Here is a 56,533-nt window from a genome sequence, read left to right on the forward strand (position 1 = left end):
GACCACGGCAGCCAGTATGTTTCGGACGTATTCCAGGACGAAATCGCCTTCCTGGGCATCAAGAGTTCTCCGTCCTATGTGCGTGAGCCGCAGGGCAACGGGATCGCGGAGCGCTTCGTGCGCACCCTCAAGGAAAACCTGCTCTGGGTCAGGCACTTCGACACGGTTGAAGAACTGAGACTGGCCCTGCTGGAATTCAAGGAAACCTACAATCGGGAATGGATCGTTGGCCGACACGGGTACAAGACCCCGGCCCAGGTCAGAAAGGAGCAGACCGCCCCGGTGTCAATAGCGGCCTGATTAGCGCAAATGAGTGTCCAAAAAACTGTAGACCGCTACACTCTCCAGCTGGGCGTTGAGGTCGCGCAGGGACTGCTCGCGCTTGCGCACCTCGCGGGCCATGACGTCCACTTCCTTGACGATGGCCCGGATCTCCTCCTGGGGCGGGTCGGGGAACTGGTAGCCGTAATCCCCGCGCGAGATGCGCTGGATGCCCGCGATGAGCTCGTCCAGCGGATGCTTGAGGAACTTGCGCAGCAGGGCCCCGGTGACGGTGGTCACCACCAGCAGCACCACCAGCAGGGTGATGACCGTGGAGGAGAGCATGCGCCGCACGTTGCTGTCGTATCCCGCCGGGGACAGGGCCAGCTCCACGCGCGCGATGACGTTGCCGTCGTGCACGATGTCGCCGCCACGGGTGATCAGCTCGCCGGTGTGCTTGCGCGAGCTCTCATAGAGCACGGTCAGGTCGGGGTATTCGAGCACGCGCAGGGCGGCCATGTCCTCGTTGCGCATGTGGAAGTCGGCGATGTTGCGGATGTTGTCGCGGTCGATGGTCCAGACGGGCAGCTCCATGCTGATGCGCAGGTTGGAGAGGTACTCGTCGGCCCGGCGCTCCATCTGGCGCTTCTCGTTCTGCAACATCGTCTGGGCGTTGAAGAACGTCATGAGCGAGGCCGAGCCGCCGATGAGCAGGATGAGGGCGACGACGATGTCACGGGCGATGGTTCTCTTCATTGCGTCCCTGTCCGGTTGCCGTGGGCGGGGTGTTTGCGGGGCGGGCTGGCCTGCCCTTGCGCCTCGCCGTGTACCATATACCAGATACACCCCTCAGGGCGAGTGTAAAACTGCGCCCCGGGTGCGGATTCGGGGTTGCCTGGCGGAAGCGGCCAAGGCTAGCATGGCAGCCATGAAAGAAAAACACTGCGGCGCGCTCCTGCTGCGGGCCGTGTTTTGCGTGGCGCTCCTGGCGGTGGCCGTGGGCCCTTGGCTGGCCCTGGCCGGGGGCTTGGCGGCGCGTTTCGTGGCCGACGGCGACACCCTGGTGCTGGCCGATGGGCGCACCGTGCGCCTGGCGGGCATCGACAGCCCCGAGATGGGCCAGGGCGGCGCGCCGGACCAGTACTGCGCCGCCCGGGCCCGGGCGCGCCTGGAGGCGCTGATCCGGGGCCGGACCCTGGCCCTGGAGCCCGGCCCGCGCGGGCGCGACCGCTTCGGGCGCGTGCTGGCCGTGGTCCGCCTGGACGATGGCACCAGCCTGAACGAGGCCATGGTCCGCGAGGGGCTGGCCTTCGTCTACACCTTTGCGGACGACCCGCCGGGCCTGACGCGCGCGCTGCTGGCGGCGCAGGCCGAGGCCATGGACGCCGGGCGCGGCTTCTGGCCGCGCGTGCTGGCCCTGCCGGAGGCCGGGCGGCCCTGGGTGGGCAACATGCGCTCCATGCGCGCCTTCCCGGCGGGCAGCCCCGAGGCCAGCACCGTGGCCGCGAAAAACCGCGTGCCCCTGGCCGGGCTGGAGGAGGCCTTCCGCCGGGGGTTCAGCCCGGCCCGGCAGGTCAGCCCCTGGCCGGTCCAGGAGCCGGGCGGCTGACCCCGGGAAGCCCCGGGGCGCTTTGCTGCGTGCGCAATAATAGCCCGGGAATCCGCGCCGTGCTTCGCTTGCGGCCCGGCCCGCCCCGGGAAAGGCGTTGACGTTGCCCCAGGCATGTTTTAGCGTACGGCACCTTTTGCGGGCCCTGTTCGGAGCCCGCCCCGGGGGCCCGGTCGGGCTCCTTTTCGCGGAACCTCAACGGAACCGAGTAGCAGCGCATGGAAACACTTCGCACCCTGCCGGGCGACGATGTCCGGCAAATCCTGTGGCGTTACGCCGACCGCTTCGATCTCCAGATGGCCGTGCAGTCGGCCCGCTCCATCGCCCGCAGCGTCGTGGCCCGGCTGGTGGCCGACGGCGTCCGCAATACCCATGAGTGGACCGAGCGCAAGGCCGAGCTGCTCAAGGCCTTCGACGAGTCCGGGCTGACCTCCATCTATATGGACCCCGCCCAGGGCGGCTTCATCGAGGGCCCCAAGAACCTGGCCCTGGCCCTGGTGGCCATGGAGCTGGCCTGGGTGGACGGCGGCGCCGCCACCAGCGCCCTTGCCAGCTGCCTGGGCCTGGCGCCCATCCACGAGAAGGGCACCGACGAGCAGCGCGCCCACTACCTGCCCCTGTGCACCCCCCCGCAGCCCGGGGAGGACCGCGTGTGCCGCCGCGCCGCCTTCGCCCTCACCGAGCCGCTGCCCTACGTGGGCGTGGACACGGGCATCCTGGGCGGCAAGATGCGCGTGCAGAGCTGGGACGACGGCGCCGAGCCCCTGCTCAAGGTCGAGAAGCGCGGCCGCTTCATCACCAACATGGACTTTGCCGATATCGTCACCGCCGCCGTGGAGTCCGACGACCCGCGCATCAAGGGCTCGTGCATGATCATCCTGGAAAAGGATGACCCCGGCACCTTCGACCGCGGCGCCCCGACCCTGAAGATGGTCCACCAGCTGTCCAGCACCCGCGATCCCGTCATGAGCCTGACCGTGCCCGCCTCGCGCATCATCGGCGGCTACGATGTGGTGGACGGGGTCATCGTGCCGCGCTTCAGCCACGGCGAGATCATCGCCTCGGTCTTCCACCGCACGCGCATCCCCGTGGGCCTCATGACCTCGGCCAAGCTGCTCTCGGCCATCGAGCCGATCATCCGCTACCACCGCCAGCGCTTCCGGGGCGGGTCCGTGGGCGAGCCGGGCAGCCGCCGCCACGAACTGGGTCTGCAGATGAACGAGGACGCCCTGCAGCGGCTGGTGGACGTGTGGGCCACGGGCGAGGCCGGGTGCTCCCTGGGCCTTGCCGCCGCGCGTCTGGCCGACCGCTTCGACCCCATCGAGCGCGAGAAGGACCGCCAGTTCGCCGCCCAGGGCATCAAGGGCCGCAAGCAGCTGGCCGCGCTCAAGGACAGCCAGGAGCGCGCCCTGGAGTATGTGCGCCTGAAGTACGCCCCCGCCGGGCAGGCCGACCCCGCGCGGCTGGCCGAGCTGGAAGCCGACACCCTGGCCCAGTTCGTGTACATGGACGCCCTGGCCGGGGTGCTCAACCCCGCCACCAAGCTCTGGAACACCGGCGTGGGTGCGACCATGATGCGCGAGGCCGTGTCCCTGGTGGGCGGCTACGGCATCACCGAGGACTGCCCGGGCTTCCTCTGCCACAAGTGGATGGACGCCCAGCTGGAAGCCACCTACGAAGGCCCCGAGGCCGTGCAGCGCCGCCACCTGACCCTGACCATGACCAACCCCGTGTTCCTGGAGCTGGTGCGCCAGTGGAGCGCCGAGCTGCGCCGCAGCCAGGCCGGGGGCGCCGCCGCCCTGGCCGGAGCCCTGGACCTGTGGCTGTGGACCCTGGACTTCCTGCAAAACGGCGCCGACCGCGACGGCAAGAAGCTCTACCACGGCAAGCGCCAGGGCGTGACCTTCCCCCTGGCCGATGCCCTGGGCTGGCTGCTGGCGGCGCGGTCCCTGATGCAGGACGTGGCCGTGCTGGCCGCCGAGGCCCCCGCCAGTCCCGTGCTGGCCGAGGCCGCCCCGGGGCTCACGGCCTTCTACGCCGACATGGCCTGCGTCCAGGCCGCCCGCGCGGCGGGCGAGGCCGCGCGCGTCTGCGCCGAGCTGGTCTACGGCTACGGCTGCGGGCAGGCCCAGGACGGGCCCGGCGGGCCGTGCATCGTCTTCACGGGCAGCGAGGAGTTCGCCCGCCTGCGCCAGGGCGTGGACCAGGGCCTGCACGGCACGCGCCTGGCCAAGGACCGCGCCGCCGAGGCGCTGACCGCGGTGATGATCCCCGAGGCCCTGGACTACCCCCTGTAATCCTCGCGGGGCCGCCCCAGCCGGGGCGGCCCCGTGTCCTTCCACCCACCCCCGAGCAGCCATGACAGCACACCCCCAGGCGACCCCCCAGGCCGAGGCCCCCGAAATCCCCCGCCAGAACATGGAAGCCGACATCGTCTGCGTGGGCTTCGGCCCGGCGGTGGCCGGGTTCCTGACCACGCTCACCCGCGGGCTGGTGGGCGAGGACGGCGCGCCCGTGGCCGAGTCGCGCGTCATGCCCGGCATGGCGCCGCAGGTCATGTGCTACGAGCGCGCCGACGACGTGGGCTTTGGCGTGTCGGGCGTGGTCACCCGGGGCCGGGCCATCCGCGCCAGCTTTCCGGACCTGGACCTGACCCAGATTCCCATGGCCCACGCCGTGACCTCCGAGAAGGTCGTCTATCTGTTCGACCCCCTGGGGGCCAGCCGCCGCAGCGACGGCCTGCGCGCCGCCGAGGCCGCCGCGCGCCGCCTGCCCTGGCACGACAAGACCCTGGCGGCCATGGAGCTGCCCTGGATTCCGCCCTTTTTGCGCAAGGAGCCGGGCATGGTCCTGTCCATGGGCCAGTTCACCCAGTGGGCGGGCTGGCAGGTCATGGGCACGGGGCTGGCCCAGGTCTGGCCGGGAACGCCCGTGGCCGCGCCGCTCCTGGAGAATGGGCGCGTGCGCGGCGTGCGTCTGGCCGACCAGGGCGTGAACCGCAAGGGCGAGCCCGAGGCCGGGTTCATGCCCGGCATGGACGTGACCGCCGCGCTGACCGTGGTCGGCGATGGGCCCGTGGGCCCCGTGGGCCGCGCCATCGACGCCGCCCTGGGCCTGCCCGCCGGGCGCCACCAGCGCGACTGGGCCCTGGGCATGAAGGCCGTGGTCCAGCTGCCCGAGGGCTGCCCGCTGGCCCCCGGCACGGTCATCCACACCCTGGGCTTCCCCGAGCCGGAAATCTTCGGTTTTCTCTACGTCTACCCCGAGGGTGTGGCCTCTATGGGCATCTTCGTGCCCTCGTGGTTCGACAGCCCCGTGCGCACGGCCTACCGCTATCTCCAGCACTGGATGCGCCACCCCTACCTCTGGCGCTGGCTGGACGGCGGCACCATGCGCTCCTGGGGCGCCAAGAGCCTGGCCGAGTGGGGCCGCCACGGCGAACCCGCCCTGGTCGGCGACGGCTACGCGCGCATCGGCGAGTGCTCCGGGTCCACCAACGTGCTCACGGGCTCGGGGGTGGACGAGGCCTGGGCCACGGGCGTGCTGCTGGGCGAGGGCGTGCTCGAACTCCTGCGCCAGGGCCGCGACTTCACCCGCGAGAATCTGGAAGAGGCCTACGTGGCCCGGCGGCGGCGCTCCTGGGTGGAGCAGGAGGCCCAGGTGGCCGAGAAATCGCGCGACGGCTTCCAGTGGGGCGTGATCCAGGGCCTTGTGGGCATGGCGCTCACCGGGCTTACGGGCGGCTCCGTGAATATTTCCCCGGCCATCAAGCGCCCCCACGAGCGCATCCCGCCCCTGGAGCGCTATTGCCGGGGCCGCATTCCGGCGGCGGAGGTGGCCGAGCTGCGCGCCGCCTGCCGCGCCCAGGGCCGCAGCCTGCACGACGCGGTCATGGACCGCATGGGCTGGCCGCAGATCGAATACGACGGCAAGCTGCTGGTGTCGCACCAGGACGCGCTGCTGCTGGGCGGCAAGGTCCAGGCCGCGCCGGGCTACGCCGACCATGTGCGCTTCAAGGACCACGCGGTCTGCGCCGCCTGCGCCGAGCAGGTCTGCATCAGCGCCTGCTCCGGGCAGGCCATCACCGCCAACCCCGAGCCCGGGGCCCCGCTGTTCGACCGCGAGAAGTGCGTCCACTGCGGCGCCTGCCTGTGGAACTGCTCCAAGGCCGACCCCGCCGACCCCGAGGCCAGCAACGTGGCCTTCGGCGCCGGGGCGGGCGGGCTGCATTCCAACGAGAACTGACCGGACCCACGCGGCCCGCAATCCAAGGAGAACCTCATGAGCTACCATATCGTGGTCTGCGGGAGCATCGTCCCCGACCCGCTCCAGACCCTGGAGCCCGTGGCCGGGCCCGGCGGCCCGGCCCTGAAGAACGAAATGATGCTGCCCGCCGTGCTCGACCCCTGGGCGGCCCACGCCCTGTTCGAGGCCGCCAACCTGGCCAAGAACGTGCCCGGCTCCAAGGTCTGGCTGGTCAGCGTCGGCCCCAAGGCCAAGCTCCAGCAGGTGATGATGCACGTCGCCCAGAAGGTGCCCTTCGAGCTGGTGGTCATGGACGGCCCGGCGGGCGGCTTCGTGGAGGCCGCCGACACCGCCGCCGCCCTGGCCAAGGCCGTGGAGGGCATCACCGGGCTGGACAAGGGCAAGCTGCTGCTTTTCGGCGGCTGGAGCAGCGCCTCGCGCGGCACCGGCGCCACCTTGCAGATCCTGGGCGAACTGCTGGGTGTCACCGAGCAGTTCCAGGGCGTGGACGAGCTGCGCCCGGCGGACGACGGCTCCTTCGAGGTCAAGGAGCGCATCGAGGGCGGCGGCTACCTGCGCTCGCGCTGCGCGGGCGCGCCCGCCGTGCTGGGCTGGGCCACGGGCAACCTGCCCGAGCCGCCCAACAACCCCCAGGTGGGCATGCAGAACATGCGCCTGATCATGCCCGCGCTGCAAAAGGCCCAGCCCGCCGCCGTGGGCGCCGCCGGAGTGGCCTACAAGGCCGTGGAGCTGCCCGGCACCCGCCGCCAGACGCGCATCGTCAAGGACACCCCCGTGGACGACATCGCCCGCGAAATCGTGGAATGGATCAAGGGCTGAGCGCCCACGCACAGGAGACCGACATGGAAACGATTCTCTACCTCGCGCACCCCGAGGACAACGGCGCCCTGGGCCGCACGGCCCTGGAAGCCCTGGCCGCCGCCAAGGCCCTGGCCGCAGGCCTGGGCGCCCCGTTCAGCGTGGGCCTGCTGGGCGGGTCCGTGCAGGCTGCGGCGGACTCCATCGCCGCCTGCGGCGCCGCCGCGTTCTTCGCCGCCCAGGGCGAGGCCCTGGCCGCCTCGCGCTACAGCACCGACGCCGCCGCCTGCGAGGCCCTGTGCCGCGCCGCCGGGGCCACCCTCGTCGTCGCCCCGGCCACGGCGCGCCTGGCGCGCTGCCTGCCCGGCGTGGCCCAGCGCCTGGGGGGCCGCGTGGACTCCAATTGCACGGGCCTGACCGTGGAAAACGGCGCGCCCCTGGTCAGCCGCTGGTACTACCGCCAGCGCATGGTCGCCGCCCAGATCCGCGAGCATCGGCCCTGGATCATCACCGTGGCCCCGTGCTGTTTCCTCGCCGAAGACGGGCAGGGCGGCAGCGCCAGCCTCCAGGCCGTGGACCTGCCCGCCGTGACCCCGCGCACCGAGGTGCTGGGCATCGACGCCCCCGCCGCCGACGAGCAGACCATCCGCCCCGAGGCCGAAATGCTGCTGGTGGCCGGAGCGGGCTGGACCAAGAAGCAGGCCGACGGCCAGTCGCACCCCGACAAGGCCGCCGAGCATATCCTGGGCTTCCTGGACCGCACCAAGGCCTCCCTGGGCAGTTCCAAGTCCCTGGTGGACCTCTCGGGCGAGGGCCAGTCCGTGCTGCCCTTCCTGACGCACCTGCACCAGGTCGGCCAGACCGGCGCCACCCCGCGCCACAAGAAGGGCCTGGCCACCTGCTGCCACGGCGAGGAACCCCACGTCGTGGGCTGGCGCTTCATCACCGAACGCCGCGCCGTGAACCTCGACGCCGGCTGCGGCTGGGCCCAGGGCAAAGCCGACGTCCTCTACGTCGCCGACGCCTTCGCCGTCATGGCCAAGGTCAACGAGTTGCTGGGCAAGTAGGGCAGGGGGGGGGCCGGGAAGGCCCGGATTTCCGCATTCTCCCCTGGTTTGTCCCGTACGGACGCACGGCGCTCCACCATTGCAGAACAGAAAATCCCCGGTTCACGCCGGGGATTTTTCTGTTCTGCAACGGCCAAAGGGAGGAAGGGCCATGACCTCCCGGGCCGCATTCCCGCCGAGTCCCAAGCAGCGCCCGGGCCGCCGGGGCTGCCGGAAGCATCCGTTCTCCTCTTCACATCTTGCAATCCTCAACCGCTACTTGAACTCCTGCGGATAGCGCCCGGCCTTGAGGAAGATCGGGTCCAGGTATTTGAGCGTGATCCAGGCCACGGCGGCACCGGCCAGGGCGACCACGGTATGGACCAGGGCGCGGCGGAAGAGCAGGGCCGGGGTGGTGGCCCATTTGGCGATGCGCACCACGCGGGCGAGGTCGGGCAGGAAGAAGGCCAGCGCGCCCAGCAGCAGGCCCACGGCCTGCCAGAAGCCGAGGCTCACGCCTACGCTGACGCCGCCGCGCAGCATGGCCAGCAGGGCCAAGCCGAGCACGGCGGCCAGGGCGTAGGCCCCGTAGCGCAGGCGGCGATTCAGGGCCAGGGGCTTGAGGGCCGTGCGCTGGCCCACGCGCAGGATATCCAGGAACCCCTGGGCCGGGCCGCCGGGGCGGTCGAATTCCGGGGCGATGGCCGCGAAGGCCCAGGGGCCGGGGGCTGTGCCGGGTGCGGTCGCGCCCGGGGCCTGGGAGACAGCGCCGGGGGCGGACATGTCCGGGGCCAGCGGTCCAGTGCCGGGCTCAGGCGTGGTTACGTCCTGGGCCTGGGCTCCGGCGACAGCACCGGGCTCGGGCGTGCTCACGCCCCGGGTTTCACCGCCGGGTGCAGCCGCGTCCCGCGCCTCTTCCCCGCCGCCGGGCAGCAGGGCGCCCGCCATGCGGTACCCGTCGAGCATCAGGGCGTAGGCTTCCACGTCGTTGAAGGAGTCCAGGTCCGTGCGCAGGCGCGAGAGCAGGTCCTGTACGGCGGCGGGGACGCCGGGCACGGCGTGGTCGGGGGCCGGAGCGTCCGGGGCGGGGCCGTCCTGGCAGGCGGGGTTGCCCTGGGCGTCGAGCCAGGGGATGCGCCGCACGGGCAGGCCGTGGCGCAGGTGGAGCAGGGTGGCCGGAGGCGTGTGGTCGCCCAGAAGCGCCAGAAGCTGCTCGTCGCGCGTGCGGTCCATGAGGATGCTGTTGGCCCGGGGCATGACGGCGAAGATGCTCGGCGCGGGGTCGGCCAGGTCGTCCATCTGGCCCGAGGCATCGCTGACGATGAGCCGGGTGCAGCGGCGGTCGAGCAGGGCCTGCACGCCCTGGTTGTCGTAGACGCCGCCGTCCACCAACTCCACGCGCACGCCCTCGGCGTACAGCCCGGACAGGGCCAGGGGCGGGAAGACCCCCGGCACGCAGGCCGAGGCGGCCACGGCCAGCCCCAGCTCCAGGTCGCGCTGGGTGGCGGTGTTGTCGTAGGAATCGGGGCGGCAGAGGCGGAAATTCTTGTCCACCTCGCAGCGCGCGGGGTCGGCCAGGGGCCGTTCGCCCATGGTCGAGGCCTCGAAAAGCCAGCTGTGCCCGTCGTTGAGCACCGTGGCGTTGATGAGCAGCACGGGCACCTTGGCCCGGCGCTGCGCGTTGTGGCGCATGGGGTGGAAGGGCTCGGCCCCGGCGCGGCCCGCGGGGTGGATGCGCAGGTCGCGCATGCGCAGCATGCCCTCGGGCGCGCCGGGCAGCACGCCCTGGTAGAACACGCTGTCGTACAGCTCGCCGATGCGGTCGCTGCGCGAATAGTCGCGCTGGAACATGCGCAGGTTCTGGCGCGGGTCCAGGAAGGTGCGCATGCGCACGTTGGTGCGCACGCCGTCCAGGAAGCGTTTCTCCACGGCGGCCACCAGCTCCAGGTAGTCGTCGCGGGTGATGTCCTGGTCGGGTTTTTCCTCCAGCAGGCGCTTCAGGAAGAGATAATACAGCGCGCCGACGATGGACCCGCCAGACACGGTGGAGAGGGCCTGCACGTCGCGCAGGCGGTCCTGCTCTGCAAGGCGCGCCAGCACGCCGATGTGGAAGAAGCTGGCCCGGAACCCGCCCCCGGAAAGGGCCAGCCCCAGGGCATCGCCGGAAAAGGTGCGCACGGGACGTCCCGCGCAGGTGTCGTCCGCCATGGTTCCCCCCTCGGGCCCTGCGGCCCTTTGGGTGCTGCATAGCACCCCGGGGCGGAGAAATCCAGCAGCCCATAAAAGGCAGCGCATCGGGCCAGGCGCCGGGGCGGATTGTGAAAATCGGCACCCGGCTTCCGCTTCCCGCCCGCCCGCGCTAGGGTTGACCCCCCAGCACCCAAGCCTGCCACGACCACCGCGAGGACGCCCATGCCCCTGCCCCGGCACCCCGAACCCATCCGCAGCGCCCTTGTCGAAGAGCGCGACGCCTGCGCCATCATCGCCTTCATCGACAAGCGCGGCCACACCACCCACGCCAATATCGTCAAGACCATAGAAGCCCTGAAGAAAATGGCCCACCGCTCGGGGGACATCAACGACGAGGGCGACGGCTGCGGCATCATGACCGACATCCCGCGCGAGCTGTGGGCCCGCAGGCTGGAGCGCGCCGGGCTCTCGCCGCATCTGGCCGAGTCCACGGGCTTTTTCGTCGGGCATTTCCTGCTGCCCCACGGGCTACGGCCCCGGGCCGGGGAGGTCTGCGCCCGGGCCCGCGAGGTTTTCGCCGCGCGCGGCGCTGAAATCGTGCTGGAGCTGGAAGGCCGCACCCGCGACGACGAGCTGGGGCCCATGGCCCGGGCCGAGGCGCCGCTGTTCTGGCAGGTGGCGGGCCTGGCGGGCGAGGCCGAGGGCGACGCCGTGGGCCGCCTGCTCTTTGCCGTTGAGCGCGAGCTGGAGCGCCTGGAACCCGGGCTGCACACGGCGTCGCTGTCGTGCCACAGCGTGGTCTACAAGGTGCGCGGCGTGCCGGACCTGTTGCCGCGCGTGTACCCCGAGCTGCGCGACCCGGCCACGCGCTCGCGCATGTGCCTGGGCCACAGCCGCTATTCCACCAACACCCTGCCCACGGTGGAGCGCGCCCAGCCGTTCTCCATGCTGGCCCACAACGGCGAGATCAACACCATCGAGCGCCTGCGCAGCGCGGGCAGCGTGCTGGACATCCCGCCCGTACCCGGCGGCAGCGATTCGCAGGACCTGAACCGCATCCTCGAAGGGCTGATCAACGGCTACGGCTTCGACCCTCTGGAAGCCTTCGCCATGGTCTTCCCGGCGGTGCACAGCGAGGTGGAGCAGTACTCCGAGGAGCTGCGCCGGGTGTATGGCTTCTTCCGCTGGTTCTTCCCGCCCTCGGCCCAGGGTCCGGCGGCGGTCATCGCCCGCCACGGCGACGTGTGCATGGGCAGCGTGGACGCCCTGGGCCTGCGCCCGCTGTGGCTGGGCGAGAGCGATTACGACTACTACCTGTCCTCGGAAAAGGGCGTGGTGGACCTGGAAGACACGGCGGGCGACCCCAAGCCCCTGGCCCCCGGGGAGAAGGTGGCCATCCTCTCGACCAAGGGCCGCCGGGCCGTGGTCTTCGACTACACGGCCTTCCAGCGCCGGGTGCTGCGGCTGATGCTGGGCCGCGCGCACCTGCTCGACAGCGTGGACGCGCTCTACACGGCCATCCCCGCCCAGAAGGGCGAACCCGTGCGCCTGGAACACCTGCTGGCCGACGGCGCCGCGCGCATGGCCACGGCGGCCATGACCGCCGAACCCGTGCTGGCGGCCCTGGGCTGGCAGAAATACGACGTGGACATCCGCAAGAAGACCGCCACCGTGGGCGGCGCGGTCATCGGCTCCATGGGCTACCAGGGGCCCCTGGCCTGCCTGAACGAGCAGGGGCTGCCCAACATTTCGGAATATTTCAAGGAAAACGTGGCCGTGGTCACCAACCCGGCCATCGACCGCGAGCGCGAGGCCGACCACTTCACCACGCGGACCATCCTGGGCGACCGGCCCGATGCCGAGGGCGCGCGCGTGCCCGCCGCCGTGGGCCTGGAGCTGCGCACCCCGCTGCTGCTGGGCGGCTGCCTGGACAGCGACATCTGCGGCTCGGCCCTGGGGCGGCTGGCCCGGGCCTTCGGCACGCAGACCATCGACGACGTGCTCTCGTTCTTCACCGCCCAGGGCCGTGACCCCCGGCGCGTGGCCATCCTCGACGCCACCTTCGAGCCCGGCACGGGCCTGGCCGCGCGCCTGGAAGCCCTGGCCGCCGAGGGCCGCGAGGCCGTGGCCCGGGGCGCGGTGCTCGTGGTGCTCGACGATTCGCGCAGTTTTTCCGGCGGGCGGGTCTACATCGACCCCGGGCTGGCCCTGGCCTGGCTGGTGCGCGACTTCGACGCCCACCGCCTGCGCCGCCGCGCCTCGCTCATCGTGCGCAGCGCCGCCGTGCGCAACCTGCACGACCTGATGTTCCTGCTCGGCCTGGGCGCCGACGCCGTGAACCCCTACATGATCTGGCGCATGGCCCGCGAACACGCCACGCCCGAGCGCCCCGCCGAGACGGTGCTGCGCACGACCCTGGACGTGCTGCAAAAGGGCATGGAAAAGGTCATGTCCACCATGGGCATCCACGAGCTGTGCGGCTACGGGCGCATCTTCGCCTCCATCGGCCTGTCGCCGGAGCTGGCGCGCGTCTTCGGCTGCCCCAACTTCTGCCCCTCGGACAGCGCGGGGCTGACCCTGGCCCGCCTGGAGGTGCGCGCCGCGCAGCGCCTGGCCCTGGCGACCTCGGGCGGCCCGGCCAGGCTGTGGGCCGACCCGCCGCGCAACGCGCGGGTGGGCAAGGCCCTGCGCCGCGCCGCCACCGGCAAGGCCGACCCCGCCACCACCGCCCAGGCCCTGGACGAGCTGGAGCGCGAGGCGCCCGTGGCCCTGCGCCACGCCCTGGGCTTCGCCGCGCCCGAGGGCGCCGCGCCCCTGGCCCCCGAGGCCGTGGACCTCACCGTGGGCACCCACGCCATGCCCCTGGTCATCCCGGCCATGAGCTTCGGCTCCCAGGGCGAGAACTCGTTTCGCACCTATGCGGAAACCGCCCTGCGCCTGAACATCGTGTGCATGAACGGCGAGGGCGGCGAGATTCCCGACATGCTCGGCAAATACCGCCACAACCGCGGCCAGCAGATCGCCTCCGGGCGCTTCGGCGTGCACATGGGCTTCCTCAACTCGGTGGATTTCCTTGAAATCAAGGTCGGCCAGGGCGCCAAGCCCGGCGAGGGCGGACACCTGCCCGGCCAGAAGGTCACCGAGATGGTCGCCCGGGCCCGGCACTGCAAACCGGGCATCGGCCTCATCTCGCCCTCCAACCACCACGACATCTACAGCATCGAGGACCTGGCCCAGATCATCACCGAGCTCAAGACCGCCAACCCCCGGGCGCGCGTGTCGGTGAAGATCCCCGTGACCAGCGGCGTGGGCACCATCGCCGTGGGCGTGGCCAAGGCCGGGGCGGACATCGTGGCCGTCTCGGGCTTCGACGGCGGCACCGGCGCCGCCCGCGAGCACAGCAAGAAATACGTCGGCCTGCCCGCCGAGATCGGCGTCAGCCAGGCCCACCGCGCCCTGGTGGAATCCGGCCTGCGCGCCCAGGTGGAGCTGTGGTGCGACGGCGGCCTGCGCAGCGGCGCCGACGCCCTGAAGATGATCCTGCTGGGGGCGGACCGCGTGGGCCTGGGCACCGTGGCCCTCATGGGCGTGGGCTGCATCAGCTGCCAGCGCTGCCACCTGGACACCTGCCCGCGCGGCATCTCCACCCAGCTGCGCAGCTGCGAGGACGCCGAGCGGCGCGGGGTCAAGGGCTTCACGCCCCTGGACCGCGAGGCCGAAACCGAGAACCTCGCCCGCCTGCTGGCGAACATCGGCCAGCAGATGCGCATCCTGCTGGCCGGGCTCGGCCTGGCCCGCGTGCGCGACGCCGTGGGCCGCACGGACCTCCTGTGCCAGCGCTCGCACTTCGAGGCCGTGGACCTGGCCGAACTGCTCTGCGCCCCGGCCATCGACGGCTCCACAGGGCCCGCCGGGGCCGTGCGCGTGGTGCGCAAGCCCTTGAACTATCTCACGCGCCTTGTCTCGGACATCTCCCTGGCCGAACTGGCCGACGGCACCGCCCGCGAGGTGCGCTACACCGACCAGTACGTGCGCAGCGTGGACCGCGCCATGGGCACCTACCTCGCCGGGGCCGTGGTGCGCCGCTTCGGCACCGGCGGGGAGCGCCGCGCCCGGCTGCGCCTGGACGCCTCCGTGCCCGGCAACGGCCTGTGCGCCTTCAACATCCCCGGCATCGAGGTCATGGTGGACGGCGGCGCCCAGGACGGCACGGCCAAGGGCAGCTTCGGCGGCGCCTGCGGCGTCTTCAAGGGCGCCAACCTCATGGGCCGGCGCATCGACGGCTCCACGGGCAAGAGCTTCGCCTACGGCGCCATCGCCGGGACGCTCATGGTCCAGAACTACGCCGACTCGCGGGCCTGCATCCGCATGTCCGGCGCGGACGCCGTGTTCGGCGCGCGCCTCACCGCGCGCGTGCGCGACGAGGAGGGCAACATCGCCACCCGCGCGCACCTCAAGGGCTTCGCCTTCGAGTACATGACCGGCGGGCGGGCCGTGGTCCTGGGCGACCCCGGGCCGTGGATCTGCTCGGGCATGACCGGCGGCGTGGTCTACCAGTGCCTGTACCCCGAGTTCGGCTTCACCCGCGCCAGCCTGACCCGCCGCCTGGGCGCCGGGGCCGACGTGGAAATCCTGCCCGTGGACGCCGGGGGCGAGGCCGACGTGCGCGAACTGCTGACCCGCTACTGCGCCGAGCTGCGCGCCAGCTTCCAGGACGACGAGGCCGACGCCGTGCAGGCCCTGCTGGCCGAGGTGCGCCACCGCTTCGTGGCCATCGCCCCGGCCCACGCCAGGCCGCCCAAGGCGGAGTAGGGCGAAGCCCGGGGCGCAGCCCGGGGCGAAGCCTAAAGCCCGGCTGGGCCGCAGGCCAGGGGGACGCTACCCCGCGTCCCGCAGCGGGAACAAAAGCGCCCCGGGTGGCAACGCCCGGGGCGCTTCTTGTTCCTGAAGACGAAGGCGGGACGGCGCAAATGCCCTCCTGGTGCTAGGGAGCCGAAGGGTGCACCCGAAAGGGTGGGGCGAAAGGCTGGACCGCAGGGCCGGGCCAGGAACGGGTGCCGCCCTCCCGCAATGCGCAGCCACGCGCAGTCCGCTGCCGGGCCCAGGCAAAACCGATGCGGGCCCCGCTGGCGGGGCCGGGGGCCGGAGCAGCAAGCCGGAGGAATTGCCGGAATTTTCCCTACGAATCTGGTGTGCTGCTTGTTCTTTTTTGGGCAAGGTGCTATGGCGAAAGGAACCCGGAGCACGACCGAGGAGGGGAGCGATGAGCGAGTACACGTCTGCCAACATTCCGTGCACCCTGCACCACGGGGAGATCATGTCCCTGGAGGACGGGATCAAGCTCAGGTTCGAAAGCAACGGCGAAGCCAAGGACATCTTTTTCGGGGACGAGTGGACCGCCTCGGTGCAGCTGTTCCCGGCCAACACCCATGATTTCCAGGCCGGCGGCAAGACCATCCGCCTTACGGCCCAGTTCGAAGACAGCCTGATCGTCGAGTACGTCTAGGTTTGCAACAACCGCCTCCGGGGAGTCGTCAGCCCGCCGCAACCTCGCGGCGGGCTTCGTGTTGTGCGGGGCCCGCACGCAGGCGGCGGCCACCCCGGGAGTTCCGGGATGGCCGCCGCGCAGGGGGCGCCGGGAGCCGGGCGCCTATTCCAGGGGCGTGTTCCTGACCAGGTTCCAGATGCCGCAGGGGCAGGCGTCGGCGCAGAAGCCGCAGCCGATGCAGCGCGTGGCGTCGCAGACCATCTCGAAGTCCTCCCCGGCCTCGCGGCGCGCGATGGCGCCCTGGGGGCAGACGGTCACGCACAGCCCGCAGTCGCGGCACGAGCCGCAGCTCGAACACTGCGCCGCGCAGTCGTCCACGCCGTCGAAGCTCGCCTTGCGCGGGTCGAAGTAGGCCAGGGTCACGCGCGAGGTGTCGATGGTCTCCGACAGGCGGCCCTCGGCGTCCACGTACTCCAGCCGGGCCCGCAGGTCCTCGTTCATGGTCGCCGTTTCGCCCAGGGGCCGCGCGCCCGAGAGGATGGAGTCGATGGCCACCGCCGCGCGCCGCCCGTCGCCGATGGCCTGGGTCAGCAGGCCCAGGCGCACCACGTCGCCAATGGCGAACACGCGGGCGTTGGTGGTCTGGAAGGCCTCGTTCACCGTCACATAGCCGCGCTCGGTGGCGATGGATTCGGGCAGGAAGTCCAGGTCGGGCATGTCACCGATGGAGATGACCACCGTGTCGGCGGGGAGCAGTTCGCCCGTGGAGAGCACCACGCCCTCGGCGGTGATCTCCTTGGTGAAGCAGGGCCAGCGGAAGGTGGCGCCGTATTTCTCGGCCTCCTCGCGCTCCTTGCCGAAGCTCGCGGGCTGCTGCACGTCGATGAGGGTGATTTCCGTGGCCCCCAGGCGTCCGGCCTCGCTGGCCACGTCGCAGCCCACGTTGCCCGCGCCGATGACCACCAGCCGCTTGCCGACCTTGGCCGTGCCCGCCTTGGCCGTGCGCAGGAACTCGCCGGCGGGCACCAGGCGTTCCTTGCCGGGCACGGGGATGATGCGCGGTTTCTGCGAGCCCGTGGCCAGCACCACGAAGTCGTTCTCGGCCAGCAGCTTCTCGAAGTCCTCCCGGGTCAGGTCGCGGCCCAGGCTGGTGTGCGCCAGCACGCGGCGGGCGCGGGCCAGCTCGGCGTCAAGCACGTCCTGGGGGATGCGCCCGGCGGGAATCTGGGCGCTGATCTTGCCGCCGAGCTGCTCGGCGCGGTCGTAGACCGTGGCCTCATGGCCCAGCAGGCGCAGCTGCCAGGCCACGGAAATGCCCGCCGGGCCGCCGCCGACGACCGCCACGCGCGCGCCCGACAGGGGCGGCAGCTCGGGGTCGCGGGCGCGCAGGCCCGCGCGGCCCAGGGCCTTGGCGTCCACCGGGGCCATGAGCTGCGTCTGGCGCGTGCAGCCCGACATGCACAGGTTCGGGCACAGATGCCCGCAGACCGTGGCCGGGAAGGGCGTGTAGCGCAGGGCCAGGTCCACGGCCTCGTCCAGCTTGCCCGCGCGGATCAGGCCCCAGCGCTCGCGCACGGGGATGCCGCTGGGGCAGGACGACTGGCAGGGCGGGGCGTATTTGCGGTTTTCCCACACCGGCACATGGCGGCGCAGGTCGCCGGTGGTGATGACCGGGATGGGCGAGCGGTCCAGGCTGGTCAGGTCGCCGATGAGCCCGCCGCGCCCCAGCTCCGCGTCCCAGACCTGGGCTCGGAATTCCTTCATCGTTTTGCGCTTCTTGGACAATTTCTCGTGGGGCGAGCGCGCGGTGAGGCACTGCCACTGCTCGCGCACGGCCAGGGTGGCCAGGGCCTCGGAGCGGCCGATGCGCGCCAGGAAGTCCGCCAGCCCGGCCTCAAGCCAGGCCCAGGCCGCGTCGTCGATCTCCACCAGCTTGGCGTCGGCGGTGGAGAAGCCCTTGTGCGGGCCGCGGAAGTAGATGCGCCCGCCGACCATGCCCACGCAGGGCCGGTAGCCGAGCACGTTCTCGGGGTCGCGCGGGGCCAGCCCGCAGACCACGGCCACGCCCCCGGCCATGAACTCCGCGAAGTAGTCGCCCACGCTGTCCTGCACCCACAGTTCCGGGGGGGCCATGCGTGGGTTCTGCTTGGTCATGGTCATGCCGCGCGAGCCGATGTGCCCGGCGATGAAGACCTTGCCCTGGGCCATGGCGTTGCAGGTGCCGTTGGAGGCGTTGCCCATGACCACGATCTCGGCCCCGGCGCACAGCCAGCCGGTGTCGTCCGAGGCCGGGCCGTCGGTGATGATGGTCGTGCCGGGAAAGCCCATGGACCCCAGGCGCTGGCCCGGGGAGCCCGTGACGCGCACGGTGATGGGCGTCTGCCTGCTCTGGCGGAGCCTGCCGCCGATGCCGTGCTGCCCGCAGGCCTGCACGGTCAGCTGTGTGGCGCCGTCGGCCACGGCGCGCTGCACGCGCTCCTCCAGGATGCGCGATTCGATGCGCTGGCCGTCTTCCTGTCCGCTTATGGTCGCGTTGTTGCTGTCTGCCATGTGATGTTCTCCGGTCCTGAACGGGTGTGCGCTAGACGCAGTAGCGGATGCTCAGGCGATCCGCCGCATCCTTGTCGCCGATGCCCAGGGCGTCGGACATGCCGATGGGCAGGGAGGTGGAACGGCCAAGCGGCGCGAGGATCTTCTTCATCTCGCTGTCGAAGGCCAGGTACACGTCCACCACGCGCTCGGCGACCTTTTCGGGGTCCAGCCGACGGTACAGGCGCGGGTCCTGCGAGGTGATGCCCTTGGGGCAGACGCCGATGTTGCACACGTTGCAGCGGTCGCCCTCGCTGCCCACGCAGCCCGCCGCGGCCTGCATCATGTACTTGCCGATCTGCACGGCAGAGGCGCCGAGCATGATCAGCGCGGCGGCGTTGGCGGCCAGGTTGCCGTTCTTGCCGATGCCGCCGCCCGCGATGAGCGGCAGCTCGTTCTGCGCGCCGATGCGGCACAGGTTCAGGTAGCAGTCGCGCAGGTTGGAGGCGATGGGGTGGCCCATGTGGTCCATGGACACGTTGTAGGCCGCGCCCGTGCCGCCGTCCTCGCCGTCGATGGCCAGCCCGGCGGCGTAGGTGTTGCGCGCCAGGTTGTTGAGCACCGCCAGCGAGGTCGTGGTGGCGCTGATCTTGGGGTAGACCGGCACCCGGAAGCCCCAGGCCATGGACATGGACTGGATCATCTTGGCCACGGCCTCCTCGATGGAGTACTTGGTCTGGTGGGTGGGCGGCGAGGGCAGGCTGACGCCCACGGGCACGCCGCGGATGGCGGCGATGAGCTTGTTGACCTTGTGCCACATGAGCAGGCCGCCGTCGCCGGGCTTGGCGCCCTGGCCGTACTTGATCTCCACGGCGCAGGGGTCTTCCTTCATCTCCGGCAGGGCGTGGATGATCTCGTCCCAGCCGAAGTAGCCCGAGGCGATCTGCAAGATGACGTATTTGAGGAAGCGCGAGCGGAGCAGGCGCGGCGGGCAGCCACCCTCGCCGGTACACATGCGCACCGGCATGTGCAGCTCCTCGTTCAGGTAGGCCACGCCCATCTGCAGGCCTTCCCACATGTTGGGCGAGAGCGCGCCGAAGCTCATGCCGCCGATGAGCAGCGGATAGATCTTGCGCACCGGGGGCATCCAGCCCTGCTCGCGGAAGGTGGCCAGGGCCTTTTCCGGCGGCAGGATGCGCCCGATCATGGTCGTCAGGTCGAATTCGTGGCGCCCGGCGTCCAGGGCGGGGTCCGTGAGCATGGAGATGCGCACGAACTTGATCTGGTCGAGCAGGGAGCCCTTGTCGTTGCGCCGCCCGCCGCGCGTGCGCGGGGCGCCGCCCTTGTTGGCGTGCATCTTGAGCTTGGGCTGCTCGTCGCTCCTGCGCGGGGTGATGGCGTCGCCGGGGCAGACCATGTCGCACATGCCGCAGCCGATGCAGGCAAAGGCCGGGTCGGTCTTCTGGCGGATGCCGTAGTGGACGCTGTACTGGTTCTCGCTGGTGGTGGTCAGGCCGAAGGCGGCCTTTATCTCACGCTTGCGGAACACGCCCAGCTCGATGGCCCGCACGGGGCACACGGCCACGCACTGGCCGCACAGGGTGCATTTGTCCTTGGTCCAGTCGATCTGCCAGGGCAGATCGACGTGGCTCAGCGTGCCTGGGGCAATGGCTGCGTTTGACGGCATATCTCGATCTCCTCGCATCCGGGGCCGACGATGGCGGTGTCCAGGTGCATGGGCTGGAAGTCACGGGTCTTGTCGCGCTCGGGGATGGCGGCGTCCAGGCCGCAGATCTCCGAAGAGAAGGCATACAGGCCGGGGCGCCCGCCCACCACGCCGGGGCGCAGCTTCTTGCGGTCCTGGACCATGAACATGGTCCGGTCGGGCAGGCAGCCGATGACGCAGTTGGGCCCGTCGATGATCAGCTTGCGGCAGGTGGCCTTGAGCTGCTCCAGAAAGGCCGCGTCGGGGTGGCCCTGCATGTCGGCGTCGGACAGCGGGGTGATCACGTGCTTGTAGGCCGCAAGGGGCAGGCCCAGGCGCAGCGTGGCGTAGTGCAGGATATGCGTGAACACCTCGGAGTCGGAGTGGTAGCCCTCGTAGCCCGGCACCCCCGACGACATGAGCCATTCCTTGATGGGAATGAAGGCGGTGTTCTCGCCGTTGGTCATGGAGGCGATGCCCTGGATGAAGAAGGGGTGGCAGGCGTAGAGGTTGATGGCGTAGTTGGTGTTCTGCCTGCCCTGGGCCAGGATCTGGCGGGCGTGCAGGTCCTCGCGGTCCACCCCCAGGTACTGGCCCACGGCCAGGGGGTCGCCGATCTCCTTGACCATGACCACGTCGGGCCAGAAGCTGAAGACGGTCATGTCCTCGCGCTCCAGGCCCATGTGCTTGAGCTCCAGGCGGGTGCGCAGGATGTTCAGGTCGCGCTCGGCGTCGGTCATGTCGCGCCAGTCCGAGGGCAGGTCGTAGGCCGCCACGAGGTAGGCGTCGCGCCGGGGGGTGCCCTCGGGCGGGGTGGCGGGCAGGTCCCAAGCCAGGCGGTGGCGCAGCTTGAATCCCTTGTCATTCATGAATCTGTTCAGGCGTTTTTCGCCGTCGCGGGTCAGGATGCCCGACAGGATGGGGCAGCCCTTGAGCTCGCCGAACGGGCCGCCCAGGCCGGTGAGAAAGAGCCCGACGCCCGAGCCGTCGTGGCCCTCGCGCATCACGTCCAGGGCGCGGACGGCGCGCATGGGCGAGACGGGCTCGGAGCTGGTGAGAGCGAACAATCGGCACATGGTGCAAACTCCCTGACGCGTGGCGGCGGCGGGCAGGCTCCGCCGGGCGTGGGCCCCGGCGGCGGCAGGCGGGACATGGACGCGGCGCCCCGGGAAAACCGGGCGCCGCCCAGGGCCGCCGGGCGAAACCGTCGTCTTTGCGTGTTGTGTTCTCCGGGTGGCAGCCCGGGCGTCACCGCCTGGCGGGTCGGGGGGCGGGAAGGGCGGCGCGTCCGTGCTCGCGCGGCCCCGGTCTTGCCCGACAAACGGGGAATTACTCTTATAGTATACTTTTGGGCAAGTAAAGGGGGAAATGATGATGGGTTATGACAATTATGTTAAAATTGCCCCAGGTGTGCGGACATATAATATATTTAAGGTTATGCACCCGGTCCGGAGGGGGGCGCGTCCGGCGTGTCGGGCCCGGGGGGTGCGGTTCTGCCGGGCCTGGGGTTGCGCACGGGCAGCCCCGGCAGGCCGCACACGCCATAGCCAGGGGCAGGGGCCCTGGTGGCGCCCAGGGCAGGGCTGGGGCCCGGAAGCGGCGGCGGGCGGGCCCGGGGTCCGTTTTCCATTGACGAAAAGGGGCGGACGATTTAAGTGCCTGACTGCGGCCACGGCCCTGTGCCGGGGCCGCATCGGTCAATTCCGGCCCGTCATGCCGCCCCGGCGGCAAAGTCCTGTCACACATTCCTGGAGGAACGATGTTCTTTCCCGAAGTCGCTTATGCCATGGCCCCCCCGGCTGGTGGCGATGGCGGCGCCGGAGGCGCCCTGGGCGCCCTGATGCCGCTGATCCTGATGTTCGTCATCTTCTACTTCCTGCTCATCCGCCCGCAGCAGAAGAAGCAGAAGCAGCACCGCGAGATGCTCTCGGCCCTGAAGAAAGGCGACAAGGTCCTGACCGGCGGCGGCATCTACGGCCGCATCGTCGAAGTGGACGGCGACGTGCTGCGCGTGGACATCGGCAACGACATGGTGGTCGAGATCAACCGCAATTTCGTGTCCAACATGGCCGACAGGGCCCCCAAGGACGCCGGAAAGGGCAACAAGAAGTAGCCGGGACGGCGCGCGCGGCGCGGCGCCCTGCAAGGCAAGCATCCCCTCACGGGCCCCGCACGGCCCCGCCGGGGTCGGCTTGCCTTCGCTTTTGATACGGCGTATCAAACTGCTGCCTTTCGGGGCAGGCGGGGCGGTTTGCGCCCCGTGCACGGCGTCACCGCATCCCGTTTTCGAGGAGAACACATGAAAGGGACCTTGCGTTACCGCATCGCCATCGCCCTTGTGGTGGGCATTCTGGGCCTGGCCTGGGCCCTGCCGTCCTACCTGCCGCAGGACTCCGCCCTGCGCGCCCTGCTGCCCGAAAAGCAGATCGTCCTCGGGCTCGACCTGCGCGGCGGCGTGCACCTGACCCTGGGTGTGGACGTGGACAAGGCCGCCCAGTACGCCCTGGCCCAGGCCGGGGAAGACCTGAAGAGCCTGGCCCGCGACAAGCGCATCGCCGTGTACAACGCCGCCGTGACCCCCGACGGCAGGCTGGGCATCGTGCTGACCAAGGCCGAGCAGCAGGCCGACTTCGACACCCTGATCCAGGATTTCTACGGTTCGGTCTACACCGTGGCCGAGCGCCTGCCCCAGGGCGACGGCCTGCGCTACATCCTGGCCATGCGCCCCGAATACCGCAAGGAAGTCGAGCGGCTGACCATGGATCAGGCCGTGAAGACCATCCGCAACCGCATCGACCAGTTCGGCGTGGCCGAGCCCGACATCCGCCGCCAGGAGGGCAACCGCATCCAGGTGCAGCTGCCCGGGCTGGACGACCCCCAGCGGGCCATCGACATCATCGGGCGCACCGCGCACCTCGAATTCAAGCTCGTGGACAACGAGACCAAGCCCGAGGACGCCCGCCGCGCCGGGCGCGACGTGTCCGTGCTGCGCCACCAGAACCCCGACGGCAGCTTCACCGAGCGGCCCATCGTCCTGCACCGCGAGGCGCTGCTGTCCGGCGAGGCCATCTCCAACGCCCAGGTGCAGTACGACCAGTTCGGCCAGGCCTACGTGTCCCTGTCGCTCAACGCCTCGGGCGGGCGCAAGTTCTCGCGCCTGACGGGCGACAACGTGGGCAAGAACCTGGCCATCGTCCTCGACGGCCAGGTCCACTCCGCCCCGGTCATCAAGCAGAAGATCACCGGCGGCCAGGCATCCATTTCCGGCTCCTTCACCACCGAGGAGGCCACCGACCTGGCCGTGGTGCTGCGCTCGGGCGCGCTGCCCGCCCCGGTGGACGTGCTCGAAGAGCGCAGCGTGGGCCCCTCCCTGGGCCAGGAGTCCATCGAGAAGGGCATCACCTCCACGGTCATCGGCTTCGCCGTGATCCTGGGCTTCATGGCCCTGTACTACGGCTTCGGCGGTATCATCGCCAACGTCGTGCTGCTGCTGAACATCGTGCTCATCATGGCCGGGCTGGCGGCTTTCGGCGCCACCCTGACCCTGCCGGGCATCGCGGGCATCATCCTGACCATCGGCATGGCCGTGGACGCCAACGTCATCATCTTCGAACGCATCCGCGAGGAACTGCGCCGGGGGCTCACGACCACCGCAGCCGTGGCCGAGGGCTACGCCCGGGCCACCCTGACCATCCTCGACGCCAACGTGACCACCATCATCGCGGCCATCATCCTCTACCAGTTCGGCACCGGGCCGGTGCGCGGCTTTGCCGTGACCCTGACCCTGGGCATCATCGCCTCCATGTTCACGGCCATCTTCGTCTCGCGCGTGCTGTTCGACCTGCTGCCCGGGGTGAAGAAGCCCGTGTCCGGCCTGTCGTTCATCAGGCCTGACACGGCCTTCAACTTCATCGGCAACCGGCGCAAGGCCTTCGTGGTCTCGATCCTGGCCATCCTGGTGGGCGTCGGCTCGCTGGTGGCCCACGGCGGCCCCAAGTACGGCATCGACTTCGCGGGCGGCGTCACCGTGCAGATGCGCGTGGACGGCGGCGTGGACACCGCAGCCTTCACCCGCGCCCTGGAAGCCGAAGGGTTGAGCGGCGTGGCAGTGCAGCGCATGGGCATGGAGGGCGACCACGAGTACCTGGTGCGCCTCTCCGACCAGCAGGGCCTGGGCACCGACACCGTGCGCGACCGTGTGCAGGCCGCCATGGCCTCGGGGATGCCCGGCAGCACCTACGAGATCCAGCGCCAGGAGATGGTCGGCCCCAAGGTGGGCGCGGATCTGCGCGAAAGCGCCCTGGAGGCCATGTTCTACGCCGTTTTGCTCATCGCCATCTACATCTCGGGCCGCTTCGAGGCGCGCTGGCTGGTGGCGGGCATCATGGCCGCCGGGCTGGCCACGGGCGTCTACCTGCTCGACCTGATCGACGTGCCCATGAGCCTGCTCATCGTGGCTGCCCTGGCCATCACCCTGGCCCTGTGCTGGCGCCTGCGGCTCAACTACGCCCTGGGCGCCGTGGTGGCCCTGATCCACGACGTGCTGGTCACGGTGGGTGTGTTCTCCCTGCTGGGCAAGGAGTTCGACCTGACCATCATCGCCGCGCTGCTGACCATCATCGGCTACTCGCTCAACGACACGATCATCGTCTTCGACCGCATCCGCGAGAACCTGCGCGGGCGCAAGCGCAAGGACTTCAAGGAGGTCATCAACACCTCCATCAACCAGACCCTGTCGCGCACGCTGCTGACCTCGGGCACGACCCTGCTCGTGGTGGCCGCGTTGTTCATCTTCGGCGGCGCGGTGATCCACGACTTCGCCCTGGCGCTGCTCGTGGGCATCGGCGTGGGCACCTATTCCTCCATCTTCGTGGCCAGCCCGATCCTGCTGGGCTTTGGCCCCGGCGCCACCCACGAGGAGCCCGAGGAAGAGGACGACGACCTGCCCGCCGCCCAGAAGGCCTGACCCCAGGCCAAGAGGCCGTGAAACGACCATCCCCCGGTCCGCGTCTGCGGGCCGGGGGATGTTTTTTGTGCAAAGCCTTGTGCCTTTTGTTGCACTTCATGTGCAAGATCGGAGCGCCGAGGTTTGCACATCCAGGGCACCCTGGGCAGGTTCGATACGTCAACATGCTGGAATCATGAAACTCATCGCCTTGGCACGCCCCTTGTAATAGGGGCAGGCAGAAGACGAAAGCGCCTTGGCAGGACGCCCCTTCGTCGGACACCTCCTCTCATGCAGACCCCCCAAGAGGCGGGAACCCACGCGGAAGGGTTCCTGAACGAAGAGCCCCCGGCCCGTGCAAGCGGACCGGGGGTTTCCTTGTGCACGCCCGGCCCGGGGGCCGGGCGGGTCATTTGGCGCGGTAGTGGCAGCCCCGGGTCTCGGGGTTGGCGCGGGCGGCCTCGGTGACGATGAAGGCTGCGTGGCAGCCGTGGAAGAGGTCGATGAGCGACTGGGAGATGGGCGTGGATTTGTAGAAATCCTGCAAATGGCGCTGCAGGCTGCGCAGGTCGTCGAAGGCCCGGGCCAGGCGCTGGCTGGTGCGGGTGATGCCCACGTAGTTCCACATGGTGTGGCGGATGGTCGCCCAGTCCTGGGCGATGAGGGCGGGGTCCTCGTTCTGCACGTCGCCGGGGTTGACCCAGTCGGGCATGGCCTCGGCCAGGCGGCGGGGCAGGGCGGTGCGCCCGCGCAGGTGGCGGGCGATGTCGCGGCCCACGGCCTGACCCCAGACCAGCCCCTCCAGCAGCGAGGTGCTGGCCAGACGGTTGGCGCCGTGGATGCCGGTGCAGGCGCATTCTCCGGCGGCATAGAGCCGCGAGATGGTCGTGCGCCCGCGCTCGTCGGTGAGCACGCCGCCGCAGAAGTAGTGCGCCGCCGGGACCACGGGGATGGGCTCGCTGGTCATGTCCACGCCGATCTCGCGGCATTTGGCGTAGATGGTCGGGAAGCTGCGTTGCAGGTCGCGGCTGACGTGGTTGGCCGCGTCGAGGTACACGCAGTCCTCGCCGGAGTGCAGCATCTCCTCCTGGATGGCCCGGGTCACGATGTCGCGCGGGGCCAGGTCGGCCCGGGAGTCGTAGCGGGCCATGAAGGCCTCGCCCTTGGCGTTGACCAGCCGGGCCCCCGCCCCGCGCACGGCCTCGGAGACCAGGAACTTGCGCGGCGCGCGGTGGTACAGCGCCGTGGGGTGGAACTGCACGTACTCGGCGTTGACGATCTTGGCCTTGGCCCGCTCGGCCATGACCATGCCCGAGCCGATGCTCGACGCGGTGTTGGTGGTGTGCAGGTAGACCTGGCCGATACCGCCCGTGGCCAGCACGGTGCAGTCGGCCAGCAGGGTTTCCACGCGGCCCACCTCGCGGTTGAACACATAGGCCCCGCAGCACTGGTTGGTGAGCTGGTGCTTGAACTCCAGGCGCGTGGAGTGGTGGTGGCTGGTGAGCAGGTCCACCGCCGTGCGCCCGGTGAGCACGCGCACGCCGGGCGCGGCATGCACGGCGTCCAGCAGGCAGTCCATGATGGCCCGGCCCGTGAAGTCGGCGCAGTGCAGGATGCGCGGCTTGCCGTGGCCGCCCTCGCGGATGAGGTCCCAGGAGCCGTCGTCGCGCCGGGCGAAGTCCACGCCCAGGCGGTCGATGAGCAGCTCCTGCACGGCGCCGGGGCCCTTGCGCGCCAGGTGGCGCACGGCGCGCGGCAGGTTGGCCCGCCATCCGGCGGTGAGCATGTCGCGTTCCAGGTCGGCGGCGTCGCCGGGCCCGGCCTCGAAGACGATGCCGCCCTGGGCCAGGGCGGTGTTGCCCTGGTCGGGCGCGAAGTCGGAGGTGATGAGCGTGACTTCCAGCCCGGCGTCGGCCAGGGCCAGGGCGGCGGTGCATCCGGCGATGCCCGTGCCGATGATCAGCACCTGGGTCTTGAAGCGGTCGGCGTGCATGGTCTACCTGCAAATGTCGAGCATGCGCTCGATGGCCACAACGGCGTCGCGGGCCACGTCGCAGGGCACAGTCACGGGTTCGATGTCGTCCAGGTCCTCCAGGGTGGCCGCAAGGACCTCCTCGGTGGTCTTGGCCATGTTCTGGCAGCGGCTGGGGAAGAGCGGGCGCACGAGCTTGCGGCCCTCGAAATCCCGGGCCAGGCGCTCCACGAGGTTCAGCTCGGTGCCCACGTAGATGGCCGCGCCCTGGGGGGCCTGCTCCACATAGCGGATGATGAACGAGGTGGACCCGGCAGCGTCGGCCCGGGACACCACCTCCGGCTCGCACTCGGGGTGGACCACCACCAGCGCGTCGGGGTCGCGCTGGCGCACGGCCTCGACCTGCGCGGCCCTGAAGCGCTTGTGGACCACGCACATGCCCGGCCACAGCAGCAGGGGCGTGGCGCGCAGGGCCGCCGGGTCCAGGGCGGCGCCGTGGGCCGAAACATCGACGAGCGCGCGCTCGCGCGGGGCCAGGCCCAGGGCGTCGGCGGTGTTGTGGCCCAGGTTCTTGTCGGGCAAAAAGAGCACCCCGTCGCCCTGGTCCAGGGCCCAGCGCAGCATGACCTGGGCGTTGGCCGAGGTGCAGACGCTGCCGCCGTGGCGGGCGACCACGGCCTTCACCGCCGCGTCGGTGTTCACGTAGGCCAGGGGGATGACCCGGCGGCCATCGGCGGTCAGGCGGCGCAGCACGGCGTCCACCAGCGGCGCGGGGGCCATGTCGGACATGACGCAGCCGGCCTCGGGCGCGGGCTGCACCACCGTCTGCCCCGGGGCGGCGAGCATGGCGGCGGTCTCGGCCATGAAGCTCACCCCGCAGAAGACGATATGCCGCGCGGCGCACAGCCCGCGCACCTGGCGGGCCAGTTCCAGGGAGTCGCCGCGCAGGTCGGTGTGCTGGATGACCAGCCCGCCCTGGTAGTGGTGGCCCATGATGACCAGGGCGGAGCCGCGCTGGCGGCGGATGGCTTCGATGGTCTGGGCGTGGGACGTGTTCACTGCGGCCTCCCGGGCAGATGGATGCGCATGCTGAAGTCCGCCGCCGGGGCCGAATGCGTCAGCCGGCCCACGGACACGAAGTCCGGCCCGGCCTGGGCGATGGCCGCCAGGGTGGCCAGGGACACGCCGCCGCTGACCTCGGTTTCGATGCCCTCGGGCACCAGGGCCAGGGCTTCGGCCAGGGCCCCGGGGGCCATGTTGTCGAGCATGATGCGCGCCACGCCAAGGCTCGCGGCCTCGCGGACCTCGGCCAGGGTGCGGCATTCCACCTCGATGGGCGGGCAGGGGGCGTAGGCGGCGCGCAACCGGGCCACGGCGGGCGCGATGCCTCCGGCCTGGTCGATGTGGTTGTCCTTGAGCATCAGCATGTCGGAAAGGGACAGTCTATGGTTTTTCCCGCCGCCCATCAACACCGCGTACTTCTGGGCGTGGCGCAGGCCGGGCAGGGTCTTGCGCGTATCCAGCAGGGTGGTGCGCGAGCCGCGCAGGGCGTCCACATAGCTGCGGGTCAGGGTGGCGATGCCCGAGAGGTGGGTCAGGAAGTTGAGGATGACCCGTTCGGCGCGCAAGAGCGTGCGCGCCGGGCCGTGCAGCTCGGCCACCACCTGCCCGGGGCGCACGGCCTGGCCGTCTTCGGCCAGCAGGCGCATGCCCGCGCCCGCGCCGGGCTCCACGGCGTCGAGCACCAGCGGGCCGATGGGCAGCCCGGCGGCCACGGCGTCTTGCTTGGCCACGATCTCGGCCCGGGCCGGGGCTTCGGGGGCGAACACGGCCAGGCTGGTCAGGTCCGGGCCGTCCTCGTCCAGGGCGGCGCGCACGGCGCGCAGCAGATGCTCCAGGGCCGGGCCCTGGAAAAATTCATGGAAGGTCGAGGCGTTCATGATAGGCTTCCTGCGTGGGACGGGGCAGGGCTCCCGGAGGGGAACGCGGGAACCTTGCGCGGGGTTACGGCAATCGGTGCCCGGCGTCAAGCCGCCGGGTGCTTTGACGAACGCAGGCGATTGGTATACCTGATGGACGCCATGAACGAGAAGCACGAAATCCCCGCCAGCCCGGAGCTGACGCCAGCGGCCCCCGCCGAGGCCGAGGCCGTGGCCGTGGGTTTCGAGAACGCCCACCCCGCCGACGGCGCCGACCTGCTCGAAGACCTGCCCCTGGCGGAGCAGATGAGCGTGCTGCAAAGCCTGGACACCTCCGACGCGGCGGATTTCGTCGCCGAGATGGAGAAGCACGACCGGGCCGTGCTCATGCGCGCCCTGAGCCCGGACCTGGCGGCGGATATCCTCGAGGAAATGTCGCCCGACGACGCCGCCGACGTGCTCGAGGACCTGGACGCCGCCCACCAGCAGGCCCTGCTCCAGCGCGTGGAGTCCGACGAGGCCCAGGAGATCGAAACGCTCCTGAATTTCGACTCCGACACGGCGGGCGGAGTCATGAACACCGAGGTCACGGTCCTGGAGCAGAACCTGACCGTGGACCAGGCCATCGCCCTCATCCGCCGCGCGGCGGAGGAGTCGGAAATCCCGTACTACGCCTATGTGGTGGACGACCAGGAGCACCTGGTGGGCGTGGTGTCGCTGCGCAACCTGATGCTGGCCCGCCCGGGCAAGCCCCTGCGCGAGATGCTGGAAAACCAGCAGCTCATCACCGCCACCCACGACACCGACAAAGAAGAGGTGGCCCACCTCATCTCGCACTACAACTTCCTGGCCCTGCCCGTGGTGGACGCCGACGGGCGCCTGCTGGGCGTGGTCACCCACGACGACGTCATCGACATCATCCACGAAGAGGCCAGCGAGGACATGCTCGGCATGGTCGGCGCGGGCCAGAACGAGACCGTGGACACGCCCTGGCTGCGCTCGGTGACGCTGCGCCTGCCGTGGCTGGTCATCAACGTGGCCAACTCCGCCGTGGCGGCCTGGGTGGTGCACCAGTTCGAGGGCACCATCGCCCAGATGGCCATTCTGGCCGCGCTGATGCCCATCGTGGCCAACCAGGCGGGCAACTCGGGCCAGCAGTCCCTGGCGGTGATGATCCGCCAGCTGGCCATGGAAACCTGGGACCGCAAGCGCGCCTGGACGGCGGTCCTGCGCGAGTCCAAGATCGGCCTGCTCAACGGGCTGATGGTCGGCATCCTGGTGCTGTGCGGGGTCTTCGTGCTGACCCACCATGGCGACCTGGCTGCGGTCATGGCCCTGGCCCTGGGGCTGGACATGGTGGTGGGCAACGTGGCCGGGGCCATGATCCCCGTGGTGCTGCGCGAGCTGGGGCGCGATCCGGCCCAGGCCTCGTCCATCTTCCTGACCACCATCACGGACTCCACGGGCTTTTTCCTCTTCCTCGGGCTGGCCAACGTGCTGCTGCTGTGACCGGGCCGGTGCACCGGCAAGCGAAGGGCCGCCCCGCGATGAACGCGGAGCGGCCCTTCGTTTGCGGCAACCGGGGCGCCCGGGCTATTCCAGGCCCAGCTGCTTGAGCAGGTCGTCCACGTCGGACTGGTTGGACGTCTCCTGGGGGCCCTTGAGCTCCGACGTGCCGCCCTTGAGCGCCTGCACGGTCTTTTCGGCTTCCTGGTCGATCTCCACGGCGTCGCGCTCGGGGGCCTGCTCGTGGCGGCGGACCTTGAGCCCCGTGCTGACGTAGACGCTGAAGACGATCTCCTCGATGCGCTTCAGGGCCTGGATGATCTTCTTGATGCGCTGGCCGGTCAGGTCCTGGAAGGACAGGGCGGTCATGATTTCCAGCAGGTGCGCCTGGTGGGCGTCGTTCAGGCGGATCAGCTCCTCCACGGCGTCCTTGCGGGCGCCGCCGGTGCGAAAGGCCGCCAGCAGCTCGCCCGAGGCCGCCACCATCTCCTGGTGCTGCTCCACGATGTCCATGATGCGCACGGTGGCGTCCTCGGTGGAGCGCAGGATGGCGTCGAGCTGGTCCGAGGCCTCGCTGATGAGCTCGCCGGTCTCGCTTTCGCCCCGGGGGCGCTGCCCGGCCTCCTTGCGCGCCTCGCGGATCTCGCCGTAGATCTTCTCCAGCCCTTCGCGCATGTCCTCGTTGACCTTGCGGAAGAATTCGCCCTCCTTGAGCGCCCGCGACAGAGAGCGGGCCAGCACCTGCGAGACTTCCTTCTGGATGACCTCGGCCAGCACGGTGTCGAGCCCCTCGACCACGCTCTGGGTGACCTGGGCGACAAGCTTGTCCAACTGTTCGGCGGGCGGGGTGGTGGGCATCGGCGGTCCTTTCCCGGGGGCGCCCCGGGCGGAGTCTAGCGCGGCCAGCGGGTCTCGCGGATCTGCTGGCGCTCTTCGTTGATGACGAAATGGACCACGGCCTCGAAGTCGGCCTCGCGGATGCGCGTGAAGGCCACGGTGTGCCTCGGTCCGGCGGCGGAGGCGGCCACCGCCTCCACGCGGCCCACGGCGGCGGCCAGCCGCAGGGGATACTGGTTGAGCACCAGGGCGAACTCCAGCACGTCGCCCGCGGCGAAGGGCCGCCGGGCCACGAATTCCAGCCCCTGGGCGCCGATCTCCAGCACCTCCACGGCGTCCTGGAAATCGTCCTCCAGGCGCTTTTGGGACAGCAGGCTGACCACGGTGTCCAGCTTGGCGCTCATGGCCAGCAGGAAATCCGCCAGGGGGCCGGAGAGGTTGGCGCCGTCCAGGGTTTCGGCCGCCGGGGCCGCGTCCAGGGCGGGGTTGTCCAGGGGCATGGGCAGGGTGTCCGGGCTGAGCGCCGGGCGCACGAAGGCCCGCATGCGCGTGGCGACCCTGGCGTAGGTTCCCTGGTCCATGGTCCTGTCCCGTCAGTTGCCGTTGTCGTCGAGCTGCACGCTCATGGCCCGGACCGGGCAGATGCGCGTGCACATGCCGCAGGCGGTGCAGGCCTCGGGGTCGAAGAGCACCTGGCGGGATTCGGGGTCCAGGTGCAGGGCCTGGGTGGGGCACAGGGCGGTGCACAGCCCGCAGTGGACGCAGGAGTCCTCGTCGCGCGAGATCTTCTGCGCGGTGGGTTCGATCTTGATGCCCTGGTCCTTCAGGTATTCGATGCCCTTGCGGAAGCTGTCCTCGCTGCCCGAGAGCTCCAGGGTCATATGGCCCTCGGCCCGGGGCCCGATGCTGGCCTGCAGGATGTTGAAGGTCAGGTCGAACAGCCGGGCCAGGTTGCAGACCACGGGGCGCCCGCTGCGTTCGGGCGGGAACTTGAGCGAGACGATCTTGCTGGTGCCCTTGTTGGAATCCTTCATGCCTTGGTCTCCGGCTGGGCCAGTTAGTTCTGTTCCTTGAGCAGGGCGGCGGCGCGCTTGCCTTCGGCGGTCTGGGGGAACTTCTGCACGACTTCCTCGAAACGCAGGCGGCCCATCTTGGCCTTGTCCAGACGCATGAAGCTCACGCCCTGCTTGAGCAGCGCGGTGGGATACTTGGAGCTCTTGGGGTAGTTGTCGATGACCGACTGGTACTTGAGCACCGCGCGGGCGTAGTCCTTGAGCTGGAAGTAGCATTCCCCCTGCCAGAACAGGGCGTTGGACACCAGGTCATGCTTGGGGAAGGCGGTCACGAACTCTTCCCACAGGGCCACGCCCTGCTTGTAGTCCTTGGCCTCGAAGGCCGCCCGGGCGCTCTTGTAGAGGGTGGAGGCGGCGTCGGTGTCCGCGCTCTGGGCCGCCGCAGGGGCGGCGGGCGCAGGTGCGGGCCGGGTCAGGTCGGGGTCGCCGGTCTGGCCGGGCTCCACGGGCACGATCATCGGGATGCCGCCGGGGGTGGCGGGCTCCTGGCCCGGGGCCGGGGTGGCGAGGGCCGTGTCCGCCGGGGCGGCGGCAGGCGCGGCCTGGCGCTCGGCGCGGATGGCGGCCAGGTCGATGTCCGTGGCCAGCTGCGAGTTCATGCGTTGCAGGGCGATTTTCATGTCCTGAACGTCCTCGGCGAGCATGTCGGACTGGCTCGACTGGCGCAGGGTGTCCATGTCGCGCTTGAGCATCTCGATCTCGCCCCTGGCCTCGGCCAGCTCCTGGCGCATGGACTGCATCTGGGACCAGGAATCGGCCTGGACCGACGTCTGCGAGGTGGCCTGCTCGACCTTCTGGTCCAGGGCGTCGATGCGCCGGGACTGCTCGTTGACGCGTCCGTCCAGGGTGCGCACGTCGTCGGGGTTCACGCAGCCGGAAACGGCCAGGCACAGGCATATACAGAAAATGACTTTTTTCATTGCGGCAACCTCCCTCGATTGCGACCGATGAACAGATAGGCCAGGGCGCCCGCGAAGGGCAGGAAGACCACGGCGACCAGCCACAGCGCCTTCTCCTGGCCAGTGGGAAACGTGCGCCAGTACGCATGCCAGATAGCCCAGAACGAGATGAAAAGGCAAATGAAGGCGACCCCCAGCACGGCCAGGAACCAGGGGGCCACGGTGGCGGGGATCATGCGTCCTCCCGCCCGGCGGAGGCCGGGCGCTTTGCGCGGCGTTCGATGATGTAGAACGAGACGATGAGCAGGCCCACACCGCAGGTGATGCCGATGTCGGCCACGTTGAAGGCGGGCCAGTGCCAGCCGCCGACGTGGAAATCCAGGAAATCGACGACGTAGCCGATGCGCACCCGATCCACGAGGTTGCCCAGGGCCCCGCCCAGCACCAGCCCCAGGCCCCAGGCCCCGAAGCGGTCCTCGGCGTGGCCGGTATGGATCAGGTAGAGGATGACGCCCACGGCCAGCAGGGCGGCGGCGATGAAGAACGCCCGCTGCCAGCCGATGCTCTCGTCGGACAGGATGCCGAAGGCCGCGCCCTTGTTGAGCACGTGCACGAGGTTGAAGAACCCGGGCACGATCTCGATGCGCGAGTACAGCTCCATGCTGCGCTCGACCACGGCCTTGGTGATCACGTCCAGGACCAGGACCACGGCGGCCAGGGTCAGGGGCAGGGCGAATTTGCGCATGTCCGCTCCGGGCGCGGGCCTCAGCCCTGCCCGCCCTCCGGGGCGCCGTCCTGGGCCATGACGCCCGTGCAGCGCGGGCACAGGCCGGGGTGTCCGGGCGCGGCGCCCAGCTCCTGGCTGTATTTCCAGCAGCGTTCGCATTTGGCGCCCGGGGCCGGGGCCACGGCGATGCGCAGGCCGTCCACCTCCTGGCTGGTCCAGGCGTCGGCGGGGGCGGTGTCCAGGGGCGCGAGCACGGCCTGGGAGATGATGCAGATTTCCGCCAGGTCCACGCCCGGGGCGCGCAGGTCATCCAGCAGCTCCTCGCGGGCGTGGAGGGTGACGCAGGTGTCCAGGCTGTGGCCCACGGTCCCGGCCTTGCGCACGGGCTCGATGGCCTTGGTGATCTCGGCGCGCACGGCGGCCACGGTCTCCCAGCGCTGGCGCTGGGCCTCGTCCAGCAGGTAGGCCTCGTCCATGGCGAAGCGCAGGGCGAAGATGGTCTTCACGCCGGGGTGGATGGGCTCGGGCAGGTGCTGGAAGGCCTCCTCGGCGGTGAAGCTCAGGATGGGCGCCACGTCGGTGAGCAGGGTCAGGGTGATCTGCCACAGGGCGGTCTGGGCGCTGCGGCGCTCCAGGGAGTCGGCGGCGCTGACGTAGAGCCGGTCCTTGACGATATCCAGGTAGAAGGCCGACAGGTCGGTGCCGCACATGGTGTGCAGGGCGTGGAAGGCGCGGTGGAACTCGAATTCGGTATAGGCACGCTGCACGCGGGCATGGACGCGGGCCACCAGGGTCAGGGCGTAGCGGTCCAGGGGCAGCATGGCCTCGGGGGCCACGGCGTGGCGCGCGGGGTCGAAGTCGCCCAGGTTGCCCAGCAGGTAGCGCAGGGTGTTGCGGATGCGCCGGTAGGCGTCCACCAGCCGGGCCATGATGGCGTCGGAGTAGCGCACGTCGTCCTGGTAGTTCTCCGAGGCCACCCACATGCGCAGGATATCCGCGCCGTACTTGTCCACGACCTCCTGGGGCGCCACCACGTTGCCCACGGACTTGGACATCTTCTTGCCCTCGCCGTCCACAACGTAGCCGTGGGTCAGCACCGCGCGGTAGGGCGCGCGGCCGCGCGTGCCCACGCTGGCCAGCAGCGAGCTGTGGAACCAGCCGCGGTGCTGGTCCGAGCCTTCCAGGTACATGTCGGTGGGGAAGGTCAGCTCCGGGCGCTTCTCGGCCACGGCGGCGAAGCTCGTGCCCGAGTCGAACCACACGTCGAGGATGTCGTCCTCTTTCTCCCAGTGGGCGCCGCCGCACTTGGGGCAGGTCAGCCCGGCGGGCACCACGTCCGCGACGGGCGCCTCGAACCAGTAGTCGCAGCCGCGCTCGTGGGCCTCGAAACGCGCGACGATGTCCATGACCCAGTCCTTGTCGAACCAGGCCTCGTCGCAGTCCTTGCACAGCAGGGCCACGATGGGCACGCCCCAGGTGCGTTGGCGCGAGATGCACCAGTCCGGGCGGGTTTCGATCATGCTGTGGATGCGCTCGCGGCCCCAGGCGGGAATCCAGCGCACTTCGTTCTTGATGGCCTCCAGGGCCCGGGCGCGCAGCCCGTTGCGCTCCATGGAGATGAACCACTGGGTGGTGGCGCGGTAGATCACCGGCTGCTTGCAGCGCCAGCAGTGCGGGTAGGAGTGGCGGATCTTCTCCAGGGCCAGCAGGTGGCCGCGCTCCTTGAGCACGTCGATGATTTTGGGGTTGGCCTCGTCCACGCGCAGCCCGGCGAAGAGTTCCACGCTGGGCAAAAAGCGCCCGGTGTCGTCCAGGGGGCTCAGGATTTCCAGCCCGTAGCGCAGGCCGGTGTCGTAGTCCTCGCGGCCATGGCCGGGGGCGGTGTGCACGCAGCCGGTGCCCGCGTCCAGGGTCACGTAGTTGGCCAGCACCACGCGCGACTCGCGGTCGTAGAACGGGTGGCGCGCCACGGCGCCCTCCAGGGCCTGGCCCTTGAAGCGGGCCACGACCTCGGGGGCGTCCCAGCCGAAGCGCGCGGCGCAGTCGGCCACAAGGGCCTCGGCCAGCACGTAGAATTCATCGCCCGCGCGCACGGCCACGTAGTCGAACTCGGGGTGCAGGGCCACGGCCATGTTGGCCGGCAGGGTCCAGGGCGTGGTGGTCCAGATGACCACGAAAGCCCGCGCGGGGTCCACCCCCGGGGCGACCTCGGCCAGCCTGGCGTCGGGCAGAGGGAAGCGCACGGAGACGGACGGCGAGGTGTGGTCGTGGTATTCCACCTCGGCCTCGGCCAGGGCGGTCTTGCAGTCGTTGCACCAGTAGATGGGTTTCTTGCTGCGCACCACCGAGCCCTGGCCCATGAAATTGCCCAGCTCGCGGGCGGTGGCCGCCTCGTAGACCGGGTTCATGGTCAGGTAGGGCTCGGCCCAGGTGCCCAGCACGCCCAGGCGCTTGAACTCCGCGCGCTGCACGTCGATCCACTTGCGGGCGTAGTCGCGGCAGATCTTGCGCACGGTGACGGCGGGCAGGTCGGTCTTGCCCTTCTCGCGCAGCTCCTGGGCCACCTTGTGCTCGATGGGCAGGCCGTGGCAGTCCCAGCCGGGCACGTATTCGGCCTTCATGCCGCTCATGTTGCGGTGCTTGACGATGATATCCTTGATGGTCTTGTTCAGCGCGGTGCCCAGGTGGATGTGCCCGTTGGCGTAGGGCGGCCCGTCGTGCAGCACGTAGCGCTCCCGGCCCTGGTTGGCGGCGACCATGGTGCCGTAGGCGTCGATTTCCTCCCAGAACTTGAGCATCTGCGGCTCGTTGCTGGTCAGGTTGGCCTTCATGGGAAACGTGGTGGACGGCAGGTGCAGGGTCTTCTTGTAGTCGCTCATGCGGCAGGGTCCCTATGTCTATAAGTAGTATGACGGGCCGGGGTTCAAGCGGGAGACAACCGTAATCAAGTCGGATGGAAAGTCAAGGAAAGACCTGCCGGGGCGCCGGACCCGGGCACAGGGAGGATTGGCTGGATTAAACTGCTATTTCAGTGTGTTGTCAGAAATCGTAACGCATGGTGACACCGGGTGCCGTTTGCGCTAGAAGGGCACCTTGCATCCTGGTTCGCCCGCCCGGGCGTGAAAAGGGAACCCGGTGGAACTCCGGGGCGGCCCCGCCGCTGTGATTCCGGCCTTGCGCACGGCGCAAGGAAGCTTCGGCCCTCGATGAGCCACTGCCCCCGCCGCGCGCGACGCGCCACGGGGCGGGAAGGGGAGGGCACGGACCGGAAGAGCCAGAAGACCTGCCGGATGCCCGCGCGCCTGCCGCCGGACGACGAGGGCATTCGTCCGCCGGGTCGATGCCCCGTGCATCCTGGCTCGCCCCCGGTCCGGCGCGTTGCCGGGGTTCCGGGCCCCGTCCTTCCACCCGCATCAGGCCGCCCACCTGGCATATCGCAAGGAGGTCTCCATGCGATCTGTCCTTTGCCGCCGTCCGGGCCTGCCCGGGCTGCTGCTGGCCCTTGTCACGACCCTGACCGTGGCGCTTTTCGGCGCCGTGTCCGCCTTTGCCGGGCACGCCACCCCGGCCCGGGACAAACCCGCCATCCTGCTCGTGGCCTTCGGCACCTCGGTGCCCGAGGCGCGCAAGGCCTTCGACGACATGGACGCCGCCGCGCGCGAGGCCTTCCCGGACATGGCCGTCCACTGGGCCTTCACGTCCAACATCATCCGCGAAAAACTGGCTGCCGAGGGTCAGCAGACCGATTCGGTGCCCGTGGCCCTGGCCAGGATGCTCGACGCGGGCGTGACCCGCGTGGCCGTGCAGTCGCTGCACGCCATCCCCGGCGAAGAGTTCCACGAGAAGCTTGTGCGCGTGGTCCGGGGCTTTGGCGGCGAAGGGTTCAAAAAGCTGACCATCGGCCAGCCGCTGATGAGCAGCGACGAGGACATGGCCGCCGTGGCCGACGCGCTGCTGGCGACCTTCGGCCCGCAGCGCGCCAAGGGCGAGGCCCTGGTGTTCATGGGCCACGGCACGCACCACCCGGCCAACATCTACTACCCGGGCCTGCAATGGTACCTGGACCAGCGCGACCCCCTGGCCCTGGTGGGCACCGTGGAAGGCACCCCGGGCCTGGAGTGGGTCGTGGCCCGGCTCAAGGAAAAGGGCGCCACCAGGGCGCTGCTGGTGCCGCTGATGTCCGTTGCCGGCGACCACGCGCGCAACGACATGGCCGGCGACGAGCAGGACTCCTGGAAATCCGTGCTGGCGGCCCAGGGCATCGCCGCGCGGCCCGTGCTCCAGGGGTTGGCCGAGTTCGCGCCCTTCCGCGCGCTGTGGCTGAACCACCTGCGCCAGGCCGTGGCCGAGCTGGACGAGGAGTAGAGGATGCGCGAGGGCGGGACGGCGGACATGGCCCCGGGCGGGCGCTGGCGGCTGGGGCCGCTGGCGGCGCTGCTCGGGGCTGCGTCCGCCGCCTCGCTGGCGGCGGCCTGCCTGTGCGGGCCGCTGCCCATCCCGGCGGGCGAGGCGCTGGCCCATCTGGGCGCGGCCCTGGGCCTGCCCGTGGGCCAGGGCCTGGACCCGGCCCACGGCGTGGTGGTGGTGGACATCCGCCTCTCGCGGGCCTGCCTGGCCTGGCTGACCGGGGCGGCCCTGGCCATGGCGGGCACGGTGTTCCAGGGCATCCTGCACAACCCGCTGGCCGACCCGTTCACCATCGGCGTGTCCACCGGGGCGGCCTTCGGGGCCTCCCTGGCGCTGTTTTTCGGGCTGGCGGCGCTGCCCGTGTGGGCCGGGGTGGGGCTGTTGCCCGTGGCGGCCATGGCCGGGGCCTTCGCGGCCCTGGGCGCGGTCATCGCCCTGGGCCGCGTGGGCGGGCGGCTGCGCCGCGAAACCGTCGTCCTGGCGGGCATCGTGGTGGCCACGTTCCTGGGCGCGCTCATCTCGCTGCTCAAGGCCCTGGACGAGGAGTCCGTGGCCAGCATCGTGTTCTGGGTCATGGGCTCGCTGCAGGGGCGCGGCTGGGCCCATGTGGGCTTCGCCCTGCCGTATTTCCTGACGGGCGGGTTACTGGTCGTGGCCTGGGCCCGCCAGCTCGACCTGCTCTCCCTGGGCGACGCCCAGGCCCGGGCTCTGGGCCTGGACGCCGACCGTGCGCGGCTGGCGCTGCTGCTGGCGGCCAGCCTGCTCACGGGGGCGGCGGTGTCCGTGTCCGGGGTGGTGGGCTTCGTGGGGCTGGTGGCGCCGCATCTGGTGCGCCTGGCCCTGGGCGCGGAGCACCGGCCGCTGGCCGTGGTCTCGGCCCTGGCCGGGGGGCTGCTCCTGCTGTGGTCCGACGTGGCGGCGCGCATGGTGCTGCCCCACGGGCAGGAGCTGCCCGTGGGCGTGGTCACGGCGCTGCTCGGCGGGCCGTTTTTCTGCCTGGTGCTGCGGCGCCGGGCGCGCGGGGGCGGGCTGTGATCCGCGCCGAGGCCGTGTGCTGCGGCTATGGCCGGGTGGAGGTGCTCCACGGCGTATCCCTGGACGTGCCCTGTGGCGGCGTCACCGGGCTGCTGGGCCCCAACGGCAGCGGCAAGACCACCCTGGTGCTGGCCCTGGCCGGGGTGCTGCCCTTGTCGGGCGGGCGGGTGGCCGTGGCGGGGGCGGACGAAGCCGCCCGGGCGGACATGCACGCCCTGCCCGCGCGGCGCCGCGCGCAGCTTGTGGCCTGCGTGCCCCAGCGGCTGGACATGGCCTTTGCCCTGCGCTGCTCGACCCTGGTGCTCATGGGCCGCTTCGCCCACACCTCGGCCCTGGCCGAACCCGGCGAGGCCGACCGCCGCATCGCCCGCGAGGCCATGCGCGCCACGGGGGTGGAGCACCTGTGGGACCGCCCGGCGGACGCGGTGTCCGGCGGGGAGCTGCAACGGGTGCTGCTGGCCCGGGCCCTGGCCCAGCAGGCCCCGGCCATGCTGCTGGACGAGCCCTCGGCCAGCCTGGACCTGGCCGCGGCCATCCGGCTGTTCGACCTGCTGCGGGCGCTGGCCGGGCAGGGCCGGGCGGTGCTGTGCGCCATGCACGATTTGAATCTCGCGGCGCTGTACTGCGACGCGCTGGTGTTTCTCAAGGACGGGCGCGTGGCCGCCGCAGGCCCGGTGAAGGACGTATTCCATGAACGGACGCTTTCGGACATCTACGGCACGGACATCCGCGTGGGGGCCCACCCGCTCACCGGCGCGCCCCAGGCCCATTTCGTTCCCGGGGCTGGCCCTGGGGCTGGCCCTGGCGGCGCTGCTGGCGGCGGCCCCGGCCCGGGCGGAGATCACGGTCGTTGACGGCCTGGGCAACACGGTGCGCCTGCAGGCCCCGGCGCGGCGCATCGTGGCCCTGTACGGCGCGTTCAACGAGATCCTTGTGGAAATGGGCCTTGGCGGGCGCATCGTGGCCCGCACCGTGGCCGACGCGGACCTGCCCGCAGTGGCGGCCCTGCCCAGCATCGGCACGCACATGCGGCCCAACCTGGAGATGGTCCTTGGCCTTGGGCCGGACCTGGTGGTGCAGATGAGCGCGCGGGCCGGGGCCTCGGAGCCCGTGGAAGCCCTGCGGCGCCACGGGATTCCCGTGGCCGAGTTCAACCCCGGGAGCTTCGCGGAGCTGTTCGCGGCCATCGAGGCCGTGGGCGCGCTCACGGGCGAGCCCGGGGCCGCCGGGGCGCTCATTGCGCGGATGCGCGCGCGGCTGGAGGGCGTTGCCCGCTGCCTGGACGGGGCCGAACCCCGGCCCAGGGTATTCTTCGAGGTCCGCGCCCAGGCCCTGCTGGCGGCGGGGGCCGGGGGCATCGTGGACGACGTGATCCGCCACGCGGGCGGGGTCAACGCCGTGACCGAGGCCAAGCGGCTGGTGCACCTGGGCGAGGAGGCCCTCTACGGACTGGACCCGGATGTGTATGTGGTCCAGCGCGGGCCGATGAACGAGGCCCCGCTGCCCGTGGGCCAGCGGCCCCTGCTGGCCCGGCTGCGCGCCGTGGGCCAGGGGCGGGTGCTGGAAGTGGACGAACGGTTGTTTTCGCGCCCCGGGCCGCGCTCGGTGCTGGCCGTGGAGGCCCTGGCGCGGTTTCTGTATCCCGAACGCATGAAGGAATGTCAGCTGCAATGAACGGTTACGGCATCTTGTACGGCGTGGGCACCGGCCCTGGCGACCCCGAACTGCTGACCCTCAAGGCCGTGCGCGTGCTGGGCACGGTGGACCGCGTGTACGCGGCGCGCTCCAGCGGCAACGCGCATTCGGTGTCCTACGGCATCGTGCGCCCGCACCTGCGCCCGGGCACGCAGGTCACGCCCCTGGCCTTTCCCATGACCCGCGACCAGGGCGCCCTGGACGCCGCCTGGGCCGACAACGCCGCGCGGGTGCTGGCCGACCTGCGCGCCGGGCTGTCCGTGGCCTTCCTGACCCTGGGCGACCCGCTGACGTACAGCACCTTCGGCTATCTGCTGCGCACCCTGCGGGCCATGGACCCCGAAGTGCCCGCGCAGGTCGTGCCCGGTATCACATCCTACCACGCGGCGGCTGCTGCGGCGGGGGTGGTCATCGCCGAGGGCGAGGAGACCCTGGCCGTGGTCTCGGGCGCCAGAGGCGGCCAGCGCCTGCGCGAGGCCGCCCAGGCGGCGGACAGCTTCGTGGTCCTCAAGGCCTACAAGCAGTACGCGGACCTGACCCGGACCCTGGACGAGCTGGGCCTGCGTGAGCGCGCCGTACTGGTCAGCAACTGCGGCCACGACGCCCAGACCATCACCCCCACCCCGGACCCCGGGGCGGACGCGCCGGGGTACTTCTCGCTGGTGCTGGCGCGCAAGGCATAGCGCAGCAGACCCGCGCCCAATAACGAAAAAGGCCCCGCCGGAAGGCGGGGCCTTTGGAATTTCTGTGGTAGCGAGGAGAGGACTTGAACCTCCGACACTGCGGATATGAGCCGCATGCTCTAACCGACTGAGCTACCTCGCCACGTGGTTCCCGCGTCGGGGAGACAGGCTTATAAGGGCTTCGGGCGCAAATTGCAAGGGGCCGGGAGCACTTTTTTCCGGGGCCGGAGCGGGCCGGGCCGGGGTCAATCCACCAGCAATACCAGCACCATGGCCGCCAATGCCAGCCGGTAGACCGCGAAGGGCCGCAGGGTCATGCGCGCCAGCAGGCCGATGAACAGGCGCACCGCCGCCCAGGCCGACAGGAACGAGACCACGAAGCCCACGGTCAGGAAGGGCAGGTCGGCCAGGGTGAACAGGCCGTGGTTCTTGAGCATGTCGTAGCCCGTGGCGGCGACCATGATCGGCACGGCGGCGATGAAGGAATACTCGGCGGCCACGCCGCGCCGCGCGCCCAGCAGCATGCCGCCCATGATGGTTGCCGCCGAGCGCGAGAAGCCCGGCCACAGCGCCAGGCACTGGAACATGCCGATGCCCAGGGCCAGGGCCGGGGTCAGCTGGTCCAGCCGGGTCACGCGCTCGCGCCGGGGCAGGGCCTCCACGGCCAGGATGGCCAGCGCGCCCCCGGCCAGGGCCCAGGCCACGGTCTGCGGGCCGAAGAGGTGCTCCTTGATGGCCCCGTGCAGCAGCAGCCCGGCCACGCTGGCGGGCAGGCTGGTCAGGAACAGCATCCACAGCCCCCGGGGGCCGGAAAAGGCCCGGGCGGGGTCGGTACGCAAAAGCCCCGTGAAGCGGTCGAAATACAGCACCACCACGGCCAGGATCGCCCCGAGCTGGATGACCACCTCGAAGGTCGCGGCCTTTTCGCCGGTGAAGCCCAGCAGGTGCCCGGCCAGGATCAGGTGCCCGGTGGAGGACACGGGCAGGAATTCGGTGAGCCCCTCGACGAGGCCCAGGATGAGCGCGGTGAACAGGGATTCCATGGGCGGCGTGCGGTCCTTGGTTGCGGGTTGGGCCGCCCGGGCCGGGCGGCGGAACCGGCGCAGTATGCGCGGTTTGCACCGCCGGGGCAAGGGGAACGCGCCGGGCGCCGGTCCTGTTTGCCTGGACATCCTCCGGCCCGCTGTGCTTTCCTGGCCGCAAGCGGACCCTGCGCCCGGGGAGCCCCGCGTGGGGCCATCGCAGGGCCATCGACCCGCCACAGACACGGAGGACGCCATGGGCCGGGAAACGCGACTGTTCAAGACCCAGGAACGCAAGAGCCGCCAGGAGGCCGCCGCCTTCCTGCGCCAGCTGGCCGACCGGCTGGACGGGGACGGGATCGTCCTGCGCCAGGGCACGCAGGAAATCCGCCTGCAACCGCCCGCGTGGCTGACCCTCGAAGTGCAGGTGGAGGACGAGGACAAGGGCGCCCGCGGCGTGCAGCACAGCCTGGAAGTGGAACTCAAGTGGTTCGACGGCGACGAACAGGCCGGGGAGGGCGGCGGCCTGGAGCTGGGCTGACGCGACTGCCGCCCGCAGGGCCCCGGCGGTTGCCACTGCCGGGGCCTTGGTGTAGAGATGGGCGCTCACCCCCGGGGCGCAGGCCGCGTGCCGGAACCAAGGAGGCCTCCATGCCCACCATCATGCCCGAGGGCGAACTGCTGCGCCGCGCCGTCGCGTGGATCTGCGAGCAGTCCGGCGGCCAGGACGCCGCCCCGACTGCGCGGATCATCGACGAGGCCGCCGTGCGCTTCAACCTCGGCCCCCTGGACCAGGAGGCCCTGGTGCGGTTCTTCCGCCAGCGTCCCGCCCCGGAGGACGGCCCTGCGTAGCCTGCCCCGCCTGCTGCATAGGCAGATTTTCGTCGAGCTGGCCAGCGTCTTCGCCCTGTGCGCGGGGTCGCTGCTTACGCTGCTGCTCATCGGCCGCATGCTCCAGCTGCGCGAACTGCTGTTGTCCCAGGACCTGGCGCTGTGGGACATGGTCTGCATGTTCGCCTACCTGTCGCCGTTCTTCCTGCTGCTGCTCATCCCCATCGCCTGCATGCTGGCCGTGTTCCTGACCTTCCTGCGCATGGGTACGGACCTGGAGTCCGTGGCCCTGCGGGCCTCGGGGGTCAGCCTGTACCAGATGCTGCCCGCGCCGCTGGTGTTCTGCGCGCTGTGCATGGCGGGAGCCTGCGCGGTGTCCTTCTGGGGCCTGTCGTGGGGCATGGAGAACTTCCGGGCCACGGTGCTCGACCTGGCGCGCACCAGGACCCAGCTCGTGCTCCAGGGCGGAGTGTTCAACCGCGATTTCCCGGGCCTGACGGTCTACGCCCAGCAGGCCGACCCCGTGCGGGGCGAGCTGCACACCGTCTTCGTGCAGGACCGCACCCGCGAGAACATCACCGCCACCATCCTGGCCCCCACCGGCAACGTGCACACCGACACGGACAAGGGCGAGATCGTCTTTCGCCTGCAAAACGGCAGGATCTACCGCCAGGAGACGGCGGGGCTTTCCGTGGTCGGCTTCGACTCCTACGTGGTGCGCATGGATCTGTCGCGGCTGCTGTCAGGCTACGACCTGGGCGCCGTGCGGCCCAAGGAGATGAGCTGGAAACGGCTGCACGAACTGCGCGCCACCCCCGATACCATCCAGGACGAAAGCGGCACGACCCTGCGCAAGGTCGAGGTGGAGATCCACAAACGCCTGGCTCTGCCCGCCGCGTGCGTCGTGCTCGGGCTGTTCGCCCTGCCCATGGCCGCCAGCTTCGGCGGGCTGAACCGTCAGTGGGGGCTGCTGCTGGCCCTGGGGTTCTTCCTGTTCTATTACACGCTGTTGTCCCTGGGGCTGTCCCTGGGCGAAACGGGCGTGCTGCCGCCGGTGGTCGGGCTGTGGCTGCCCAACGTGCTGTTCCTGGCCGCCGGGCTCACGGGGCTGGTGCAGGCCGCGCGCGAGCGCGGGCTGGACATCGCCGGGCGCCTGGCCCACCTGCGCGCCTGGGGGGGCCGGGCGGCGGGGGAGGACGGCCATGCGTCCTAAGGTCCTGCACCGCTACCTGCTGCGCCAGAACCTGTTCTACCTGCTCTCCACCCTGGTGGTCGGCACCGCGCTGTACCTGATGAGCGACCTGTTCGACCGCCTGGACGACTTCATGGAGGCCGGGCTGGGCCTGGGGGTGGCGCTGCGCTATTTCGCGGTCAAGATTCCGCTCATCGTCTCGCAGATCATGCCCGCCGTATTCCTGGTTTCGGTGGTGGTGCAGCTGTGTCTCATGGCCCGCAGCCGCGAGCTGCTGGCCCTGCGTTCGGGGGGCGTGTCCCTGGCGTCGCTGACCGTGTTCGTGGTCCTGTATTCGCTGGTCTGGTGCCTGGGGCAGCTGCTGTTCTCGCAGTTCGTGGGCGTCTACGGCGAGCGCGAGGCCGCGCGCATCTGGTCCGAGCAGGTGCGCGGCAACCTGGCGGAGAAAAAAGTCCTGTCCGGGGTCTGGTTCAAGGACGGCGACAGCATCGTGGAACTGGACCGCCTGTGGCCCGCGCGCGGCGAGGCCCAGGGGGTGACGGTCTTCGAGATGACCGGCGACCGTCAGGCCGTGACGCGCATCCTTACCGCCAAGCGCGCCGACGCCGCCCCGGGCGACTGGCGGCTGTACGACGTGCGCGAGCTGCACCCCGGCGATTTCAGCGTGACGGCCATGGACGAGCTGGCCCTGCCGTTCCAGCAGAATCCGGCGACCTTCCTGCACGTCGCGCCGGGGGTGGACCCCTCGCGGCTGCCCATGTGGACGCTGGCGCGGGTCATCGGCGAGCTGGACGCGGCGGGCTCCAACGTCGAGCGCCTGCTGACCACATGGCACATGAAATGGGCCTACGCCTTCAGCGTGCTGGCCATGGGCCTCATCGCCCTGGCCATGGTCACGCTGTTCGAGAACGTCTACCTCAACGTGGCCCTGTCGCTGGTGGTCACCTTCGCCTACTACGCGGTGTTCATGATCGGCGTGACCCTGGGCCAGAAGGGCATGCTGCCGCCCTGGCTGGGCGCGTGGCTGGGCAACGTCATCTTCTACGCCCTGGCGGGCGGGCGCCTGGCCTGGACGGTCTGGCCGCACCGGCCCGGGGCGGCGGCGTAGCCCGGGGCGCCGGAAAACAGCCTCCCACCGCGCGCCGCAAGGCCGTTCAGGCTCTGGGGCACCGCCACCGGTGCGCCACGCGTAAACGGCCTTGCGCCATGCCTGTGACGGGCGCTGCTCAACCTGCGTGCAAGGATTTTTTCGGCGGTCAGCCGGGTCAGGAGGCGTTCGGCTCCGGAGCAGGGGCCGCTGGCGCGTCTTCGCCGTCCACCTGCGGCCCCAGGGCGACCTCGCGCAACGCGCCCCACAAGGCCTCGATGCCCAGGCCCGTCTCGCTGGAGGTGGCCAGGGGCTTTTCGCTGTCCAGCAGCAGGGCCCACTGCTTGCGCACGGCCTCGCGGTCGCGCTGGCGGGTCTTGTCGGCCTTGGTCAGCACGGGCAGCACGGCCACGCCCTTGCCCTGGATGTAGCCGATGAGCTCCATGTCGTTTTTCTGCGGGGGGTGGCGGGCGTCGAGCAGCACGGCCACGGCGCGCAGCCAGGGGTTGCCCTGGATGTAGGCGTCGATGAGCTTGCCCCACTTGGCGCGCTCGGTCTTGCTCACCCGCGCGTAGCCGTAGCCGGGCAGGTCCACCAGATAGAAGCCCCAGGGGGCGACCTTGTAGAAGTTCAGGCTCTGGGTCTTGCCGGGGGTCGAGCTGATCTTGGCCAGCTTGCGCCGCCCGGCCAGGGCGTTGACCAGCGAGGATTTGCCCACGTTGGAGCGCCCGGCCAGGGCGATCTGCGGCGCGGGCATGGGCTCGAGCTGGTTGAGCAGGTAGACGGTACGTTCCAGTTCCATGGTCGGTCGGGTCACGGGGGCTCCGGGCTTCGGTGCGGCGCGCCGGTGCGGCGGCGCCGTGCGGGGCAGTATGCACACCATCGCCGTGTTTGCCAACCGCCCGCGAAACATATACACAGGGGTGCAACCCGGCGGCCCGCCCGCCCAACCCCCCCCGGATGGACCACATGGCCAGATACGACATCCTGGTGCTCAACGGCCCGAACCTGGGCCACCTGGGCCAGCGCCAGCCCGAAATCTACGGCCACCAGGGCATGGACGCCGTGCCCGGGCTGGTGCGTACGCTGCTGGGCCCCGCCGCCGACGAGGTGGCGCTACACTTCGACCAGCACAACGGCGAAGGCCAGCTCATCGACCGCCTGGAGCGGGCGCGGGCCGAGGGCATCCACGGCGTGGTACTCAACGCGGGCGCCTACACCCACACCAGCCTGGCCCTGGCCGACTGCCTGGCCTGGATCGGCGTGCCCGCCGTGGAGGTTCACCTCTCCAACGTCTGGGCGCGGCCCGAGGCCGTGCGGCACCACAGCCACATGGCCCGCTGCGTGGTCGGCGTCATCGCCGGGTTCGGCATCGATTCCTACGCCCTGGGCGTGGCCGCCCTGGTGCGCCATCTCAAATCAACCCCAACCAAGTAGACACAAAGCGTCCGGAGGATAGTCCATGGCAATGATCGCCACCAGCGAGTTCAAGAACGGCATGAAGATCGAGATCGACGGCGTGCCGTATGAAATCATCGAACACCAGCACCACAAGCCCGGCAAGGGCGGCGCCGTCATGCGCACCCGGCTGCGCAACCTGCTCAACGGCCGGGTTATCGACAACACCATGCGCTCGGGGGAGAAGGTCAACAAGCCCGACCTGGAAACCCGGACCATGCAATATCTCTATCAGGCCGGCGACGACTTCGTGTTCATGGACATGACCAGCTACGAGCAGACCGAAATCCCGGCCTCGGTGTGCGGGGCCAAGGGCGGCTTCCTGGTGGAAAGCTCCGAGGTCAAGGTGCTGCTGTACAACGGCGCGCCCCTGGACATCGACATCCCGGCCTCGGTGGTCATGGAGATCACCGAGTGCGAGCCCGGGGTCAAGGGCGACACCGTGAGCGGCGCCACCAAGCCCGCCAAGCTCTCCTCGGGGGTGGTGGTCCAGGTGCCGCTGTTCGTGGAGCAGGGCGAGCGCATCAAGGTCGATACGCGCACCGCCAGCTACATCAGCCGCGATAAATAGCGCCCCCGGGCGCCCTTCGGCGCGGGCCGCCCGGCCCGCGCCGCCCCCAGGGAGGGCAGGACGACGTATACCAGCAAGCTGCTCCGGGAAATCGCGGCCATGGCCCTGTTGTTCTGGGCCGTGGCGCTCATGGCGTCCCTGGTGACGTACAGCCCCGCCGACCCGAGTTTCAACAACGCCGTCAGCCCGGGCTACCGGGTGGTCAACGCCGTGGGCCTGCTGGGGGCCTACTCGGCGGACCTGCTGGTGGTGCTCCTGGGCCTGGGGGCTTTCCTGGTGCCCGTGGCCTTCGCCATGCTGGCCTTGGGCAACTTCGTGCCCCGGCTGTTCCCGCCGTGGTGGCGCTGGACGGGCTTGGGGCTGCTGCTGCTGTGCGTCATGGGCCTTGGCGCCGCCGACTGGGCGCGCGGCTCCCTGCGCGTGGGCGCCGTGGCGGGCGGCGGGCTGCTGGGCACGGTGCTGCATACCCAGGCCCTGTACTACCTGCGGCCCCTGGGCGCGGGGCTGCTGGGGGCCTTTGCCCTGGCCGCCGCCCTGCAACTGCTCATCGGCCTGACCTGGGGCGGGTTCCTGCGCCGCGTGCGCGGGCAGCTGCTCGACCTGGGCCGCGCCCTGGCCCAGCGCCGCAGCAGCCGCCAGCGCGCCGCCGCCTCCGCCCAGGACGCCGACCGCCAGCGCGCCCTGGCCGCAGACGACCAGGAGCTGCCCGTGCTGCGCAAGCGCGCGAAACCGGCCAAGGCCCTGCCCGCGCAGCCCGCCGCCGCCCCGGCCCCGCTTCCGGCCGAGGCCGCCCGCGCAGCCGGGCCGCCGCCGCTGGACTTCCTGCGCCTGCCCCCGGCGGACGGTCCGGCCATCCCCAAGGACGTGCTCGACGCCCAGGCCCGCAGCCTGGAATCGTGCCTGAACGACTTCGGCATCCAGGGCGAGGTGCAGGACGTGGTGCCCGGCCCGGTGGTGACCATGTTCGAGTACAAACCCGCCCCGGGAGTCAAGATCAGCCGCATCGCGGGCCTGTCCGACGATCTGGCCCTGGCCCTCAAGGCCTCGGCGGTGCGCATCGAGGCGCCCCTGGCCGGGCGCGACACCGTGGGCGTGGAGATCCCCAACGCCCGGCGCCAGACGGTCTACCTGCGCGAAATCATGCAGTCCGCCGCCTTCACCGGGTCGGACTCGCTGCTGACCCTGGCCCTGGGCAAGGACATCCACGGCCGCCCGCATGTGGCCGACCTGGCGCGCATGCCGCACCTGCTCGTGGCGGGCGCCACGGGCCAGGGCAAGAGCGTATGCCTGAACTCCATCCTGCTGTCTTTCCTGTATAAAGCCGCTCCGGAACAGGTCAAGCTGCTGTTGGTGGACCCCAAGCGCATCGAGCTGTCGGTCTATGCGGACATCCCGCATCTGGTGCACCCCGTGGTCACGGACATGGCCCTGGCCAAGAACGCCCTGGACTGGGCCGTGTACGAGATGGAGAAGCGCTACGACGCCATGGCCCGCCTGGGCGTGCGCAACATCGAGGGCTACAACCGCAAGCTGGAGACCCTGCCCGCCGGGCAGGCCGCCGAGTTCGCGGACCTCGCGCCCCTGCCGCTCTTGGTCATCGTCATCGACGAGCTGGCCGACCTGATGCTCACGGCGCGCAAGGAGGTGGAGACCTCCATCGTGCGCCTGGCGCAGCTGGCGCGCGCGGCGGGCATCCACATGATCATCGCCACCCAGCGGCCCTCGGTGGACGTGGTCACCGGGCTCATCAAGGCCAACTTCCCCAGCCGCATCGCCTTCACCGTGACCTCCCCGCAGGATTCGCGGACCATCCTGGACACCGTGGGCGCCAACCACCTGCTGGGCAAGGGCGACATGCTCTTCAAGCCCGGTGGCGGCAAGACCGTGCGCCTGCACGGCGCCCTGGTGGACGAGGAGGAGATCGGGCGGGTCATCGAGTTCTGGAAGGCCCGGGCCGAGCCGCAGTACGGCCTGGACTTCGGCGAATGGTCGCGCGAGGCGCAAAACGCCCAGGACGCTGGCGACGAAGGCGGCGGCGGGGGCGGGGAGGGCATCCCCGACGACCCGGTCTACCCCGAGGCTGTGGCCTTTGTCATGGAGCAGGGCAAGGCCTCCATTTCCCTCATCCAGCGCCGCTTCCGCATCGGCTTCAACCGCGCCGCGCGCTTCGTGGAGCAGATGGAGCAGGACGGGGTTATCGGCCCGGCGGACGGCGCCAAACCCCGCACGGTGCTCAAGGGCTGACGCGCCCGGGCCCCGGGGCTGCCCGGGGCCCGTTTTTCGTTTGTCCCCGGGGCTGCCCCGGGGCCCGTTTTTCATCCTCCCCCGGGGCCTTGGCGGGCATGCCGCCTGCCCGCGCCCCGCCCACGCAAGGAGCGTTTCGTGAACATCCTGGTCCTCCTCGCCCACCCCGCGCCGGGCAGCCTGAACCACGCCATCGCCGCCGCCGCCGTGGCCGCCCTCGAAGCCGAGGGCCACGCCGTGACCTTCCACGACCTCTGCGCCGAGGGCTTCGACCCCCTGCTGCCCGACGGGGAGAGCGCGCGCGGGGCGGACCTGCCGCCCGAGGTGCGCGCCCACTGCGCCGAGCTGGCCGCCGCCGAGGGCATCGTCGTCGTGCATCCCAACTGGTGGGGCATGCCGCCCGCCGTGCTCAAGGGCTGGATCGACCGCGTGGTGCGCGTGGACGTGGCCTACCGTTTCGTGCCCGGCGACGGGGGCGAGGGCGTGCCCGAAGGGCTCTTGCGCGCCCGGCGCGCCGTGGTCTTCAATACGTCCAACACCCAGGCCGAGCGCGAGGCCGCCGTGTTCGGCGACCCGCTGGACACGTTGTGGAAGAACTGCGTCTTCGGCCTGTGCGGTGTGCACGACGTGCACCGCCGGACCTTCGGGGTGGTCTGCCTGTCCGATGCGGCCCAGCGCGCGCGCTGGCTGGAGGAGGTGGACGGCACCATGCGCAGGCTGTTCCCGCGCCAGGGGCCGGAGGCGCCGGGAGCCTAGCCGTCCCAGCGGTAGAGGAAGGCGCAGTGCGGCGCGCCCTGGGCGATGGTCCGGGAACGCTCCATGTGCAGCCGGGGCGAGTAGCCCCGGGCGAAGGCCGCGTCGCGCGAGCACGACAGGGCCTGAGCCAGCTCCGGCGCAAGGCCCATTTCCCGGATGTACAGCTCAGCGTAGGCGCAGCGCGTCACGGTCAGGCGCAGGGTCCGGGCATCCAGGGCCACGTCCTGCACATCCAGGGCGCCCCCGGCGCGCCAGACATCCACCACCCCCGCGAAATGCTCCAGGCCCGGCCCCCCGGGCGCGGCGGCGGCAAAGGCCGCCCCGGCCCTGTGCGCGGCGCGGGCCGTGGCCCGGGCGATGGCCGCCACGGCCTCGGGGCCGGGCATGACCTCGCACAACGCGGCGTGGACATCGGCCAGCATCTCGGCCTCGATGCGGCGACGCTCAAGCTGGGTGATCGCGGGCTGGACGGCGGGGGCGGTGGTCATGGCGGGCTCCTGGGGCCGGGCGGTGCGGAGGCGCAAACCCCTTGCGCGGGGCACACCCTGCATTATACCTTGGCAAAACCAAGCGCAACCCACGTATCCCGGAGGCCCCATGCCCCTGTTCCGTTTCCTGGTCCTGGTTCTTCTGGCCGCCGCCCTGGCCGCGCCCGCCCGGGCCCAGGAGCCCTCGGCCCTCACGGCGGCCATGCAGCGCCGCTACGAGACGCTTTCGACCTTCGAGGCCGCCTTCAGCCAGACCCTGGTCAACGCCGCCAGCGGCGAGAGCCGCACGCGCACCGGCACCATCCGCTTCAAGCGCCCCTCGCTCATCCGCTGGCAGACCATGACCCCCGAGCCGGAACTGCTGGTGGTCGGCGCCCAGGACGTGTGGGCCTGGTACGAGCTGGAGCAGACGGCCTACCGCTACACCGTGGAGCAGGTGCTCGACTCGCGGACCATGCTGCGCTTCATCTCGGGCAACGCCCGGCTGGACGAGGACTTCTGGGTCGAGGACCAGGGCGACGACGCGGGCCTGCGCAGGCTGCACCTGATGCCGCGCAAGGCCGAGCCGTCCATGGTCGAGGCCACGGTGTGGGTGGACCCCAGCTCCACGGTGATGACGCGCATCGAGATCGTCGATTTCTTCGGCAACACCAACGCCGTGATCCTGGAGAACATGGTCTTCGATGTGCAGCTGCCCGCCGAGGTCTTCGCCTTCGCGCCGCCCCAGGGCGCCGACGTGTTCGACAACCGCGGCAAGGAAGGCCCGGCGGTGGAAACCCTGGGCCAGTAGGCGCGGGGGAAGGGCCGCCGGGGCAGGGCGCCCCGGGACGTCAGCCCCGCCGCCGGGGCCCGCGCGCGGCGCCGCCGGGCTGACCTTTGGTCGTGCGGGCCGGGGCTTTGGCGGGCGCGGGGGGGCGCGGTTTTCCAGCCCCGGGGGCGCCCGCAGGGGGCGCCTGCTCCGGCGCGGGCCCCAGGCCCACGGCGTGCAGCAGGGCTACGGCCTCGCCCGGGGTCAGGGCCCGGGCCTGGCCCTCGGGTAGCTCGCCCAGGCGCAGGGGCCCCAGGGCCACGCGCGTCAGGCGCAGGATGGTCAGCCCCGCCTGCTCGCACATGCGCCGGATCTGGCGGTTCACGCCCTGGGTCAGGGTCATTTCCAGGCTCGTGGCCCGGGAGGCCACGCCCAGCACGCGCGTGGGCGCCGGGGCCAGGGCCTGGCCGTCGGCCAGGGTCATGCCCCGGGAGAACAGGGCCAGGGTCGCCGGGGGCACCGTGCCGCGCACCAGCACTTCGTAGACCTTGGGCAGATGCCAGCGCGGGTGCGTCAGGCGGTTGGCCAGTTCGCCATGGTCCGTGAGCAGCAGCAGGCCCTGGGAGAAATAGTCCAGCCGCCCCACGGGGTAGAGCCGCGCCGGGCCGAAGGCGTCGCCCACAAGGTCGAGCACCGTGGTCCGGCCCTGGGGGTCGCTGGCCGTGGTCACCACGCCGGTGGGCTTGTTGAGCATGACCAGGGTGTGCGCCCGGGCCCCGGGCACGGGCACGGCCACGCGCTGGCCGCGCAGCTCCACCACGTCCGTGGCGGGGTCGATGCGCAGCCCGGGGCTAGTCACGGGCTGGCCGTTGACGGTCACGGCTCCGGCGGCCACCAGCTCGTCGGCGGCGCGGCGTGAGCAGACCCCGGCGTCGGCCAGGGCCTTGTTGATGCGCAGCAGGGCGGCCTCGGGGCTGGCCTGCGGCTTCTGTACGGGGGGGGTGTTTCGCGCCATGGCGCGAACCTAGACGCGAATGACCTTGCTGGCAAGCTGCAGGCTGGTGACCACGTCGAGCATGTTGGTGGTCTGCCCCACGGCCTTGCGCTCCAGAAGGCCGAAGAAATCCAGGCAGGTGCCGCAGACCAGGATGGACACCCCGGCCTCAGCCAGGGCCGCGAGTTTTTCAAAGCACGGGTGCCCGGGCACGGTCATTTTCACCGCGCCGTTGACCAGCACGAGGCGCCACAATTCGCCGCCCAGCTCGGGCAGGGTGCCCAGGAAGGCAGCCATGAGCTTGGCGCCCAGGGTGTCGTCGCCCGCGCCCACGAACTCCGAGGGCAGGAACACGCAGACCTTCTGCTCCAGGGCCGTGAGCTGCGCGCCGGAAAGCACCTCGCAGCCGCAGGGCGCGTCGGCCCCGGCCTCACCTTCGCGCTGGGCCGTCAGGCGCCAAGCGCCGCCCTCGGCCTGCACGGCCACGGCGTAGCCCCGGGTGCCCAGGTAGCGCGTGACGTTCTCGCGCGCGGCCTCGTTGTCCACCACCACCTCAAGGACGGCGGGGGCCTGGGTATCGACGCACTGTTTGCATTGCAGGACGGGTTGCGGGCAGGCCAGGCCCTGGCAGTCGAGAACGGGCGGGGTCATGGGGCGCTCCTTGTGCGGGGTGATGCCCCAATGAACCCCGGGGGCTGCGGCGGGTCAAATCGTTAGTTCCAATGGTTTTTGGCCTGAAGCATCGACGGGCCTGCCGCTGGCGGCCCTGTGCCCCGGGCGCCGCTCCGGGCTGGATTTCTTGGCCCGCTTGGCGTATCCAGTGCCCGTTCGGACGCAGCGGGGCGCCGTGCCCCCAGGCCCGCAAGACAAGGACGCACAGTGGGATCGGACAGCAAGAAAGACTACCTGCGCAGCCCGGTGCTGCTCAGGCGGTGCCTGGGCTACTTCACGCCCTACAAGACCTCCATCGCCCTGGCCGTGGTGTCCATGGGTATCGTGGCCGTCAGCTCCTCGGCCTCGGCCTATCTTTTCCAGCCCGCATGGGATTCCATCTTCGCCGAGCACGACCGCAGCAAGCTCGTGGTCTACCCGCTGCTGATGATCCTGGTCTTCGCCCTCAAGGGCGTGTTCCGCTACGCCCAGAACTACCTGATGCGCATGTGCGGCCTCAAGGTGCTCGAACGCCTGCGCAACGAGCTGCACGAAAAGATTCTGCGCCTGCCCATGAACTTCTTCGACGACACCCAGGTGGGCATGCTCCAGTCGCGGATCATCATGGACGTGAACATGATCCGCAACAGCCTGCCGGCCATCGTCATGCTCGTGCGCAGCGTCCTGGAGGTGATCGGGCTGTTGGGGGTGGCCTTCTACATGAACCCCGGGCTGGCCTCGCTGGCGGTCTTCGTGCTGCCCCTGGCGGTGTACCCCATCATCTATTTCGGCAAGAAGCTCAGGAAGATCGGCCGCAAGAACCAGGTCAAGCTCTCGGACATCTCGGTGATCCTCAACGAGGCCTTCTCGGGCATCCGCGTGGTCAAGGCCTTCGCCACCGAGCGCCACGAAAACGCGCGCTTTGCCGTGGAGAACCGCCGCCTGGTGGACATCGCCCGCAAGGAGGTGGTGTTCAGCGAAATGTCCTCGCCGATCATGGACATGGTCGGCGCCCTGGGCATCGCCGTGGTCATGTGGTACTGCGGGCAGCAGGTCATGGACGGCGAGATCACCCAGGGCATGTTCATCTCCTTCGTGGCCGCCGCCGGGCTGATCTACGAGCCCATCAAGAAGTTCAACAGCTACAACATGGACGTGCAGCGCGCCCTGGCTGGCGCCGAGCGCGTCTTCGAGATCCTCGACGCGCCCGAGATCGTGCAGGAAGAGGGCGGGCAGACGGAATTCGCCGGGCCCTTCGAGGAGCTGCGCCTGGAGGGCGTGACCTTCGCCTACCCCGGCTGCGCGCGCCCGGCCCTGCACAACGTGAGCCTGACCGTGCGCGCCGGGCAGCGCGTGGCCCTGGTCGGCCCCTCGGGCTCGGGCAAGACCACGCTGGTCAACCTGCTGCCGCGCTTCTACCTGCCCCAGGCCGGGGCGGTGGTGCTCAACGGCAGGCCCGTGGAGGACTACACCCTGGCCTCGCTGCGCCGCAACATCGGCATCGTCTCGCAGGACGCCTTCCTCTTCGACACCACCGTGCGCGACAACATCGCCTACGGCCACGGGGAGGTGGACCCGGAGCGCATCGAATCCTGCGCGCGGGCGGCCTACGCCCACGAATTCGTGCAGCAGATGCCCGCCGGGTACGACACCGTGCTGGGCGAGCGCGGGGTCAAGCTCTCGGGCGGGCAGAAGCAGCGCCTGACCATCGCCCGCGCGCTGTTCAAGAACCCGCCGCTGCTCATCCTGGACGAGGCCACCAGCGCCCTGGACACCGAATCCGAACGCAAGGTGCAGGCCGCCCTGGAAAACCTGATGCAGAACCGCACGAGCATCGTCATCGCCCACCGCCTGTCCACGGTGGTCGGCGCGGATGTGATCGTGGTCATGGAGCAGGGCAGGGTGGTCTCCACGGGCACCCACGCCGAGCTTCTGGCGGGCTGTCCGCTCTATGCCCGGCTGCACAGCATGCAGTTCCGCGACGAACCCCAGGACGGGCTGCCCGGCTGCGACATGGAGCCCGCGTGAGGCTGCGCCTGCCTGCCGGGCTGGTGTCCCTGCTGCTGGCGGCGCTGTACCGGCTTGTGCTGCTCACCGTGCGCCTGCGCGTGGAGAACTACGACGCCCTGCGCGCCCTGTGGGCGGCGGGCACGCCCACGGTGGTCGCCTGCTGGCACAACGAGCTGTTCTGCTTCCCCGCCCTGCGCGGCGACACGCGCTGGGTGGCCATCGTTTCCGCCAGCAGGGACGGCGAAGTCCTGGCCCGGGTCCTGAACCGCCTGGGGGTGGACACCGCGCGCGGGTCCAGCTCGCGCCAGGGGCTGGCCGCCCTGCGCCAGGCCGTGCGCGCCATGCGCGAGGGCGCGGGACGGGTCAACGGCTTCGTCACCGTGGACGGCCCGCGCGGCCCGCGCCACAAGGCCAAGGACGGCGTCTTGCTGCTGGCCGCCCTGGCCGGGGCCCCGCTGGTGCCCGCGCGGGTGCGCTGCTCGCGGGCCTTCGTGTTCCGCAAGGCCTGGGACCGCTTCGAGCTGCCCCTGCCGTTCTCCACCTGCCGCATCGTTTTCGGCCGGCCCTACGCCGTGCCCTCCGGGGCGCTGCGCGGACAGGCCCTGGCCGACGCCGTGCGTGAGCTGGAGGCGCGCCTGCATGGGCTGGGCTGAGTGGCTGGGGCGCAGCAGCGTGCCGGTGCTGTGCTACCACAACATCGGCGGCAACGGCGTGCCCCTGGCGGCGTTCACGGAGCAGATGCGCTGGCTGGCGGCCAGCGGGGTGCGCACCCTGGGGCTGGGGGAGCTGCGCCGCGTGCTGGCCGGGGAGCCCCTGTCCGCCCCGGCGGTGTGCCTGACCTTCGACGACGGCTTCTGCGACCTGTATACCCGCGTGGCGCCGCTGTTCGCG

At 70.7% G+C, this 56,533-nt stretch carries 48 protein-coding genes, 1 tRNA gene, 1 pseudogene and 1 riboswitch (1 of these 51 cut by a window edge); of the genes and pseudogenes, 29 read left to right on the forward strand and 21 right to left on the reverse strand.

All coding sequences use genetic code 11. From position 1 onward, the window contains the following. Positions 1 to 300, forward strand: a 300-nt coding sequence (locus G495_RS0111850; protein ID WP_028587982.1) for an integrase core domain-containing protein, incomplete at its 5' end; no start/stop codon positions are given. On the opposite strand, the gene G495_RS0111855 is transcribed toward G495_RS0111850, so the two are convergent. Then, positions 301 to 1,017, reverse strand: a complete 717-nt coding sequence (locus G495_RS0111855) for a HAMP domain-containing protein (RefSeq protein WP_028587983.1) — start codon at positions 1,015 to 1,017, stop codon at positions 301 to 303. Positions 1,018 to 1,189: 172 nt separating this feature from the next. Between G495_RS0111855 and G495_RS22045 the strand changes: the two genes are divergently transcribed. From G495_RS22045 to G495_RS0111880, 5 genes are all read left to right on the forward strand, one after another. Continuing rightward, a complete protein-coding gene (locus tag G495_RS22045; protein WP_084458202.1) occupies positions 1,190 to 1,870 on the forward strand; it encodes a thermonuclease family protein in 681 nt (226 codons plus the stop codon). Positions 1,871 to 2,088: 218 nt separating this feature from the next. Beyond that, entirely contained in the window at positions 2,089 to 4,167 is a 2,079-nt protein-coding gene (locus tag G495_RS0111865; protein WP_028587985.1) for an acyl-CoA dehydrogenase family protein, read from the forward strand. A 61-nt stretch (positions 4,168 to 4,228) separates the two neighbouring features. After that, the gene (locus tag G495_RS0111870; protein ID WP_051445335.1) at positions 4,229 to 6,115 is read left to right on the forward strand and encodes a 4Fe-4S ferredoxin; all 1,887 of its coding nucleotides are present in this window, start codon (positions 4,229 to 4,231) and stop codon (positions 6,113 to 6,115) included. 36 nt (positions 6,116 to 6,151) lie between these two features. Beyond that, a complete protein-coding gene (locus tag G495_RS0111875; protein WP_028587987.1) occupies positions 6,152 to 6,955 on the forward strand; it encodes an electron transfer flavoprotein subunit beta in 804 nt (267 codons plus the stop codon). 23 nt (positions 6,956 to 6,978) lie between these two features. Continuing rightward, positions 6,979 to 8,001, forward strand: a complete 1,023-nt coding sequence (locus tag G495_RS0111880) for an electron transfer flavoprotein subunit alpha (RefSeq protein WP_028587988.1) — start codon at positions 6,979 to 6,981, stop codon at positions 7,999 to 8,001. Between the two features lie 255 nt (positions 8,002 to 8,256). Here the strand turns inward: G495_RS0111880 and G495_RS22235 are convergent, their stop codons facing one another. Continuing rightward, positions 8,257 to 10,188, reverse strand: a complete 1,932-nt coding sequence (locus G495_RS22235; protein ID WP_051445336.1) for a patatin-like phospholipase family protein — start codon at positions 10,186 to 10,188, stop codon at positions 8,257 to 8,259. Between the two features lie 204 nt (positions 10,189 to 10,392). Between G495_RS22235 and G495_RS0111890 the strand changes: the two genes are divergently transcribed. Together G495_RS0111890 and G495_RS0111895 are read left to right on the forward strand one after the other, a co-directional pair. Further along, the gene (locus G495_RS0111890) at positions 10,393 to 14,982 is read left to right on the forward strand and encodes a glutamate synthase-related protein (RefSeq protein ID WP_035251986.1); all 4,590 of its coding nucleotides are present in this window, start codon (positions 10,393 to 10,395) and stop codon (positions 14,980 to 14,982) included. 451 nt (positions 14,983 to 15,433) lie between these two features. After that, entirely contained in the window at positions 15,434 to 15,676 is a 243-nt protein-coding gene (locus G495_RS0111895; RefSeq protein ID WP_028587990.1) for a hypothetical protein, read from the forward strand. A gap of 144 nt (positions 15,677 to 15,820) precedes the next feature. On the opposite strand, the gene G495_RS0111900 is transcribed toward G495_RS0111895, so the two are convergent. The 3 genes from G495_RS0111900 to G495_RS0111910 are packed head-to-tail and all read right to left on the reverse strand — an operon-like array spanning position 15,821 to position 20,968. Next, complete coding sequence (locus tag G495_RS0111900) at positions 15,821 to 18,208, reverse strand: FAD-dependent oxidoreductase (protein WP_028587991.1); 2,388 nt, start codon at positions 18,206 to 18,208, stop codon at positions 15,821 to 15,823. Positions 18,209 to 18,239: 31 nt separating this feature from the next. After that, positions 18,240 to 19,874 carry a glutamate synthase-related protein gene (locus tag G495_RS0111905; RefSeq protein ID WP_028587992.1) on the reverse strand — a complete coding sequence of 545 codons (1,635 nt, stop codon included), beginning with the start codon at positions 19,872 to 19,874 and terminating at the stop codon, positions 18,240 to 18,242. Next, entirely contained in the window at positions 19,838 to 20,968 is a 1,131-nt protein-coding gene (locus G495_RS0111910; protein ID WP_028587993.1) for a class II glutamine amidotransferase domain-containing protein, read from the reverse strand. Before G495_RS0111910 ends, G495_RS0111905 begins: the two co-directional genes overlap by 37 nt. Before the next feature lie 683 nt (positions 20,969 to 21,651). Here G495_RS0111910 and yajC point away from each other — a divergent pair. The 3 genes and pseudogenes from yajC (at position 21,652) to secF (ending at position 24,858) form a co-directional block, all read left to right on the forward strand. Next, positions 21,652 to 22,005 (forward strand): preprotein translocase subunit YajC, encoded by a 354-nt coding sequence (yajC, locus tag G495_RS0111920; protein ID WP_028587994.1) that lies wholly within the window; start codon positions 21,652 to 21,654, stop codon positions 22,003 to 22,005. A gap of 186 nt (positions 22,006 to 22,191) precedes the next feature. Beyond that, positions 22,192 to 23,715, forward strand: a pseudogene (secD, locus tag G495_RS22240) (protein translocase subunit SecD); the annotation flags it as partial. A 42-nt stretch (positions 23,716 to 23,757) separates the two neighbouring features. Then, positions 23,758 to 24,858, forward strand: coding sequence for a protein translocase subunit SecF (gene secF / locus G495_RS22585; RefSeq protein WP_245588421.1), 1,101 nt, complete (start codon positions 23,758 to 23,760; stop codon positions 24,856 to 24,858). 388 nt (positions 24,859 to 25,246) lie between these two features. Here secF and nadB read toward each other — a convergent pair whose 3' ends face one another. From nadB to nadC, 3 genes are read right to left on the reverse strand one after another with little or no spacing between them, the layout of a single operon-like run. After that, positions 25,247 to 26,830, reverse strand: coding sequence for an L-aspartate oxidase (nadB, locus tag G495_RS0111930; RefSeq protein ID WP_028587995.1), 1,584 nt, complete (start codon positions 26,828 to 26,830; stop codon positions 25,247 to 25,249). A 3-nt stretch (positions 26,831 to 26,833) separates the two neighbouring features. Further along, a complete protein-coding gene (gene nadA, locus G495_RS0111935; RefSeq protein WP_028587996.1) occupies positions 26,834 to 27,868 on the reverse strand; it encodes a quinolinate synthase in 1,035 nt (344 codons plus the stop codon). Continuing rightward, positions 27,865 to 28,749, reverse strand: coding sequence for a carboxylating nicotinate-nucleotide diphosphorylase (gene nadC, locus G495_RS22245; protein WP_028587997.1), 885 nt, complete (start codon positions 28,747 to 28,749; stop codon positions 27,865 to 27,867). The genes nadA and nadC overlap by 4 nt, the downstream gene beginning before the upstream one ends. A 141-nt stretch (positions 28,750 to 28,890) precedes the next feature. On the opposite strand from nadC, the gene mgtE reads away from it, so the two are divergent. Next, positions 28,891 to 30,237 (forward strand): magnesium transporter, encoded by a 1,347-nt coding sequence (mgtE, locus tag G495_RS0111945; protein ID WP_028587998.1) that lies wholly within the window; start codon positions 28,891 to 28,893, stop codon positions 30,235 to 30,237. Between the two features lie 84 nt (positions 30,238 to 30,321). Here the strand turns inward: mgtE and G495_RS0111950 are convergent, their stop codons facing one another. The 7 genes from G495_RS0111950 to ileS are packed head-to-tail and all read right to left on the reverse strand — an operon-like array spanning position 30,322 to position 36,649. Further along, the gene (locus tag G495_RS0111950; RefSeq protein ID WP_028587999.1) at positions 30,322 to 31,092 is read right to left on the reverse strand and encodes a protein phosphatase CheZ; all 771 of its coding nucleotides are present in this window, start codon (positions 31,090 to 31,092) and stop codon (positions 30,322 to 30,324) included. A gap of 35 nt (positions 31,093 to 31,127) precedes the next feature. After that, a complete protein-coding gene (locus G495_RS0111955) occupies positions 31,128 to 31,652 on the reverse strand; it encodes a hypothetical protein (RefSeq protein WP_028588000.1) in 525 nt (174 codons plus the stop codon). 12 nt (positions 31,653 to 31,664) lie between these two features. Beyond that, complete coding sequence (locus tag G495_RS0111960; protein WP_028588001.1) at positions 31,665 to 32,105, reverse strand: NIL domain-containing protein; 441 nt, start codon at positions 32,103 to 32,105, stop codon at positions 31,665 to 31,667. 23 nt (positions 32,106 to 32,128) lie between these two features. Continuing rightward, positions 32,129 to 33,064 (reverse strand): tol-pal system protein YbgF, encoded by a 936-nt coding sequence (gene ybgF, locus G495_RS20505; RefSeq protein WP_051445337.1) that lies wholly within the window; start codon positions 33,062 to 33,064, stop codon positions 32,129 to 32,131. Then, the gene (locus tag G495_RS0111970) at positions 33,061 to 33,279 is read right to left on the reverse strand and encodes a PLDc N-terminal domain-containing protein (RefSeq protein WP_051445338.1); all 219 of its coding nucleotides are present in this window, start codon (positions 33,277 to 33,279) and stop codon (positions 33,061 to 33,063) included. Before G495_RS0111970 ends, ybgF begins: the two co-directional genes overlap by 4 nt. Next, positions 33,276 to 33,788, reverse strand: coding sequence for a signal peptidase II (lspA, locus tag G495_RS0111975; RefSeq protein ID WP_028588003.1), 513 nt, complete (start codon positions 33,786 to 33,788; stop codon positions 33,276 to 33,278). Before lspA ends, G495_RS0111970 begins: the two co-directional genes overlap by 4 nt. A gap of 20 nt (positions 33,789 to 33,808) precedes the next feature. After that, positions 33,809 to 36,649: an isoleucine--tRNA ligase gene (gene ileS / locus G495_RS0111980; protein WP_028588004.1), complete on the reverse strand. Its 2,841-nt coding sequence runs from the start codon at positions 36,647 to 36,649 to the stop codon at positions 33,809 to 33,811. Positions 36,650 to 36,853: 204 nt separating this feature from the next. After that, positions 36,854 to 37,075: riboswitch (cobalamin riboswitch) on the forward strand. Between the two features lie 145 nt (positions 37,076 to 37,220). On the opposite strand from ileS, the gene G495_RS0111985 reads away from it, so the two are divergent. From G495_RS0111985 to cobI, 5 genes are read left to right on the forward strand one after another with little or no spacing between them, the layout of a single operon-like run. Continuing rightward, positions 37,221 to 38,135 (forward strand): sirohydrochlorin cobaltochelatase, encoded by a 915-nt coding sequence (locus G495_RS0111985; RefSeq protein ID WP_028588005.1) that lies wholly within the window; start codon positions 37,221 to 37,223, stop codon positions 38,133 to 38,135. Positions 38,136 to 38,162: 27 nt separating this feature from the next. Then, positions 38,163 to 39,212, forward strand: coding sequence for a FecCD family ABC transporter permease (locus G495_RS0111990; protein WP_051445342.1), 1,050 nt, complete (start codon positions 38,163 to 38,165; stop codon positions 39,210 to 39,212). Further along, positions 39,209 to 40,066 (forward strand): ABC transporter ATP-binding protein, encoded by an 858-nt coding sequence (locus G495_RS0111995; protein WP_028588007.1) that lies wholly within the window; start codon positions 39,209 to 39,211, stop codon positions 40,064 to 40,066. Before G495_RS0111990 ends, G495_RS0111995 begins: the two co-directional genes overlap by 4 nt. Before the next feature lie 16 nt (positions 40,067 to 40,082). Then, complete coding sequence (locus G495_RS0112000; RefSeq protein ID WP_245588422.1) at positions 40,083 to 40,886, forward strand: ABC transporter substrate-binding protein; 804 nt, start codon at positions 40,083 to 40,085, stop codon at positions 40,884 to 40,886. Then, positions 40,883 to 41,590 carry a precorrin-2 C(20)-methyltransferase gene (gene cobI / locus G495_RS0112005; RefSeq protein ID WP_028588009.1) on the forward strand — a complete coding sequence of 236 codons (708 nt, stop codon included), beginning with the start codon at positions 40,883 to 40,885 and terminating at the stop codon, positions 41,588 to 41,590. The genes G495_RS0112000 and cobI overlap by 4 nt, the downstream gene beginning before the upstream one ends. Before the next feature lie 65 nt (positions 41,591 to 41,655). Here cobI and G495_RS0112010 read toward each other — a convergent pair. Both G495_RS0112010 and G495_RS0112015 read right to left on the reverse strand, forming a co-directional pair. After that, positions 41,656 to 41,732: transfer RNA gene (locus G495_RS0112010), tRNA-Met, on the reverse strand. Between the two features lie 103 nt (positions 41,733 to 41,835). Next, positions 41,836 to 42,633: an undecaprenyl-diphosphate phosphatase gene (locus G495_RS0112015; RefSeq protein ID WP_028588010.1), complete on the reverse strand. Its 798-nt coding sequence runs from the start codon at positions 42,631 to 42,633 to the stop codon at positions 41,836 to 41,838. A gap of 235 nt (positions 42,634 to 42,868) precedes the next feature. On the opposite strand from G495_RS0112015, the gene G495_RS0112020 reads away from it, so the two are divergent. The 4 genes from G495_RS0112020 (at position 42,869) to G495_RS18955 (ending at position 45,743) form a co-directional block, all read left to right on the forward strand. Continuing rightward, on the forward strand, positions 42,869 to 43,153 hold the full coding sequence (locus G495_RS0112020; RefSeq protein ID WP_028588011.1) for an amphi-Trp domain-containing protein: 285 nt from the start codon (positions 42,869 to 42,871) through the stop codon (positions 43,151 to 43,153). A 110-nt stretch (positions 43,154 to 43,263) separates the two neighbouring features. Continuing rightward, complete coding sequence (locus G495_RS0112025; RefSeq protein ID WP_028588023.1) at positions 43,264 to 43,464, forward strand: hypothetical protein; 201 nt, start codon at positions 43,264 to 43,266, stop codon at positions 43,462 to 43,464. Positions 43,465 to 43,489: 25 nt separating this feature from the next. Next, positions 43,490 to 44,656, forward strand: coding sequence for an LPS export ABC transporter permease LptF (gene lptF, locus G495_RS18950; protein ID WP_035252016.1), 1,167 nt, complete (start codon positions 43,490 to 43,492; stop codon positions 44,654 to 44,656). Beyond that, a complete protein-coding gene (locus tag G495_RS18955) occupies positions 44,646 to 45,743 on the forward strand; it encodes an LptF/LptG family permease (RefSeq protein ID WP_035251989.1) in 1,098 nt (365 codons plus the stop codon). Before lptF ends, G495_RS18955 begins: the two co-directional genes overlap by 11 nt. Before the next feature lie 157 nt (positions 45,744 to 45,900). On the opposite strand, the gene yihA is transcribed toward G495_RS18955, so the two are convergent. Further along, positions 45,901 to 46,524, reverse strand: a complete 624-nt coding sequence (yihA, locus tag G495_RS0112040; protein WP_035251991.1) for a ribosome biogenesis GTP-binding protein YihA/YsxC — start codon at positions 46,522 to 46,524, stop codon at positions 45,901 to 45,903. Between the two features lie 167 nt (positions 46,525 to 46,691). Between yihA and G495_RS0112045 the strand changes: the two genes are divergently transcribed. The 4 genes from G495_RS0112045 (at position 46,692) to G495_RS0112060 (ending at position 50,751) form a co-directional block, all read left to right on the forward strand. After that, a complete protein-coding gene (locus G495_RS0112045; RefSeq protein WP_028588013.1) occupies positions 46,692 to 47,159 on the forward strand; it encodes a type II 3-dehydroquinate dehydratase in 468 nt (155 codons plus the stop codon). A 31-nt stretch (positions 47,160 to 47,190) separates the two neighbouring features. Further along, positions 47,191 to 47,751 (forward strand): elongation factor P, encoded by a 561-nt coding sequence (gene efp, locus G495_RS0112050; RefSeq protein WP_028588014.1) that lies wholly within the window; start codon positions 47,191 to 47,193, stop codon positions 47,749 to 47,751. Between the two features lie 78 nt (positions 47,752 to 47,829). Then, positions 47,830 to 49,995 carry a DNA translocase FtsK gene (locus G495_RS0112055; RefSeq protein ID WP_281171710.1) on the forward strand — a complete coding sequence of 722 codons (2,166 nt, stop codon included), beginning with the start codon at positions 47,830 to 47,832 and terminating at the stop codon, positions 49,993 to 49,995. A 138-nt stretch (positions 49,996 to 50,133) separates the two neighbouring features. After that, entirely contained in the window at positions 50,134 to 50,751 is a 618-nt protein-coding gene (locus G495_RS0112060; protein WP_028588016.1) for an NAD(P)H-dependent oxidoreductase, read from the forward strand. Here the strand turns inward: G495_RS0112060 and G495_RS0112065 are convergent. After that, entirely contained in the window at positions 50,748 to 51,239 is a 492-nt protein-coding gene (locus G495_RS0112065; RefSeq protein WP_028588017.1) for an L-2-amino-thiazoline-4-carboxylic acid hydrolase, read from the reverse strand. The two genes, G495_RS0112060 and G495_RS0112065, sit on opposite strands and share 4 nt — an antisense overlap. A 109-nt stretch (positions 51,240 to 51,348) precedes the next feature. Between G495_RS0112065 and lolA the strand changes: the two genes are divergently transcribed. Further along, the gene (gene lolA, locus G495_RS18960; RefSeq protein WP_035251995.1) at positions 51,349 to 52,029 is read left to right on the forward strand and encodes an outer membrane lipoprotein periplasmic chaperone LolA; all 681 of its coding nucleotides are present in this window, start codon (positions 51,349 to 51,351) and stop codon (positions 52,027 to 52,029) included. 40 nt (positions 52,030 to 52,069) lie between these two features. Here the strand turns inward: lolA and G495_RS0112075 are convergent, their stop codons facing one another. Both G495_RS0112075 and yedF read right to left on the reverse strand, forming a co-directional pair. Continuing rightward, positions 52,070 to 53,002 (reverse strand): pseudouridine synthase, encoded by a 933-nt coding sequence (locus G495_RS0112075; protein WP_051445339.1) that lies wholly within the window; start codon positions 53,000 to 53,002, stop codon positions 52,070 to 52,072. A gap of 9 nt (positions 53,003 to 53,011) precedes the next feature. After that, entirely contained in the window at positions 53,012 to 53,632 is a 621-nt protein-coding gene (gene yedF, locus G495_RS0112080; protein WP_028588019.1) for a sulfurtransferase-like selenium metabolism protein YedF, read from the reverse strand. A gap of 228 nt (positions 53,633 to 53,860) precedes the next feature. Here yedF and msbA point away from each other — a divergent pair, with 228 nt between their 5' ends. The 3 genes in view from msbA to G495_RS0112095 are tightly spaced (each overlapping or abutting the next) and all read left to right on the forward strand, a layout consistent with a single transcriptional unit that may run on beyond the window. After that, a complete protein-coding gene (gene msbA / locus G495_RS18965; protein ID WP_051445340.1) occupies positions 53,861 to 55,660 on the forward strand; it encodes a lipid A export permease/ATP-binding protein MsbA in 1,800 nt (599 codons plus the stop codon). After that, positions 55,657 to 56,295: a lysophospholipid acyltransferase family protein gene (locus G495_RS0112090; RefSeq protein WP_245588420.1), complete on the forward strand. Its 639-nt coding sequence runs from the start codon at positions 55,657 to 55,659 to the stop codon at positions 56,293 to 56,295. Before msbA ends, G495_RS0112090 begins: the two co-directional genes overlap by 4 nt. Next, positions 56,282 to 56,533, forward strand: the beginning of a protein-coding gene (locus tag G495_RS0112095; RefSeq protein WP_028588021.1) for a polysaccharide deacetylase family protein. Its footprint extends 681 nt past the window's final position; only the first 252 of its 933 coding nucleotides appear in the window; the start codon lies at positions 56,282 to 56,284; its stop codon lies off the right edge, out of view. The genes G495_RS0112090 and G495_RS0112095 overlap by 14 nt, the downstream gene beginning before the upstream one ends.

The organism is Desulfocurvus vexinensis DSM 17965 (assembly GCF_000519125.1).
GTDB classification, from domain to species: Bacteria; Desulfobacterota; Desulfovibrionia; order Desulfovibrionales; family Desulfovibrionaceae; genus Desulfocurvus; species Desulfocurvus vexinensis.

Excerpts from the sequence above, each read along its gene's own strand:
- G495_RS0112025 (WP_028588023.1), top strand. The coding sequence starts at position 43,264 with ATGCCCACCATCATGCCCGAGGGCGAACTGCTGCGCCGCGCCGTCGCG.
- G495_RS0111990 (WP_051445342.1), top strand. The coding sequence starts at position 38,163 with ATGGCCCCGGGCGGGCGCTGGCGGCTGGGGCCGCTGGCGGCGCTGCTC.
- G495_RS0112075 (WP_051445339.1), bottom strand. The coding sequence starts at position 53,002 with ATGGCGCGAAACACCCCCCCCGTACAGAAGCCGCAGGCCAGCCCCGAG.
- G495_RS0112015 (WP_028588010.1), bottom strand. The coding sequence starts at position 42,633 with ATGGAATCCCTGTTCACCGCGCTCATCCTGGGCCTCGTCGAGGGGCTC.
- G495_RS0111950 (WP_028587999.1), bottom strand. The coding sequence starts at position 31,092 with ATGCCCACCACCCCGCCCGCCGAACAGTTGGACAAGCTTGTCGCCCAG.
- G495_RS0111970 (WP_051445338.1), bottom strand. The coding sequence starts at position 33,279 with ATGATCCCCGCCACCGTGGCCCCCTGGTTCCTGGCCGTGCTGGGGGTC.
- yihA (WP_035251991.1), bottom strand. The coding sequence starts at position 46,524 with ATGGAACTGGAACGTACCGTCTACCTGCTCAACCAGCTCGAGCCCATG.
- mgtE (WP_028587998.1), top strand. The coding sequence starts at position 28,891 with ATGAACGAGAAGCACGAAATCCCCGCCAGCCCGGAGCTGACGCCAGCG.
- G495_RS0111855 (WP_028587983.1), bottom strand. The coding sequence starts at position 1,017 with ATGAAGAGAACCATCGCCCGTGACATCGTCGTCGCCCTCATCCTGCTC.
- G495_RS0112065 (WP_028588017.1), bottom strand. The coding sequence starts at position 51,239 with ATGACCACCGCCCCCGCCGTCCAGCCCGCGATCACCCAGCTTGAGCGT.
- nadB (WP_028587995.1), bottom strand. The coding sequence starts at position 26,830 with ATGCACGCCGACCGCTTCAAGACCCAGGTGCTGATCATCGGCACGGGC.
- cobI (WP_028588009.1), top strand. The coding sequence starts at position 40,883 with ATGAACGGTTACGGCATCTTGTACGGCGTGGGCACCGGCCCTGGCGAC.
- G495_RS0111905 (WP_028587992.1), bottom strand. The coding sequence starts at position 19,874 with ATGCCGTCAAACGCAGCCATTGCCCCAGGCACGCTGAGCCACGTCGAT.
- G495_RS0111910 (WP_028587993.1), bottom strand. The coding sequence starts at position 20,968 with ATGTGCCGATTGTTCGCTCTCACCAGCTCCGAGCCCGTCTCGCCCATG.
- nadC (WP_028587997.1), bottom strand. The coding sequence starts at position 28,749 with ATGAACGCCTCGACCTTCCATGAATTTTTCCAGGGCCCGGCCCTGGAG.
- lolA (WP_035251995.1), top strand. The coding sequence starts at position 51,349 with ATGCCCCTGTTCCGTTTCCTGGTCCTGGTTCTTCTGGCCGCCGCCCTG.
- efp (WP_028588014.1), top strand. The coding sequence starts at position 47,191 with ATGATCGCCACCAGCGAGTTCAAGAACGGCATGAAGATCGAGATCGAC.
- G495_RS0111955 (WP_028588000.1), bottom strand. The coding sequence starts at position 31,652 with ATGGACCAGGGAACCTACGCCAGGGTCGCCACGCGCATGCGGGCCTTC.
- lspA (WP_028588003.1), bottom strand. The coding sequence starts at position 33,788 with ATGCGCAAATTCGCCCTGCCCCTGACCCTGGCCGCCGTGGTCCTGGTC.
- G495_RS0111895 (WP_028587990.1), top strand. The coding sequence starts at position 15,434 with ATGAGCGAGTACACGTCTGCCAACATTCCGTGCACCCTGCACCACGGG.
- ybgF (WP_051445337.1), bottom strand. The coding sequence starts at position 33,064 with ATGAAAAAAGTCATTTTCTGTATATGCCTGTGCCTGGCCGTTTCCGGC.
- G495_RS0112045 (WP_028588013.1), top strand. The coding sequence starts at position 46,692 with ATGGCCAGATACGACATCCTGGTGCTCAACGGCCCGAACCTGGGCCAC.
- G495_RS0111865 (WP_028587985.1), top strand. The coding sequence starts at position 2,089 with ATGGAAACACTTCGCACCCTGCCGGGCGACGATGTCCGGCAAATCCTG.
- G495_RS0111880 (WP_028587988.1), top strand. The coding sequence starts at position 6,979 with ATGGAAACGATTCTCTACCTCGCGCACCCCGAGGACAACGGCGCCCTG.
- G495_RS0111870 (WP_051445335.1), top strand. The coding sequence starts at position 4,229 with ATGACAGCACACCCCCAGGCGACCCCCCAGGCCGAGGCCCCCGAAATC.
- G495_RS18955 (WP_035251989.1), top strand. The coding sequence starts at position 44,646 with ATGCGTCCTAAGGTCCTGCACCGCTACCTGCTGCGCCAGAACCTGTTC.
- G495_RS0111900 (WP_028587991.1), bottom strand. The coding sequence starts at position 18,208 with ATGGCAGACAGCAACAACGCGACCATAAGCGGACAGGAAGACGGCCAG.
- G495_RS0112020 (WP_028588011.1), top strand. The coding sequence starts at position 42,869 with ATGGGCCGGGAAACGCGACTGTTCAAGACCCAGGAACGCAAGAGCCGC.
- G495_RS0111890 (WP_035251986.1), top strand. The coding sequence starts at position 10,393 with ATGCCCCTGCCCCGGCACCCCGAACCCATCCGCAGCGCCCTTGTCGAA.
- G495_RS0111875 (WP_028587987.1), top strand. The coding sequence starts at position 6,152 with ATGAGCTACCATATCGTGGTCTGCGGGAGCATCGTCCCCGACCCGCTC.
- G495_RS22045 (WP_084458202.1), top strand. The coding sequence starts at position 1,190 with ATGAAAGAAAAACACTGCGGCGCGCTCCTGCTGCGGGCCGTGTTTTGC.
- G495_RS22235 (WP_051445336.1), bottom strand. The coding sequence starts at position 10,188 with ATGGCGGACGACACCTGCGCGGGACGTCCCGTGCGCACCTTTTCCGGC.
- yedF (WP_028588019.1), bottom strand. The coding sequence starts at position 53,632 with ATGACCCCGCCCGTTCTCGACTGCCAGGGCCTGGCCTGCCCGCAACCC.
- G495_RS0111960 (WP_028588001.1), bottom strand. The coding sequence starts at position 32,105 with ATGAAGGATTCCAACAAGGGCACCAGCAAGATCGTCTCGCTCAAGTTC.
- ileS (WP_028588004.1), bottom strand. The coding sequence starts at position 36,649 with ATGAGCGACTACAAGAAGACCCTGCACCTGCCGTCCACCACGTTTCCC.
- yajC (WP_028587994.1), top strand. The coding sequence starts at position 21,652 with ATGTTCTTTCCCGAAGTCGCTTATGCCATGGCCCCCCCGGCTGGTGGC.
- G495_RS0111985 (WP_028588005.1), top strand. The coding sequence starts at position 37,221 with ATGCGATCTGTCCTTTGCCGCCGTCCGGGCCTGCCCGGGCTGCTGCTG.